The 56,172-nt window shown below is 55.1% G+C and carries 59 protein-coding genes (1 of these 59 only partly in view); 14 read left to right on the top strand and 45 right to left on the bottom strand.

The window, feature by feature from the left end; all coding sequences use genetic code 11:
* The 21 genes from lpdA to MUU53_RS13995 all read right to left on the bottom strand — a co-directional run.
* Positions 1-213 carry the start of a dihydrolipoyl dehydrogenase gene (gene lpdA, locus MUU53_RS14095; RefSeq protein WP_247261459.1) on the bottom strand. It extends 1,233 nt beyond the left edge of the window, so the window shows 213 of its 1,446 coding nt (coding positions 1-213); the start codon lies at positions 211-213; its stop codon lies off the left edge, out of view.
* 87 nt (positions 214-300) lie between these two features.
* On the bottom strand, positions 301-564 hold the full coding sequence (locus tag MUU53_RS14090; RefSeq protein ID WP_247261458.1) for an HP1242/YdcH family protein: 264 nt from the start codon (positions 562-564) through the stop codon (positions 301-303).
* An 85-nt stretch (positions 565-649) separates the two neighbouring features.
* Complete coding sequence (locus tag MUU53_RS14085; RefSeq protein WP_247261457.1) at positions 650-1,288, bottom strand: SGNH/GDSL hydrolase family protein; 639 nt, start codon at positions 1,286-1,288, stop codon at positions 650-652.
* Positions 1,289-1,306: 18 nt separating this feature from the next.
* Complete coding sequence (locus MUU53_RS14080; RefSeq protein ID WP_247261456.1) at positions 1,307-2,629, bottom strand: pyruvate dehydrogenase complex dihydrolipoamide acetyltransferase; 1,323 nt, start codon at positions 2,627-2,629, stop codon at positions 1,307-1,309.
* Between the two features lie 15 nt (positions 2,630-2,644).
* Positions 2,645-4,054, bottom strand: a complete 1,410-nt coding sequence (locus tag MUU53_RS14075) for a pyruvate dehydrogenase complex E1 component subunit beta (protein WP_247261455.1) — start codon at positions 4,052-4,054, stop codon at positions 2,645-2,647.
* 15 nt (positions 4,055-4,069) lie between these two features.
* On the bottom strand, positions 4,070-5,116 hold the full coding sequence (gene pdhA, locus MUU53_RS14070; protein WP_165135863.1) for a pyruvate dehydrogenase (acetyl-transferring) E1 component subunit alpha: 1,047 nt from the start codon (positions 5,114-5,116) through the stop codon (positions 4,070-4,072).
* 145 nt (positions 5,117-5,261) lie between these two features.
* A complete protein-coding gene (locus MUU53_RS14065; protein WP_062554391.1) occupies positions 5,262-5,579 on the bottom strand; it encodes an FtsB family cell division protein in 318 nt (105 codons plus the stop codon).
* A gap of 147 nt (positions 5,580-5,726) precedes the next feature.
* Positions 5,727-7,001, bottom strand: coding sequence for a phosphopyruvate hydratase (gene eno, locus MUU53_RS14060; RefSeq protein ID WP_247261454.1), 1,275 nt, complete (start codon positions 6,999-7,001; stop codon positions 5,727-5,729).
* Positions 7,002-7,112: 111 nt separating this feature from the next.
* Positions 7,113-7,964 (bottom strand): 3-deoxy-8-phosphooctulonate synthase, encoded by an 852-nt coding sequence (kdsA, locus tag MUU53_RS14055; RefSeq protein ID WP_247261453.1) that lies wholly within the window; start codon positions 7,962-7,964, stop codon positions 7,113-7,115.
* Between the two features lie 74 nt (positions 7,965-8,038).
* Entirely contained in the window at positions 8,039-8,704 is a 666-nt protein-coding gene (locus MUU53_RS14050) for a hypothetical protein (protein ID WP_247261452.1), read from the bottom strand.
* A 35-nt stretch (positions 8,705-8,739) separates the two neighbouring features.
* Complete coding sequence (locus MUU53_RS14045) at positions 8,740-9,579, bottom strand: VOC family protein (protein WP_247261451.1); 840 nt, start codon at positions 9,577-9,579, stop codon at positions 8,740-8,742.
* A 171-nt stretch (positions 9,580-9,750) separates the two neighbouring features.
* Positions 9,751-10,065 carry a hypothetical protein gene (locus tag MUU53_RS14040; RefSeq protein WP_247261450.1) on the bottom strand — a complete coding sequence of 105 codons (315 nt, stop codon included), beginning with the start codon at positions 10,063-10,065 and terminating at the stop codon, positions 9,751-9,753.
* Positions 10,066-10,255: 190 nt separating this feature from the next.
* Complete coding sequence (locus tag MUU53_RS14035) at positions 10,256-11,179, bottom strand: phage protease (RefSeq protein WP_247261449.1); 924 nt, start codon at positions 11,177-11,179, stop codon at positions 10,256-10,258.
* An 11-nt stretch (positions 11,180-11,190) separates the two neighbouring features.
* Positions 11,191-12,081, bottom strand: a complete 891-nt coding sequence (locus MUU53_RS14030; protein ID WP_247261448.1) for a Mu-like prophage major head subunit gpT family protein — start codon at positions 12,079-12,081, stop codon at positions 11,191-11,193.
* Entirely contained in the window at positions 12,081-12,692 is a 612-nt protein-coding gene (locus MUU53_RS14025; protein ID WP_247261447.1) for a helix-turn-helix domain-containing protein, read from the bottom strand. The genes MUU53_RS14030 and MUU53_RS14025 overlap by 1 nt, the downstream gene beginning before the upstream one ends.
* 358 nt (positions 12,693-13,050) lie before the next feature.
* The gene (locus tag MUU53_RS14020; protein WP_247261446.1) at positions 13,051-13,854 is read right to left on the bottom strand and encodes a hypothetical protein; all 804 of its coding nucleotides are present in this window, start codon (positions 13,852-13,854) and stop codon (positions 13,051-13,053) included.
* A 136-nt stretch (positions 13,855-13,990) separates the two neighbouring features.
* The gene (locus MUU53_RS14015) at positions 13,991-14,431 is read right to left on the bottom strand and encodes a regulatory protein GemA (protein ID WP_247261445.1); all 441 of its coding nucleotides are present in this window, start codon (positions 14,429-14,431) and stop codon (positions 13,991-13,993) included.
* Positions 14,424-14,795, bottom strand: coding sequence for a hypothetical protein (locus MUU53_RS14010; protein WP_247261444.1), 372 nt, complete (start codon positions 14,793-14,795; stop codon positions 14,424-14,426). The genes MUU53_RS14015 and MUU53_RS14010 overlap by 8 nt, the downstream gene beginning before the upstream one ends.
* A gap of 109 nt (positions 14,796-14,904) precedes the next feature.
* A complete protein-coding gene (locus tag MUU53_RS14005) occupies positions 14,905-15,669 on the bottom strand; it encodes an AAA family ATPase (RefSeq protein ID WP_247261443.1) in 765 nt (254 codons plus the stop codon).
* Entirely contained in the window at positions 15,669-17,414 is a 1,746-nt protein-coding gene (locus MUU53_RS14000) for a helix-turn-helix domain-containing protein (protein ID WP_247261442.1), read from the bottom strand. Before MUU53_RS14000 ends, MUU53_RS14005 begins: the two co-directional genes overlap by 1 nt.
* Positions 17,398-17,673: a hypothetical protein gene (locus tag MUU53_RS13995; protein WP_247261441.1), complete on the bottom strand. Its 276-nt coding sequence runs from the start codon at positions 17,671-17,673 to the stop codon at positions 17,398-17,400. Before MUU53_RS13995 ends, MUU53_RS14000 begins: the two co-directional genes overlap by 17 nt.
* Before the next feature lie 312 nt (positions 17,674-17,985).
* Here MUU53_RS13995 and MUU53_RS13990 point away from each other — a divergent pair, with 312 nt between their 5' ends.
* The gene (locus MUU53_RS13990; RefSeq protein WP_247261440.1) at positions 17,986-18,561 is read left to right on the top strand and encodes a helix-turn-helix domain-containing protein; all 576 of its coding nucleotides are present in this window, start codon (positions 17,986-17,988) and stop codon (positions 18,559-18,561) included.
* 319 nt (positions 18,562-18,880) lie between these two features.
* On the top strand, positions 18,881-19,606 hold the full coding sequence (lexA, locus tag MUU53_RS13985; RefSeq protein WP_247261439.1) for a transcriptional repressor LexA: 726 nt from the start codon (positions 18,881-18,883) through the stop codon (positions 19,604-19,606).
* On the opposite strand, the gene MUU53_RS13980 is transcribed toward lexA, so the two are convergent.
* Positions 19,600-21,891: a ComEC/Rec2 family competence protein gene (locus tag MUU53_RS13980; protein ID WP_247261438.1), complete on the bottom strand. Its 2,292-nt coding sequence runs from the start codon at positions 21,889-21,891 to the stop codon at positions 19,600-19,602. The two genes, lexA and MUU53_RS13980, sit on opposite strands and share 7 nt — an antisense overlap.
* Before the next feature lie 510 nt (positions 21,892-22,401).
* Between MUU53_RS13980 and gltA the strand changes: the two genes are divergently transcribed.
* The gene (gltA, locus tag MUU53_RS13975; RefSeq protein ID WP_062554384.1) at positions 22,402-23,691 is read left to right on the top strand and encodes a citrate synthase; all 1,290 of its coding nucleotides are present in this window, start codon (positions 22,402-22,404) and stop codon (positions 23,689-23,691) included.
* Positions 23,692-23,799: 108 nt separating this feature from the next.
* Here gltA and lpxB read toward each other — a convergent pair whose 3' ends face one another.
* The 13 genes from lpxB to rpsB all read right to left on the bottom strand — a co-directional run bounded on the left by lpxB (position 23,800) and on the right by rpsB (position 36,902).
* Complete coding sequence (gene lpxB / locus MUU53_RS13970; protein ID WP_247261437.1) at positions 23,800-24,990, bottom strand: lipid-A-disaccharide synthase; 1,191 nt, start codon at positions 24,988-24,990, stop codon at positions 23,800-23,802.
* Positions 24,987-25,868, bottom strand: a complete 882-nt coding sequence (locus MUU53_RS13965; RefSeq protein ID WP_281435138.1) for an LpxI family protein — start codon at positions 25,866-25,868, stop codon at positions 24,987-24,989. Before MUU53_RS13965 ends, lpxB begins: the two co-directional genes overlap by 4 nt.
* A gap of 10 nt (positions 25,869-25,878) precedes the next feature.
* The gene (gene lpxA, locus MUU53_RS13960; RefSeq protein ID WP_247261435.1) at positions 25,879-26,694 is read right to left on the bottom strand and encodes an acyl-ACP--UDP-N-acetylglucosamine O-acyltransferase; all 816 of its coding nucleotides are present in this window, start codon (positions 26,692-26,694) and stop codon (positions 25,879-25,881) included.
* On the bottom strand, positions 26,691-27,158 hold the full coding sequence (gene fabZ / locus MUU53_RS13955) for a 3-hydroxyacyl-ACP dehydratase FabZ (protein WP_247261434.1): 468 nt from the start codon (positions 27,156-27,158) through the stop codon (positions 26,691-26,693). Before fabZ ends, lpxA begins: the two co-directional genes overlap by 4 nt.
* Complete coding sequence (lpxD, locus tag MUU53_RS13950) at positions 27,151-28,209, bottom strand: UDP-3-O-(3-hydroxymyristoyl)glucosamine N-acyltransferase (RefSeq protein ID WP_247261433.1); 1,059 nt, start codon at positions 28,207-28,209, stop codon at positions 27,151-27,153. The genes fabZ and lpxD overlap by 8 nt, the downstream gene beginning before the upstream one ends.
* A 50-nt stretch (positions 28,210-28,259) precedes the next feature.
* On the bottom strand, positions 28,260-30,587 hold the full coding sequence (gene bamA / locus MUU53_RS13945; RefSeq protein WP_247261432.1) for an outer membrane protein assembly factor BamA: 2,328 nt from the start codon (positions 30,585-30,587) through the stop codon (positions 28,260-28,262).
* A 189-nt stretch (positions 30,588-30,776) separates the two neighbouring features.
* The gene (gene rseP, locus MUU53_RS13940; protein ID WP_247261431.1) at positions 30,777-31,898 is read right to left on the bottom strand and encodes an RIP metalloprotease RseP; all 1,122 of its coding nucleotides are present in this window, start codon (positions 31,896-31,898) and stop codon (positions 30,777-30,779) included.
* A 29-nt stretch (positions 31,899-31,927) separates the two neighbouring features.
* Positions 31,928-32,761, bottom strand: a complete 834-nt coding sequence (locus MUU53_RS13935; protein WP_247261430.1) for a phosphatidate cytidylyltransferase — start codon at positions 32,759-32,761, stop codon at positions 31,928-31,930.
* Positions 32,761-33,504 carry an isoprenyl transferase gene (locus MUU53_RS13930; RefSeq protein ID WP_247261429.1) on the bottom strand — a complete coding sequence of 248 codons (744 nt, stop codon included), beginning with the start codon at positions 33,502-33,504 and terminating at the stop codon, positions 32,761-32,763. The genes MUU53_RS13935 and MUU53_RS13930 overlap by 1 nt, the downstream gene beginning before the upstream one ends.
* Before the next feature lie 50 nt (positions 33,505-33,554).
* On the bottom strand, positions 33,555-34,112 hold the full coding sequence (gene frr / locus MUU53_RS13925; protein ID WP_170973316.1) for a ribosome recycling factor: 558 nt from the start codon (positions 34,110-34,112) through the stop codon (positions 33,555-33,557).
* A gap of 49 nt (positions 34,113-34,161) precedes the next feature.
* Positions 34,162-34,887 (bottom strand): UMP kinase, encoded by a 726-nt coding sequence (gene pyrH / locus MUU53_RS13920; protein WP_062554790.1) that lies wholly within the window; start codon positions 34,885-34,887, stop codon positions 34,162-34,164.
* A 97-nt stretch (positions 34,888-34,984) separates the two neighbouring features.
* Positions 34,985-35,911, bottom strand: coding sequence for a translation elongation factor Ts (gene tsf / locus MUU53_RS13915; RefSeq protein WP_247261428.1), 927 nt, complete (start codon positions 35,909-35,911; stop codon positions 34,985-34,987).
* A 223-nt stretch (positions 35,912-36,134) separates the two neighbouring features.
* Complete coding sequence (gene rpsB / locus MUU53_RS13910; protein WP_062554373.1) at positions 36,135-36,902, bottom strand: 30S ribosomal protein S2; 768 nt, start codon at positions 36,900-36,902, stop codon at positions 36,135-36,137.
* Positions 36,903-37,161: 259 nt separating this feature from the next.
* Here rpsB and MUU53_RS13905 point away from each other — a divergent pair, with 259 nt between their 5' ends.
* On the top strand, positions 37,162-37,515 hold the full coding sequence (locus MUU53_RS13905) for an STY0301 family protein (RefSeq protein ID WP_247261427.1): 354 nt from the start codon (positions 37,162-37,164) through the stop codon (positions 37,513-37,515).
* Positions 37,516-37,540: 25 nt separating this feature from the next.
* Here the strand turns inward: MUU53_RS13905 and MUU53_RS13900 are convergent, their stop codons facing one another.
* Complete coding sequence (locus MUU53_RS13900) at positions 37,541-38,377, bottom strand: cell envelope integrity EipB family protein (protein ID WP_247261426.1); 837 nt, start codon at positions 38,375-38,377, stop codon at positions 37,541-37,543.
* Positions 38,378-38,489: 112 nt separating this feature from the next.
* Between MUU53_RS13900 and MUU53_RS13895 the strand changes: the two genes are divergently transcribed.
* The 4 genes from MUU53_RS13895 to MUU53_RS13880 are packed head-to-tail and all read left to right on the top strand — an operon-like array spanning position 38,490 to position 41,327.
* Positions 38,490-38,960, top strand: a complete 471-nt coding sequence (locus MUU53_RS13895; protein ID WP_062554370.1) for a RidA family protein — start codon at positions 38,490-38,492, stop codon at positions 38,958-38,960.
* Positions 38,961-38,962: 2 nt separating this feature from the next.
* Entirely contained in the window at positions 38,963-39,679 is a 717-nt protein-coding gene (locus tag MUU53_RS13890; protein ID WP_247261476.1) for a glycerophosphodiester phosphodiesterase, read from the top strand.
* 12 nt (positions 39,680-39,691) lie between these two features.
* Positions 39,692-40,915 (top strand): GNAT family N-acetyltransferase, encoded by a 1,224-nt coding sequence (locus tag MUU53_RS13885; protein WP_247261425.1) that lies wholly within the window; start codon positions 39,692-39,694, stop codon positions 40,913-40,915.
* The gene (locus tag MUU53_RS13880) at positions 40,905-41,327 is read left to right on the top strand and encodes an HIT family protein (RefSeq protein WP_247261424.1); all 423 of its coding nucleotides are present in this window, start codon (positions 40,905-40,907) and stop codon (positions 41,325-41,327) included. Before MUU53_RS13885 ends, MUU53_RS13880 begins: the two co-directional genes overlap by 11 nt.
* Positions 41,328-41,435: 108 nt before the next feature.
* Here MUU53_RS13880 and MUU53_RS13875 read toward each other — a convergent pair whose 3' ends face one another.
* The 8 genes from MUU53_RS13875 to MUU53_RS13840 all read right to left on the bottom strand — a co-directional run bounded on the left by MUU53_RS13875 (position 41,436) and on the right by MUU53_RS13840 (position 48,352).
* Positions 41,436-41,771, bottom strand: coding sequence for an AzlD domain-containing protein (locus MUU53_RS13875; protein ID WP_062554366.1), 336 nt, complete (start codon positions 41,769-41,771; stop codon positions 41,436-41,438).
* Positions 41,768-42,538 carry an AzlC family ABC transporter permease gene (locus MUU53_RS13870; protein WP_247261423.1) on the bottom strand — a complete coding sequence of 257 codons (771 nt, stop codon included), beginning with the start codon at positions 42,536-42,538 and terminating at the stop codon, positions 41,768-41,770. Before MUU53_RS13870 ends, MUU53_RS13875 begins: the two co-directional genes overlap by 4 nt.
* A gap of 149 nt (positions 42,539-42,687) precedes the next feature.
* The gene (gene clpA / locus MUU53_RS13865) at positions 42,688-45,204 is read right to left on the bottom strand and encodes an ATP-dependent Clp protease ATP-binding subunit ClpA (RefSeq protein ID WP_247261422.1); all 2,517 of its coding nucleotides are present in this window, start codon (positions 45,202-45,204) and stop codon (positions 42,688-42,690) included.
* Between the two features lie 9 nt (positions 45,205-45,213).
* On the bottom strand, positions 45,214-45,567 hold the full coding sequence (gene clpS / locus MUU53_RS13860; RefSeq protein ID WP_137133908.1) for an ATP-dependent Clp protease adapter ClpS: 354 nt from the start codon (positions 45,565-45,567) through the stop codon (positions 45,214-45,216).
* A gap of 242 nt (positions 45,568-45,809) precedes the next feature.
* A complete protein-coding gene (locus MUU53_RS13855; protein ID WP_247261421.1) occupies positions 45,810-46,160 on the bottom strand; it encodes a phasin family protein in 351 nt (116 codons plus the stop codon).
* Positions 46,161-46,377: 217 nt separating this feature from the next.
* Positions 46,378-46,581, bottom strand: a complete 204-nt coding sequence (locus MUU53_RS13850; RefSeq protein ID WP_062554361.1) for a DUF3126 family protein — start codon at positions 46,579-46,581, stop codon at positions 46,378-46,380.
* Positions 46,582-46,672: 91 nt separating this feature from the next.
* On the bottom strand, positions 46,673-47,497 hold the full coding sequence (cysE, locus tag MUU53_RS13845) for a serine O-acetyltransferase (RefSeq protein ID WP_247261420.1): 825 nt from the start codon (positions 47,495-47,497) through the stop codon (positions 46,673-46,675).
* 75 nt (positions 47,498-47,572) lie between these two features.
* Positions 47,573-48,352, bottom strand: a complete 780-nt coding sequence (locus tag MUU53_RS13840) for an alpha/beta fold hydrolase (protein WP_247261419.1) — start codon at positions 48,350-48,352, stop codon at positions 47,573-47,575.
* Positions 48,353-48,505: 153 nt separating this feature from the next.
* On the opposite strand from MUU53_RS13840, the gene MUU53_RS13835 reads away from it, so the two are divergent.
* Complete coding sequence (locus tag MUU53_RS13835) at positions 48,506-48,751, top strand: zinc-finger domain-containing protein (protein ID WP_247261418.1); 246 nt, start codon at positions 48,506-48,508, stop codon at positions 48,749-48,751.
* Between the two features lie 14 nt (positions 48,752-48,765).
* Entirely contained in the window at positions 48,766-49,923 is a 1,158-nt protein-coding gene (locus tag MUU53_RS13830) for an FAD-dependent oxidoreductase (RefSeq protein WP_247261417.1), read from the top strand.
* On the opposite strand, the gene MUU53_RS13825 is transcribed toward MUU53_RS13830, so the two are convergent.
* Entirely contained in the window at positions 49,924-51,114 is a 1,191-nt protein-coding gene (locus MUU53_RS13825; protein ID WP_247261416.1) for a cystathionine beta-lyase, read from the bottom strand.
* Between the two features lie 338 nt (positions 51,115-51,452).
* Between MUU53_RS13825 and MUU53_RS13820 the strand changes: the two genes are divergently transcribed.
* From MUU53_RS13820 to MUU53_RS13805, 4 genes are all read left to right on the top strand, one after another.
* Entirely contained in the window at positions 51,453-52,475 is a 1,023-nt protein-coding gene (locus MUU53_RS13820) for an amino acid ABC transporter substrate-binding protein (RefSeq protein WP_247261415.1), read from the top strand.
* A gap of 111 nt (positions 52,476-52,586) precedes the next feature.
* On the top strand, positions 52,587-53,780 hold the full coding sequence (locus MUU53_RS13815) for an amino acid ABC transporter permease (protein ID WP_247261414.1): 1,194 nt from the start codon (positions 52,587-52,589) through the stop codon (positions 53,778-53,780).
* 1 nt (position 53,781) lies between these two features.
* Positions 53,782-54,936 carry an amino acid ABC transporter permease gene (locus MUU53_RS13810; protein WP_247261413.1) on the top strand — a complete coding sequence of 385 codons (1,155 nt, stop codon included), beginning with the start codon at positions 53,782-53,784 and terminating at the stop codon, positions 54,934-54,936.
* Positions 54,937-54,948: 12 nt separating this feature from the next.
* Positions 54,949-55,728, top strand: coding sequence for an amino acid ABC transporter ATP-binding protein (locus MUU53_RS13805; RefSeq protein WP_281405051.1), 780 nt, complete (start codon positions 54,949-54,951; stop codon positions 55,726-55,728).
* The last annotated feature ends 444 nt before the right edge of the window (positions 55,729-56,172 follow it).

Raw genomic sequence — 56,172 nt, 5'->3', positions numbered from 1 at the left:
CAAACCATAGGACTTTGCATGATTGGCGTGATCGAGGATTTCAGCAGATCTCAGCAACGCCTTCGTCGGAATGCAGCCCCAGTTCAGGCAGATACCACCCAGGTGTTCGCGCTCGACGATCGCCGTCTTCAAACCGAGTTGGGCAGATCGAATGGCCGTTACATAGCCGCCGGGGCCGGAGCCGATAATGATCACGTCATAGGATTGAGCCATGGGTGCTTCCACTCCTTCAGAACCTAATTCCTGCAAGCTTCTGGCTTGCCTTGTTGTTCTCTCGGGAGTGGAAGCGTTAGAGCCGGATCAGGCCTCTTCTGAGGCCAGCGGCTCCGCCCGCGTCAACATCCCGCTTATTTCATCCTTCAGGGTCATCCGGCGCTTCCGCAGATCCGCCATATGGAAATCATCGCAGGGTTCGATGTTTGTCTCGCCCAGATGAATTCGATGATTGACCTCTTCGTATTCCTTCGAAATCCGGTGAAAATGGCCGTCTGTCTCTCGCAGGTGGCGCATCTTGCCCAGATGCTCCGGAAATTCTTCTGCAAGCTGATGTGGCGTATGTGTCATGATTACCTCCGTCTTGTGACTTCGATACCCATGCTACCTTCTGCGGATTCCTACTCCTTGACCCTGATCAAACTTCTCAAGGACCTCACAGCCCAAGCATCACACGCACGACCGGCTCGATAGCCCGACCGATAGCACGCGTATTCTCGGCATCCAGATGGATACCATCCAGCGGTGTCGTCACAGCAACCGAACCTGCGTCAAAAAAACCGCAGCCCGTCTCATCCGCCAGGTCTCGATACAAAGTCGCCAGCATCGCCGACTCATCGAGTGAGCCACGAAACATGGCTGCAAAATGGGCATTCGCCGTCTCGCAGGTCTTCGGCGGCGAAACCAAGAGAATATCCGGGGCGTCATAATCGAAGCCCCAGACATGATGGCGAACAAGATCAACGAGACGCTTCATGCCGCTGGCTGCCAGATTGGCAGAGCCCGCAATGCCTCGCTTCATGTCGTTCGTGCCAAGCATGATCACCACGAGATCTACCGGCTTATGCGTTTCGAGAAGGCTCGGCAGCAGCTTCGCCCCGTTTCTCTCGCAGTCGGCCAGATGATCGTCATAGGCGGTGGTCCGGCCATTCAAGCCTTCAGCGATGACCCGGACACCATGTCCAAGCGATTTCTGCAATACGCTCGTCCAACGATCCTCATAGGCGTGACGACCCAGGTTCACCGGGTCGTACCCCCATGTCAGGCTATCGCCAAATGCGAGAACGGATTTCATACCGCCGCCTTTCTGGTCTTATACCAGCATGCCCATCGGGTTCTCGATGTAACGCTTGAACGCACCGAGTAACTCGGCACCCAGCGCTCCATCGACCGCACGGTGGTCGGTTGAAAGCGTCACGGTCATGACGTTTGCAACCTTCATCTCGCCCTTTTTAACGACGACACGCTCTTCACCGGCACCAACTGCCAGAATGGTCGCATGCGGTGGGTTGACGACGGCGGCGAAGTTCTTCACGCCCATCATGCCCATATTGGAAACCGCGGTCGTACCACCCTGATATTCCTCGGGCTTCAGCTTCCGCTCCTTGGCGCGCTTGCCATAGTCCTTCATCTCGTTCGAGATCGCTGACAGGCTTTTGGTTTCAGCCTTGCGAATGATCGGCGTGATCAAACCACCCGGAATGGAAACGGCAACGCCAACATCCGAGTGCTTGTGCTTGACCATGGCGCTATCCGTCCAGGAAACGTTTGCATCCGGCACATCACGCAGAGCCAGAGCAAGCGCCTTGATCACCATGTCGTTGACTGAGAGCTTGTAGACCGGCTTGCCATCCTTCTCAGGTGCGGCAGCATTGAGCTGTGCACGCAGAGCGAGGAGAGAATCGAGTTCGCAATCCACTGAGACGTAGAAATGCGGGATCGTCTGCTTCGACTCCTGAAGGCGCTTGGCAATCGTCTTGCGCATGCCGTCATGCGGCACGAGTTCGTAAGAGCCCTGTTCGAACAGCTTGAGCACGGCTTCGTCGGAAGCGCCCTTGGACGGCGCAGGCGCTGCGGCGGGTGCCGGAGCAGCAGCCGGCGCAGCCTTGGCAGAACCACCCGCGGCAGCCTTTTCGACATCCGACTTCACGACACGGCCCTTGGGACCCGATCCGGAAACCTTGGAAAGATCGAGACCAGCCTCTTTGGCCAGACGACGCGCTAGCGGGGAAGAGAATACGCGATCGCCGGAAGACGCAGGAGCTGATGCCGCCTCTGCCTTTGGCGCTGGAGCGGCAGCAGGTGCCGCCTCGGCCTTCGGAGCAGGTGCGGCTTCCGCCTTGGCAGCTGGAGCAGCAGAAGCGCTACCAGATGCAGCGGCGGAAACATCCTCGCCTTCCTCAGCAAGGATTGCGATCAGGGCATTGACCTTCACGCCTTCCGTGCCAGCAGGTACGACGATCTTGGCGACCACGCCCTCGTCGACGGCTTCCACTTCCATGGTTGCCTTATCGGTTTCGATCTCCGCGATGACATCGCCGGACTTGATCTTGTCGCCTTCCTTCACAAGCCACTTGGCGAGGTTGCCCTCTTCCATGGTGGGAGAGAGGGCAGGCATCGTGATATTGATCGGCATGAGCCTACCCTCCTCTTACTTGTAGCAAACAGCTTTGACGGCCTGAACCACTTCGCCGACGTTCGGCAGAGCGAGCTTTTCGAGGTTGGCCGCGTAAGGCATCGGCACGTCCTTGCCAGCAATCGTCAGGACCGGCGCATCGAGATAATCGAATGCTTCGCGCTGAACCGAGTTGGCAATGAAGTCACCGACAGACGACTGCGGGAAGCCTTCCTCGATCGTAACGAGACGACCGGTCTTCTTGACGGATTCGATGACGGTCGGCAGATCCATTGGACGAATGGTCCGCAGATCGATCAATTCGACATCGATACCGGCCTTCTCCAGTTCAGCAACAGCCTTGACCGCATAGGTCATACCGATGCCCCAGGAAACCAGCGTTACATCCTTGCCCTTGCGATGAATGCGCGCCTTGCCGATCGGCAGGACGAAATCATCGAGCTTCGGCACGTCGAACGACTGGCCGTACAGGATTTCGTTTTCCAGGAAGATCACTGGATTCGGGTCACGAATCGCGGCCTTCAAAAGACCCTTCGCATCTGCAGCCGTATAGGGAACGACGACCTTAAGGCCCGGAATGTGGCTATACCAAGCGGCATAATCCTGGCTGTGCTGGGCAGCGACGCGGGCAGCAGCACCGTTAGGGCCGCGGAACACCATCGGCGCACCCATCTGGCCACCGGACATATAGAGCGTCTTCGCAGCGGAGTTGATGATCTGGTCAATCGCCTGCATGGCGAAGTTGAATGTCATGAACTCAACGATCGGCTTCAGACCAGCCATTGCGGCGCCGACGCCGACGCCGGCAAAGCCATGCTCGGTGATCGGAGTATCGATGACGCGGTTTGCGCCGAACTCCTGAAGCAGGCCCTGGGTAACCTTATAGGCACCCTGATATTCGGCAACCTCTTCGCCCATGACGAATACGTCGGGATCCCGGCGCATTTCTTCTGCCATGGCATCGCGGAGAGCTTCGCGAACGGTGGTCGACACCATTTCGGTTCCAGCCGGGATATCCGGATCAGCCGCAACATCAACCTTCGGCTGGGCAGGAACCTTGCTGTCAGCAGCAGCGGTAGGCTCATCCGCACTTTCGCGCGCTTTGCCACCCGATGCATCAGAGGTTGCAGCAGGCGTGTCGGCATCAGCCTTCGGCGCAGCAGCCACGGCATCGGCACTTTCGCCGTCTTGCAGCAGAATCGCGATTGGCGTGTTGACTTTCACGTTCTCGGTACCGGCAGCAATCAGCAACTTGCCGATAACGCCCTCGTCCACGGCTTCCACTTCCATGGTCGCCTTGTCGGTCTCGATCTCGGCAATCACATCACCCGAGGTGACCTTGTCACCTTCGTTCTTGAGCCACTTCGACAGAGTGCCTTCTTCCATGGTCGGAGAGAGGGCGGGCATAAGGATATTGATAGGCATGGGTTCCCTCCCCGATTAGAGCAGAATGTCGGTGTAGAGCTCGGATACATCCGGCTCCGGATCGCTCTGTGCGAAATCGGCGCTGTCTGCGACGATATCACGGACGTCCTTGTCGATCGCTTTCAGCTCATCTTCGGTCGCCCAGCCCTTTTCGAGAAGGCGCGCACGAACCTGCTCGATCGGATCGTGCTCGGAGCGCATCTTCTGGACTTCGTCCTTCGAACGATACTTCGCCGGGTCCGACATCGAGTGGCCGCGGTAGCGGTATGTCAGCATTTCAAGGATGATTGGGCCCTTGCCAGAGCGGCAATGCTCCATCGCCTCGTCGGCCGCAGCCTTGACGGCGCGAACATCCATGCCATCGACCTGATAACCAGGAATACCGAAGGACGCTCCACGCTGGGAGAAGTCCGTCTGCGCGGAAGCGCGCGCGACCGAGGTGCCCATGGCGTAGCGGTTGTTCTCGATCACGTAGATGACCGGCAGCTTCCACAGGTTGGCCATGTTGAAGCTTTCATAGACCTGACCCTGGTTGGCAGCGCCATCACCGAAGTAGGCGATCGAAACGTTGTCATTGCCGCGATACTTGTTGGCAAAGCCAAGACCTGTACCGAGAGAGACCTGCGCACCGACGATGCCGTGGCCGCCATAGAAATGCTTTTCCTTGGAGAACATGTGCATGGAGCCGCCCTTCCCCTTGGAATAGCCGCCCCGACGCCCCGTCAACTCTGCCATGACACCGCGTGCCGTCATGCCGGTTGCCAGCATGTGACCATGGTCGCGGTAACCGGTGATGACCTGGTCCCCTTCCTTCATCGCCATCTGCATGCCGATGACGACTGCTTCCTGGCCAATATAGAGGTGACAGAACCCGCCGATGAAGCCCATGCCATAAAGCTGGCCGGCCTTTTCCTCAAAGCGGCGGATGAGCAGCATCTCGCGATAGGCGCTCAGCTCGTCGTTCTTGTTGAATTCGGCGATCGTGCCGCCGTTGAAGTCTTTCTTTGCAGGCTTCGCAGCCGCCTTACGGACGGGTGCGGACGCGGATTGCTTCGGCGCCATTCATAACCTCCCTGCGCGTTTGTTTGGTTGCGCGTACCATAGGGAAGAATTCACGCCTCAGCAATGCCATAAATGCATGGCTCACATGATAATCAACTATCTGAAATCACTAAGAAAAAGTTGATTTAACCAATTTTAGGTTAATTCAGAAATAGCTGCGAAAAACGGTGATCTCGTCTTTGCGAGAAACATTGAGCTGGTATCGCGCAATTTCGTCCAGCATGTCCTTTTCCAGCGAACCGTCGCTCAACAGGCGAACCTGCCGTTCCAAAGCCTCCCGCTTTGCTACCAGCTTTTCAAGCGCAACGGCTCTCTCCACCCGAGTGCGCTCGAATTTCTCCGTGGCGATCAGTCCGAGATCACCATGAATGGAATGATAACTGAAATAGGAGACGAAGGCGATGGTAATAGCGGGAAGGACCAAACGCCCCAGTTTTCGTTCTTTATGATGCTTGGTCCACATATCGATTTCCTGACACGCATTACGGTTTGCAGACTGCCAGAGTTTACTTAATCAATCGTTGACCATGAATGTCGGTTGGACGCGGACAACAAAAAAGGCGGCAACCGCAATGGGTTGCCGCCTCGAAATCGCGAGCGGAAGAAAGAATTATGCGCGCAGGATCGAACGACCTGCGTAGGCCGCCTGCGGACCCAGCATTTCTTCGATACGAATCAGCTGATTGTACTTGGCGAGCCGGTCCGAACGGGCCAGCGAACCGGTCTTGATCTGACCGCAGTTGAGCGCAACCGCCAGATCGGCAATCGTTGAGTCTTCCGTTTCACCGGAACGATGAGACATGACCGCCGTATAGCGCGCCTTGTGAGCCGTCTCGACAGCGTCCAGCGTTTCGGAGAGCGAACCGATCTGGTTGACCTTCACGAGGATGGAGTTGGCGACCCCCATCTTGATGCCATCACGCAGGCGAGCAGAGTTGGTCACGAAAAGATCGTCGCCGACGAGCTGGACCTTGGATCCAATCTTGTCGGTCAGAGACTTCCAGCCAGCCCAGTCGTCTTCGGCCATGCCGTCTTCGATGGAAATGATCGGATAATTGCCAGCGAGCTCTGCAAGATAATCTGCCATGGCTTCCGGCTCGAGCGTACGGCCCTCACCTTCCAAAACATACTTGCCATCCTTGAAGAATTCAGTCGATGCGCAATCCAACGCAAGGAACATGTCTTCGCCAGGCTTGTAGCCAGCTTTTTCGATCGACTTCATGATGAAATCGAGAGCCGCCGGTGCACTTTCGAGGCCGGGCGCGAAACCACCTTCATCGCCGACGTTGGTGTTATGGCCCTGTGCCGCAAGTTCCTTCTTGAGAACGTGGAAGACTTCCGAGCCCATGCGTACGGCGTCGCGGATGTTTTCCGCACCGACCGGCATGATCATGAATTCCTGGAAATCGATCGGGTTATCGGCATGCGCACCGCCGTTGATGATGTTCATCATCGGAACCGGCAGCAGGCGGGCGTTCGGACCACCGACATAACGGAAGAGCGGCAGGCCAGAGGCTTCTGCGGCGGCCTTGGCAACGGCAAGCGACACACCGAGGATAGCATTCGCACCGAGGCGAGACTTGTTCGGCGTGCCGTCGAGCTCGCGCATCAGGTTATCGATTAGAATCTGGTTTTCAGCGTCGTGACCGCCAACCGCATCGAAAATCTCGCCGTTGACGGCTTCGACAGCCTTTTCGACACCCTTGCCGAGATAACGCTTGCCACCGTCGCGAAGCTCGACCGCTTCATGCGCACCCGTGGATGCGCCGGAGGGAACAGCCGCACGGCCCATGCTGCCATCTTCGAGGTGGACATCAACTTCAACGGTCGGGTTGCCACGGCTGTCGAGAATTTCGCGCGCGATAATGTCCGTAATAGCTGTCATAAGCTCATCCTGTGCTGTGCGGTGAAAGTATGTGCCTGTCTTACCCAACAAGGCGGAAAATACAATGGCACGCGTATGACAGCTCGATCTTCAAGCTGCCATGGGGCGCCACTAGGCAGAACGCTTGGCTACGGCATCGAAGGCCATCAATGTCTCCAGCAAACGCGGAAGGTCCTGAAGCTTGACCATGTTCGGCCCGTCAGAAGGTGCATTGTCGGGATCCTGATGGCTTTCGATGAAAACGCCGGCAACACCGACGGCCACAGCGGCGCGCGCCAGTGTCTCGACGAATTCGCGCTGTCCGCCGCTAGAACCGCCCTGCCCGCCCGGCTGCTGGACGGAGTGGGTTGCATCGAAGATGACCGGCGAGCCCATGGCGGCCATGATGGGCAATGAACGCATGTCGGATACAAGCGTGTTATAGCCAAACGATGCGCCGCGTTCGCACAGCATGACGTTCGGATTACCGCTCTCCGTGAACTTGGCCTGCACGTTTTTCATGTCCCAAGGGGCCAGGAACTGCCCTTTCTTCACATTGATCGCCCGACCTGTCTTGGCTGCAGCAACGAGAAGATCAGTCTGCCTGCACAGAAAAGCAGGAATCTGCAGAACATCAACGACCGGCGCGACCTCTGCACACTGCTCTTCGGTATGGATATCGGTCAGGACCGGAAAACCGAATTCTTTCTTGAGGTCGCTGAAGACCTCCAACGCTTTCTCCAATCCGATACCTCGCTTGCCGGAAAGTGACGTACGATTAGCCTTGTCGAAGGAGCTCTTGTAGACGAGCCCGATACCCAGCTTGTCAGCGATCTCCTTGATCAAACCTGCCATCATGAAGGCGTGGTCGCGACTCTCCATCTGACACGGACCGCAGATCAAAGAAAGCTGGCCAGAATTTGAAAAACTGACAGCCGCTGCCCCCTCACCAACGGAAACAATGGAATTGGCAACCACGCTCATGTTTCTTCCTAACCTGTCAAATCAAGCCGCATGGGCAACTGCGGCGGCAATAGCAGCCGCCGCGTTGACTGTCATCACGGTGCAGGACTAAATGGCTGCGGTTTAAATGCAAGCACCTCGGCTGTGTAATTCTCTACGACTGTGCTGAACGGAATCCCGTCGGCAGTTGTCAGGAAGGCTTTGTGACGGAGAACGTGGGAAGGTATTTCAAGCGAGGCGCCCCCTGACGTTGGGATCGCAATGCCCATTTCCCACCTCTCAGGAAGCGGCTGCCAAAGAAGCTCGGCTGCAACTGTGTGCCGCTGAAATTTCAGCGGCTGTACAACCCGGCCAAAGGGCGCGTCGGAACCGTTCAGGGCTTTGTTCATATCTTCGGTAAGCCGTGATGGAACATACCAGTTATCTGCTTCCGAAAGGATGCGTTCGCCACAGACGAGACGAACGCGGCGATAGGCGACCGGCTCGCTCTTATTTACCTTAAGAATTGAGCGTATCTCCGCAGTAACAGGCTTTTCTGTCGATTTATCGCGTTCGGCACGCACCTTCTGCCCCTGCGCAAGCCCGTGTTTTTCGCACCAGCGGTCAAGGGTCAAGGTGGCGCTATCGTTACTGAGGAGTTCCGAGTTCAACGTTTGCAAGACGGCCAGCGCCTGAAGCCGCATTACAGGCGTGTCAGGCCATTTTGGGGTGGCATCGGCATGAGCCTGGCTGCCGAAGATGATACAAAACAAAACGGTCATTACTTCCAGTCGCGTCAAGCAGCCCCTCGAATTCATTATTTCTCCTTCTCTTCAAATACTAATGTGGCGCCCTGGCCGACGGCTGGCAACACAATCAGTCTCCGGCCATCACGCTGATAGGCTGCCGCAGCACGATCAAAAAGACTGGCAGTTAATTCAAGATCTGCAACATGGAATATGATTGCGTCTGCCGTGATGCCAGACTCCGGTTCGGCGGGCCGCAAGATTATGCTCGCGTTTTTCAACACAAATGAGAATACACTGCCGGTTGCAACGGGTTCTGTTCCGAAAAAACGACCAAGAACATACATTGATTGTTGATTGGTGCAGCCCGACGTCAGCAGACGCGACACCCCCTGAACCCCATTTGGATGCGCCGTCCCAAGTCCCGAAGGCAAGGCCGACGCGTTCAATCGTTCACAAACGAAACCGAAGAAATGCTCTGAACCCAAATCTGCAAATGCGAGACGAAAAGCCGCCGTCCTTACTAAACCATCTCCCCCAATAACTTCGCGTGAGAAATCAAGTCGTGGACCGCCGCCGATTCCATGTTCTAGAAAGTAAGCATGGTCACGTTCGGCATCCTTCGATTTGAGAACGATGGCAGAAAGTCCCTCGCCTCCGCTGCTAAGGCGAAAGCGCCGGTCCCTGGCGACAAACGTGTTTTGCGCAGCTATTGCTGCAGCAGCCTCCGCTTCATCCGAAACGGCAAGAGGCTCCAGATACGTTCCGTCAGAAAAGAAAACGCAGGCATTCGAGGTTCCAAAAGGATGTTTTGCTTCAGCCTCGACCTGGAATCCCAGTTGAAGCAGTCGCGCACGTGCCACTCGAAGCGATTCGACAGGCAAGACGAGATGATCGATTTCAGCAAACATTGATTTTCCTGGCTCAGAGACAGAATTTTCCGTCAAAGGAACATTATTTGTATGATGTGTATGTAACCACTAATCTGGAATTCCGGGCTTTCTGCTGGAATTAGACCGATATTTTGCAGGATTGTTCAAGCTTATCCGCTTCATTTCAATATCCCACGAAGGCAGCCGAAATCACGGATGTAACGGTCCTCTCATTTTTTGGACAAAACGGAAAATGGATGAAGCTGATGGCGCATCGGCACCGAAACGCTCCACGCACGCCTCATGCAGTTTCGCCATCGTCATCGTTTTCGCCCGCTCCAGAATGAACTCTGCCAATGGTGGATTAAGGCCGATTCCTGAGCGAGATACTGCACGATACGAACTAATGCGCTGCACCGCGGCGGCTCTTGTCAGGCGCTCGTACTCGCTAACAGAAATCGTGACTGTTTCACCAGATACAGCGAGTTTGCCACACTGTTCGCATTTTTCCAGATCGTGTGCCATACCAGTAATCCTTCCCTAAGTGATATATCCCCGACGAAGCAGCGGCGGCGAGCTTCGCCGGGAATATGTTGGCTCACGTTCAAGCCGGTTTCGAAGCCTCGTCAACGGGGATTTGCGAAGCTTCGAGAATCCTACCCCCAGTACATCCGTGGTGGGTAGAAAATGGGCGAGCATCCTTTGTGCTTGATAGCTAAAGCAGGGCTTTCGGATCGAGTCCAAGCTGTGCCGCTAGTCGATGCGCATCAGTGTTTAATGTTTCTGGCTTCGCAGCCGTGAAGCCTTTTGCAGCAGCTTCCATCTCGCGAGTGATTGCAGGCTGCGAAAGGTAGGCGAATGGCGTTCCCATCTTTGTGCAAAACTCGTCGAAGAGCGACGCGCTGGAATTTGCGATGGTGATACAAAAGTCTTTCAATGCTGGCGTTACCGTGCCGAGCTTGATCGCCTGTTCAACCTTGGCCTCTACGCGGCTGTTTCGCGCCGTTATAACCTCTGTTGAAAGGGTTTTCATGACGCCTTGAAGGCCGGTTATGATGGCCTCAGTGCCATCCGCTTTCGCGGTAAGCGTGGCGACCTTGGAAGCAATCTCCTCCGTAGTCGCGTCAAGGTTCAATCCCAGAGCGGCGGCTATCTTGCTCTCGAACACTGTGAGCGGCTCCTTATGGCTGGTATCAGCCGACGCCAATACGGCCATCGCGACGGCAGGTGCGGCCACCAAGGATGCAGAGTGTAGCCAGATGGCTTTGCCGGTGACCTTGTCCAGAGAAAGAGCGGGCGAGATGAAGCGGTGCGTCTTTTCCGCCAATATCCTTTCACCTTCAGGTAGCCAGCTAACACGCCCCCAAAGACCATCATCGCGAGCCTCAAGCTCTTCGATCCAGCCAACGGCAGGAGCCGGATCACCGACCGCCGCCTTCTTCACCGTGGCATGGTCCACGTCCACTGGAATAGGGATACCGTCAGACTTGAACCGCTCGACAAGAGTTTCGGGGGAGGCGTCAAATGCTCGACCGTCCCTGCCATCAAACTTGCCTCGTGGAACAAGCTTAATCCACAATGGCGCGGTGCCGCTGGTGGGTTGAATAGACAGGGTGGCAACTCCACTGAAAACCTGCATGGACGTGCTCCTTAACTCAGCCAGGGCGTAACGATCAGGTCAGCGGTTCCCTTCCAGATATTGGAAGAACCTTCGATCTGATCGGAAAGCAGCAGAGTTCGCGCCCTCGCTTCCAGCGTTGCAGGTACGACCAGGTGCGTAGGCGTGATCCCGAGCTTCTGGCCGCGATCCCCGGCAAATGCTGCCATTGCCTGACGTGCAACAGCATAGTTTGCCGCCGACAATTCGCCCTTTGAACCAAACGCGAGCTGCCACAGGCCAAAGCCACAGTTCACGCGGGCGCGGATGCCGTAGACGTAGTCATCGGTCATGAACACGCGAGAATCATGCGGGTCTGTGAGCGATTGGAACTCGTACTTTTCACGCTCTTGCCAGATCATCGGCTTCATTGCCTTGGACAGATCAAGCAGGAACCAAGCCGGTTCCGTCCCGGCCTGCATGTTGGAAACCGACTCGGTCACCATTTCGGTTCGGGCATAAGGATGGTCTGTGTCGAAGAAGTTCTGACCATCGAAACACAAAGTCGAGAAGCCGGAAGACAGAAGGGAGAATAGCTGCTTATCCGGGTGGATTTTCGTAACACGGCCCATCTCCTGCACCATCGGCTTATAAATGCCGACCTTGTCATCAGAGATATCGTCGCGCTTCACCTTCACGGTGCTTTCGAACTTCTTGTTCTTGATGCTGAAGCCGTGGGCTGCCAGTTCCTTGATTTGACGGTCGCCAACCCATTCGCGAAGGTCAGGGAACTGCCCGAGCCAGCCATATTGCTCTTCGCTGGTGTTGCTGTTTACCGTCATCGCCAGAGTGTCTTTGTAGCTCTGAGTGGCGTCAAAGCTCTCTGTATAGATCGTTTTGAAGCCTTTAAAGACGAGATCGAGATTTTCCTTGCTGATCAGCATCAGATTTTACCTTGTTTGAGGAGTTCCGCCCGGATTGTCAGCACGACCGTTCCGGGCACTTTGAGAATGTCGCGAATTTGCGAAGGACTATGACCTTGCAGGAGCAAGCGGCGAACTATCCTCTCGCCTTTGGTCCACTCTGGCAGTTGATCCAGTTTCCGTGGTTGTTTAGGGTGGCCTACCGCGAAGCCAGAATTGAGCATCCGAGCCTTTTCACGATGAACGGTACGCATACAGACACCAGTCCGTTGCGAAATTTCGCGTACAGAAACTCCGTCCTCTTCAAGAAGCCGCCGTATTCGTAAGCGGTCCAATCTGGGGACATAAAAGTATCCTGTGGTTCCCTTGAATGGTGCGACCGCCTCGCAAATTCTATGCGCAAGATCGAAACCGATCCTCACGGCCAAGGGGTGATGAGGTTTCAAGCTACTGAGGGATGGCAATCGCAGACGTTCGCCACCGCATATACTTGCCAACTCCAAGGCTTCATCGTCGCCAAGTGTCTCTCTGATTTGGTTGAAAACCGTGAACCGACGATCATCGTCTTTATCGCCAACAAACGATACAAGAGGTCGCTTCTTATCAGCGGTCTTCCGCGAAACGATCGACATCAAAAGCTACCGATCTTGCGAGCGGATGCTCGTGCGGTTGGTGGAATAACCAACAGCAAGGATAAGCAGACTTCGAAAAATTGATCTTTGACCATATGCTCACCACACTGCATTCAGGCAAGCAGTGCCGAGCACACCGTGTTTGCCGCAACAAAACGAATAGCAGTGGGCTGACAAATGGCAGTCCCTGACAGGTGTCAGCCTTGGCAAGTTTTGACAGTGAGCGCGTGGCAGGGCGGGACCGCATCCGGGCCTTTACCCGGCTCCCACCAATGGTCATCTAGGACAACGGACTTCGCTGCCACGCAACCCAAAGTAACGCGACTTTTAGGCCAGGTAAAGCAACCTTTACCCTACCCTATATCTTTGTGTGGCCCATGCTGGGATGGGCTATCGGCTCTTCATCGCTATGATAAAAATTGATTTCATCCCAATTCGCGGCAGCCGGGAGCGCGAATGTGAAATCTACAGGCGAACACCACTCTTCAGCGTCGACTAGTGCCTTGTCGTGAGCTGCTTTTGCCCCTTCCTTCTCAGAAGCGAGATGGAGCATCATCGCGTCTACCGCTCCGATTGCGAGCATGTGGTGAAAACCGAAGCGTTTGAGGAGGCGAGCCTCATTTTCGCGTTCGAGAGGGCTATTCGCCTTGCGCCAAGCATGAAGCGCTGAGAGAGCCTTCATGTTTTTCTCGAACGTAAACCAGTAACGTTTGAATTTGGTGTCTAAAAGGAATGGCTGTGCGAAGGGATAGAGGCTTTTTGCAGTCTGCTCGCCAATCTGCGCCGCATCATTGTATGCGCGCATATCGCCTTTTATGCGCATGAGTTGTCGAAGAAGCTGAAATTTCTCTGTCGCGAATTGCTCCATTAACGCCTTTCGCGCATGCCGTTGCGGAGATGCCAGTTCTTCGTTCAGGCGCAAAATCTCCGCTTGATCCGCCTTCCAGATAAAATAGGGCGCAGAAATAACTCGCAGGATCAAGGTCGCCACAACCATGGCCGCGACCACAAGCGAGATATAGACTGTCAAATCGGGAGGGATAGTAAGGCCAGCCGCGAAAAACAATGCAGGCCCAATAGCCGTTAAAACGGCGGCATAAATGTCGATGCGCATCAGCGAGCGCCGAAAAGCGAATTCAAGGATGAGTTTCAGATAGCGCATCCTAGCAAGTTCGCAGAAGTGAAAATCTTTGTGGAGTCGAAACATCCACCTGAAGGCCGTGGAACGCGACGAATACACAGGATGTTACTGTGTGCGGAAATCCCGCCATCCGCCTTCCACGGCCTTCAAAACGCCTTCAAATTCGATCCTGCTGGCGAGCGAGCATCGCCTTGAGTGCCGAAATCACTTTCGCCGCCTTTTTGTTGTCAACGAACCGCAATGCCCCGACCTTGTGGAAGCGCCCAAGCCACTTGTTAAGTTCTGCATCATCGGGGTCATCGGCGCCGCGCCATTTAACCCAGAGTGAGCGAATGAGATCAATCTGAGGCGGCGTTGCCATAGTGGGCCGATAGCCATAGGTTCGCTTCGTCCAGGTTGAACGGAAGCCACATGCCGTCATGTACCGCATGACATGGTTGAAGCCGACCAAGTCTAGTTCGGCGGCTGTTTCCACCTTTCCGTACCGGGCAAGAATCGCCCGGTACGTATCGTCATCAAGATTGAGATCGCGCTTGGCAACGTGAAGAAGTGCGATCTGCTTTTTGGTGATGGTGGCAGACAAGGCGATATCAGGCATCTTGCTTTCTCCACTCCGGTGCGCAGGAACCCAACAACACGCCGGTTGCCGCGTGGACAACCGAACATACGATATGAGTTGGCAGCGCCGTCATAGCTGCGATCTCCTTTGGATCACGGATTGAAAGCTTACTCCGCTCGATATTCCTCATCTCATCTGTGAGCGCGCTGGTGAAGAATTCGGCATCATCGCACTGGGATTTAATCAAGCACCAGACGCCATGCGCCTCCTGCTTCAGCGATTCTTCTCGCCGGAGCGCAATTTCAATCAACGCTGCTGCTGCTTTGATCGCGCTAATCGAGTTCTCCAGACCGTCAAAAAGATCACCTTTTCCATTGTAAGTTTGAGTGCGGGTTATCGTCATTTCAGTCTTCTCCGTTTTGGCAAAGCTTCGCCTACGCCGCACAAAGGTGCGAAGCTTCAGGTTTCAGATGATGTGAACTTTTAGAAAGCGGTGATCAGGCCGCTTCGGGCTAAAGCAATTTTAGGATTTCGGATTTGGGTTTGAAAAACTTCAAACCTTTCTCCAAATGCTCACGCCGGATGCCTACTGCTCCAGCAGTAAGACGTTGTGCAAATTCGAGAAGATGAACGAGTGCGCGAAAATTGGTCGCCGTTCCGTAGGCGGTAAGAACAGAGTAAGCATCCGTTCCCTCGACATTGAAAGTTGAGCCGATCAGTTCACAATCACGCTTGGTCGGCCCGGGCAAATGCCAAGGCGGCAATATTCGGCTATTGATCTGCTCAAGCGTATCCGCATCGTTCTTGCCGCCAGCGAGCCGTTCTTTGTTACCAGCCAAAACCAGTCCAATTGAACACCGCTCCTGAACCCGAAGCAGTTCTCGGAACGCGGTCACCTCCAGAGTTTGCACCTCATCGACCACAAGTAGACGCGGGAGAGTTCGCCATTCTCCGTCAATAAACTCATCATTTCCTCGAAAATGATAATAGACAAGTTCTTCAATATCGCTGGCGTAATTCTTTCCGCTCTTTACACCGATGCTGAATAGGAGCAATTCAAGCATCGATTTTGTCTTTTTAGTTCCGGCGGTGATTTCGCAATAGCTACCTCCCATTTCGTTAGCTACCTGCCACAGAGCACAGCTTTTACCCGTACCTGGCGGACCGATTAGGCGAACGGGCCGATGCAACTCAAGACTTAACAGGGCGGCTTCGCGGACCATGCGTATGGTTTCCGTCTCTACGATGGACTTTGGAAAGTGGTCAGGGCGGATCATTATATGCCTCTTCCAGTTAGACGCATTTGTGCGAGAATTGCGGACATTTCGCTGTTCTGTTGCCGAAGCTCTTCATCCCGCTTCTGGCGAGCATTAATCTCAACGGCGACGGGCGGAATTGCCCGCCGCTGAGATCCGGGTCGGGTGACAGAAATTGTCCCATCCGGCTCATTCGGAATGACAGGCAAGTGCTTTTGGCCGAAGGCGATCAGTTCCGCGCCTACATCAATGTCCGGAACCGACTTGCCGAGCTTGGCAATAGCCTTGTTGCGAACCACGTTCCTGCGAGCGCTCTCCTTCGCGCCACGTTCATCCAGTACGTCGAAGACCTGATCAGCGACGGCGATACCTATTTCGTTGCCGTGCTCATCTGTGATGAGCAGTTCGGCAAAGCCGTGATATTTCGGTACGTGAGCGATCACCTTGCGCCCGAAGAATTCAAGCAAACCATCGCATGTCCAAGGAACATTGCGAATGCTGATGCCATGTTTCTCGACAAGGCGTGGTTCCGGCTTCGTGAATACTGTCAGAAGCTGATCGGAGTTCAAAACTGTCGCCTTCCAACCATTGTTTACATGCGCCATGAATGCGAGCGCAGGTGAGGTTTTTAGCTGCCCTTTTTGCGGCATGTGCTCATATGCCGTCAGATGACTGAAAAATTCTGCGCAAAACGCATCGAAGCCATGCGGATATGGATCGTGGAGCCTGCCAAGCTGAGGGCGTTTCGGGTTCATTGGATCGTCATCACGCCAGCCCTTGATATGCCGTGCATGCTGCTGGTTGAACTGGCGAAACCAGCCTTCGACATGTTTCGCCGCCGCATTGTAGGCCTTCGCACGGATGATGCGATTACGCTCTTCCCTGCCATCAAACGTTCCAATAGTTGCCCCAAGGCGCAAGGCGTCTTCGAGATCGTCAGCGAAGCGGTATTCCGAACCGTTGTCGACATAGAGGAACTGCGGGACGCCAAAGGCCGGATGCTGGCACATATTGACGAAGGCAGTGATGATATCTGCATTGCGGACGCCGCCTCGGTTGTCGAACTGGATCAGCTCGCAGAATACCCGGTTCGTCGCTATGTCATGGAAAGCGATCAGTTTTGGTGTGGAATAGGTCCCGTCATCGCGGCGGACATGAATGTTCAGATGGTGAACGTCCATGACGACAATCTCCATGGGCATGCGGTCGGCGGAGGTTCGCCGGATGCGCGGCTTGTTGTCTTCGCTGGCCTTCCGATCTGCCTTATGGCGATACACCGCCTTAAAATGGTGCTCTTCCTGGACGAATGCCTGCGGGATCGCGAACACGCGCTCGTCTTGGCAGGTGAAGCCGTAGGCGGCGCTGATTTCTTTGAGCTTCTCCGCTGTCAGAACGCGGGTCTGCTTGAATTGACCGCCACCCTTGATCAGACCCCGAACATGCTGCTTGATATCTCGGTGGATCGTCGCCATCGTCGCATCATCGAACGGAACCGCACTCATCCACGCAAGGCTGATGTAAACTCTGCGGTTTCCCTTGTCCCGGCGCACCTTCTGCGCAAGGCCGTGGATGCCCTCCAGTTCGTATGTCTCGATCCAGCTATAAAGGGTGGAGCGGGTCAACGTCCGGTAATGTCCGGTCCAGTCGAGACGCTGCGTACCGTGAAGCCTGTCGATTTCAGCCTTGCGTTCACCGCTGCCCTTCGGATGGTCCAGAGCGACTTTGATAATGTCGTACTTCCATGCCCTTTCAAACCGAGCCGTCATCGCCAAGACGAAGCCTTGAAACGGCTTCATCGGTCATTTGAAGGGCCTTCAAACGCTCTTGAAGGTGCGGCGGAAGGCTGGAAACCTTGACCTGATACTGAATACCAGACCGACCGCCGCGACCGTGGAAGGTACGGACTTCAAGAGCGTGGCCTCTCCACACTTGTCCAGAGTAGGACAACGAAAGAGCGCGACGAGCCTTGCGAGACGATATCCCCACCACATCAGCAAACACATCCGCCGTCAGCCACTCAGCCATTTAAGCCGCCTGTCGCTCGACTGCGTTCAATATCATCTGGACGAGCCGCTTGGCATTGTCGCTTTGAATTTCCCCGCTAAGCGACTGTTCGGCAGTGCGACGAACTATTCCGTTCGCTCTGCACCAAGCATTAAAAGACGAGCTCTGAAGAACAAATTCTGCCCTTACACGTACGAGTAGCTCTTTAGATGGCGACTTGGATTCGGCTTTCATTTCGAAGTCCACCCTGATAAAACTGCATTATGCAGACCGTATGTCCGCATAATGCAGATGTCAAGCGGCTATGTCCGCATTTCGTAGATGGATATGTTCATGAGTGAGCCAGCGTCCCTGAAAGTGCCTGAAATTCTGGAGAGGATGAAATCAGCATCCGGTATTGGCACCGACGCGCACTTAGCTACGCATCTTGGAGTATCCAATAAAACGGTTTCGTCTTGGCGTTCGCGGAACTCAATCCCGATAGAAGCAATTCTTCAAATATCTGAAGAAACGAATCGTCGAATTGACTATTTTCTGTTTGGCGAAGATCGTCCTTCGTTGAGTGGGGATGAGTTTGTTGAGATGTTTCAGTTCGATGATCTTCGCATTAAAGACTTTGAGATTGCGGGCGAGAGTATAATCGTTTCCGTTTTAGGGCAGTTTGCGGACCAAGAACTTGCCTTTATGGATGAAAAGGAACTTTCCGAGCACGGGAAGAGCTTAGGCGCGTCAATCTTGCGCACGCTGGCCCTAATAAGGCACGAAAGACGCGCCCTACTGGATAGCGGAAAGATGGACGAAGCGTCCTTCAATGACTACGCGCGCAAGGCCTTCCGCACTGATCTGCCCCACTTTGTCAACGCAATAGAGAACCGCGCCGAGCGACGTAAGAAGGAAGGTCCGCAATAGGGTCCTCAATCTCTCACAGTATCTCACTGACAACGACTTGATGTCCTCAATAAATCCATAGAAATCAGTTATTTAATGTTTCCGCTGGAATATCGTAAAACGAGTTGGCCAATTGGCGCATTGGGAACCCCGTTTTCCTCCTAAAAAACGCTGAAAAATCAACGAAACAGAGCAGTTTTCATTCCAGAATAAAGACCGGCGCTATTCCAGATTATTTCTCGCGCCTCCATATCCAAGACCGAAGCCCGATGCTACTTGCGGAACACATATGGAACAGATAGTGTCTGTTCTGGATTTGTTTCCAAAAGGATGACGATGTATGTTAACACGCAAACAGCACGAATTGCTTCTTTTCATTCATGCACGGATGAAGGAGGCGGGCGTGCCTCCGTCGTTTGACGAGATGAAGGATGCGCTGGATCTGGCATCCAAGTCTGGGATTCACCGCTTGATTACTGCACTTGAAGAGAGAGGCTTCATCCGTCGGCTACCAAATCGTGCGCGGGCGCTAGAGGTTATCAAGTTGCCGGAGCCCTTCGGTGTGACACCTGCAATACCGAAACGTGGCTTTTCGCCAAGTGTCATCGAAGGATCGCTCGGCAAAGTTCAGCCGCCTCCGCCTGCTCCAGTGCAGTCGAAGGCCTCGGACGAAGATAGCCAGTCCGCATCGGTTCCTGTTATGGGGCGTATTGCAGCCGGTGTCCCTATTTCTGCTATTCAGAACAATACCCATTCCATCAGCGTTCCTTTGGAAATGCTTGGGCCCGGAGAACACTACGCGCTTGAGGTCAAAGGTGATTCGATGATCGAGGCCGGTATTCTGGATGGGGACACGGTGATCATTCGGAACGGCAATACAGCCAGCCCCGGCGATATTGTCGTAGCACTTGTGGACGACGAGGAGGCGACGTTGAAACGTTTCCGCCGCAAAGGCGCATCGATTGCGCTCGAAGCTGCGAACCCCGCTTACGAAACGCGCATCTTCCCGCCAGACCGCGTCAAGGTACAGGGCAAGCTGGTAGGCCTCATTCGGCGCTATCACTGAACCCGAAGTCGACGGATAGTCTCGTCGTCTAACGGCTGGAATGTGTTGGTTCGCCAGTCGTAAAGACGGTGCAACTGCCAAGGTCTTTCGTTGCTCTGAAGTGCGGACTTCAGTGTCCAGGAAGAAGGATGAGGCTGACCGTTAAACCATACTTCGATCGAGCCTGTCTGCTTCAGCTTTGCCACCGTCAGGAAAAGCGCACCGGAGCGACATAGAGTAAACGGCGAGCCGGATACGATGACGAGGTCTGACCTGTCGCACGCGTATCCTGTAAGCCGTGTATCACCCACGATCGCGATTCTGGCACCTGATGGGCTACGCCCCATGCAAATCAGATTTTTGACGCAAGAGAAACGCGGCCTTTGAAGCGGCGGTAACTGGTCTATTGCCAATGCTTGGTCGATGAGCGCGATCTCTTTGCTCGTTAATGCATGACGCGGCGTCTTGCCTAAAACCGTTCCTGATACTGTCCGATTTGACTCTGGTGCCGCCTCGCGCTTCCCCATATCTACCCTCGTCACGATCGGCATCACGACCTCCTCAAGGCCTAGCGCGTTCTTCCATTGTTTGAATACGAACTCGGATGGTCTTTCCGTCGTGACGGATGCCGACGTCCCACTCAAGAGCGCCGCCATTCTTCCATCCTCTGCAACTATGAGATCGGGTCTGGACGGATCCATTAGTCCGTTGACACAAACTGAAGCCACAAGAATGAGGAGACCCAACCATCGCAGTCGTGTCCGCAAGAGCGAGAAGAGGACGAGACCGGCGGTGGCAACAGGCAATAGCCAGCTTGCGGCACGCCCCGTTTCTATATTTCCACCCCAAGAGGCCACCTCCAGCGCGACCGCGATTACCAGCTTCAAGCCAAGAGACATGATCATGAAGAACGGTTGATCGAGCCCGAAGGGCATCAGAAGCATGCCAATGAGTCCCGAAGGCATGACAATGAGGGAGATGATGGGCATGGTCGCAAGATTGGCAGCGAGGCCATAGGCAGTCAGCTGATTGAAATGCGCAATGGAAAAGGCCGCAGTTGCCAATCCTCCGATCAGGGATGTCATCAAAGTCCCAGCCAGAACCCGAGAGACGCCGGACATAAGGCTACGAACGGAAAAGCCGGAAACGAGCGCCTGATCAGACTCATGCGCGCGATCAGCCCAGATGCGATAGCAGGCAAGCAGAGCAGCAGTCGCAGCAAACGACATCTGGAAGCTGGCGCCCATGACGCTGGATGGGTGAAGAACAATGATCACCAACGCCGCCAGGGCGATGTTGTGCATACTCAACGAAGGGCGGTTGAAGAGAATGGCCAACAGCAAAATCGCCATCATGATGTATGCCCGCTCAGCTGATACGCCGAAGCCGGATATACAATAATAGGCCGTCACCATCAGAAGCGCACCGAATGCGCTGACCTTCTTGACAGGTACGCGCGCTGAAACGCCGGTTAGCATAACGAGCACAGTTCGTAGGCCGACAAAAAAGATTCCAGCAGCAAGCGCCATGTTCAGGCCGGATATGGCAACGATGTGGGCTAGGCCAGATGACCTCAGAGCCTCCACGACCTGTGGCGAAATCGCCCGTCGTTCATCCGTTACGATGGCAGCCGCAAATGCGCCCTCATCGCCGGGATTGAGTTGCCGAATACGATCACCGACATAGCTGCGCAATGCGAAGGCAAACTGCACGGCCTGTTGCCAAATCCCTTTTGCTTCCTGAGCACCCAGTATCTCGGGGCTGCCGTAGAAAAAGCCCGTTGCACCAATGCCGTCGAAATAGGCCGGAAAGCTGAAATCGCTCAAACCGGGAAGCGCCGGCCCTGACGGCGGCGTCAATCGCGCGCGTCCACGCACGACAGAGCCCGTCTGCAAAGGGTCTGTCTTGCCGCGCACGATGAGCGTCACACGTTCAGGCGCGCGCTTCAGTTTCGGTCCAGAGGTCTCAAGGATGTTAAGGACGTAACGCCAACGCTGGTCGCCGACAGCTTCGCGACGCTCGACGACTCCGGTCACAGTCGTCGTGACTGGGCTATCGAGAATGATTGTCGCAAGCCTGTCGGATTCAAATCTGGCAAGCAGCATCCCCCCTGCCAGGAGACCGGGAATGGCAGCAGCAAGTGACAGCTTTTGATAGCCCGCTCGCCCCAACAGACATGCCGCAGCAAGAAAAAGGCTGGCTAACCAGAGATGGGCCAGGGGAGGTGCAAACGGAAGTGCAAACCAGATTGCCGCACCGGTGCCCAGAGCGACGGGCAGAAACAGGAAAGCATGTCCAAAAGACACCTCTTCGGCCCATATGCGCTGGTACCACAGTTCCTTGCTTTCAACAGCAGCCAGCGGCTCGGAGTGGTCATTCGATGGCGGACGCGTTGGGGGTTGTAACGAGGAGCTATTCCCCCGAGATGCATCGGCCAAGTGCACCCAGATTTGAGTCGCGTCTTTAGGGCGGAGAAAACGCAAGAATGCACGCCCAACGAGTGCCCGATCCACTATATGCTGCCTTGAAAATCGCTTGCTAAGTTAAATATGAAGGGCAGACTGCATGTGGTGAACGAGCGCGTCAATCGGCGTCAAACCAAACTTGTTGGCTAAATCTGTATTGGATCGATTTAATTCAACATATTCGCGGGACACCCTCTTTACTGTCTCGACATGAGGTCGTTAAGCCCTACTTTCGCGGTGCACAAAACATCATGTCGAGCGCTTGGCAGGGGCTGCGAGATCATATAGCTAATTGCACAGCTTCAGTTTTCCTGGCGCGTCCTGCGCCGTTCCGCCCATCGGAGGATCAGTATGACGGACACAAATGCACATCTTGGACTAGGCGATAAGAAGGTTGACCTTCCGGTGCGCAAGGGCACGATCGGGCCGGACGTTCTGGACATTGGCGCGCTCTACAAGAACACCGGCACCTTCACCTACGATCCCGGCTTTACGTCGACTGCATCCTGCGAATCCAAGATCACCTTCATCGATGGCGATGAAGGCGTACTTCTGCATCGTGGCTACCCGATCGAACAGCTCGCAGAGCATGGCGACTTCCTGGAAACCTGCTACCTGCTGCTCTACGGCGAACTGCCGACAGCTGCTCAGAAGAAGGATTTCGACCATCGTGTAACCCATCACACGATGGTGCATGAGCAGATGAGCCGTTTCTTCACCGGCTTCCGCCGTGACGCTCACCCAATGGCCGTCATGGTCGGCACTGTTGGCGCCCTTTCCGCCTTCTATCACGACTCGACGGATATCACGGACCCGCATCAGCGCATGGTTGCATCACTTCGCATGATTGCGAAGATGCCGACGATCGCTGCAATGGCCTACAAGTACCACATCGGCCAGCCCTTCGTATATCCGCAGAACAATCTCGATTACGCCTCGAACTTCCTGCGGATGTGCTTTGCCGTACCGTGCGAAGAATACAAGGTTAACCCTGTTCTCGCCCGCGCCATGGACCGGATTTTCATCCTTCATGCCGATCACGAGCAGAACGCTTCGACCTCTACGGTTCGCCTCGCAGGTTCGTCTGGCGCCAATCCGTTCGCCTGTATCGCAGCTGGCATTGCCTGCCTCTGGGGTCCTGCGCACGGTGGCGCAAACGAGGCAGCGCTCAACATGCTGCAGGAAATCGGCACTCCGGACCGTATTCCCGAATTCATCGCTCGCGCGAAGGACAAGAACGATCCGTTCCGCCTGATGGGCTTTGGCCACCGCGTCTACAAGAATTACGATCCGCGCGCCAAGATCATGCAGAAGACCACGCATGAAGTGCTGGCAGAACTTGGCCATTCGGACGATCCGCTGCTGCAGGTCGCAATGGAACTGGAAAAGATCGCACTGACGGACGAGTACTTCATCGAGAAGAAGCTCTACCCGAACATCGACTTCTATTCCGGCATCACGCTGAAGGCCATGGGCTTCCCCACCACCATGTTTACGGTACTCTTCGCACTGGCCCGTACCGTCGGTTGGATCGCACAGTGGGCGGAAATGATCGAAGATCCGCAGCAGCGTATTGGTCGTCCGCGCCAGCTCTACACCGGCGCGCCGAAGCGCGATTACCTGCCGCTGTCCAAGCGCTGAACCTCGTATCTGCCATGAGAAAAAGCCCGACATTCTATCGGATGGCGGGCTTTTGTATGGATAGAGCTAAAGATCTGGAATTCGCACCGGACTTAGGCTCGGCGCAGCTCAACGAGGAAGTTTGCTCCGCTCCGCGAGCAGGTTGAGTACAACCCTGGCCCCAGCGAGACCTGGAGGAGTGTCGGTCGCAAGCTTTGCCCGGACTTCGTCGAACCCGCTCTGCATTACACGCAATTGAGGCGTATCGCGCGACAGCACCTCCGCCCAGCGCGCAAAATAGCCAGGGCGCAAAAGATCGTTCAGGTGTTCCGGAATGACAGGTTTGTCCGCGATGAGATTGGGCAAGGCCGCTGACCACACCTTGATCCGTGACAGAAACAGCTGCATCAACAGATCGGTCTTGTACATGGAAACGGTTGGGACACCGCACAGTGCAAGCTCCAGCGTCACTGTCCCAGAAGCGGCAAGCGCCATATCCGCCTTGGCAAAAGCATCCCATTTCTCCTGCGGCGTCCTCGTGACCATTGGCTTTACGCTCCAGTCCGCAAGCAGCGATTCAACGAGAGCATGTTGACGCGAAACCGTTGGAAGGAGAAAGGTTGCCGACGGATTTCGACTGCGAATGAGGTCCGCAGTGTCCTTGAGAATTGGCATCAAGCCCTTGATCTCGGTTGACCGCGATCCCGGCAAAAGCAGAACACAGGGACCGGAGCCACGACCAGTGACTTGGCTTTCTGCCAAAATCTGGCGCTGCTCACGCACGCGCTTCACGTTCGGATCCGCCGTTAATCGATGGCCGATAAACGTTGTTTTCGGTCCACCCAGCCGAACCATCTCTTGTGGTTCAAAGGGCAGGACAGCCAGCACATGATCGACATATCCCAACATCGCCTGAGCGCGGTACTCTTTCCAGGCCCACACGCTCGGACAGACATAATTCACGATGGGCAAGCCGGGGAGTTTCGCGCGGACATGTTTCGCGACACGATGGGTGAAGTCTGGACTGTCGACAATGACAAGCAAGTCAGGCCTGGCTTCAACAATTCTGTCGGCAGTCTGGCGTATGCGGCGCATAAGCTGCGGCAACCGCTTCAGAACCTGCGTTATTCCCATGATGGAAAGTTCGGAATAGTCAAAGAAGGACCTGAGTCCTTGTGCCTCCAGCGCATCCCCACCAACCCCGACGAGTTTGATCGTGCCGCCGAATTCAGCTCGCAGATAATGCACGAGATTGGCAGCGAGGAGATCCCCGGACACTTCTCCCACAACCACCGCGACCTTGAGTTCTCTTCCGTTCACGGCAGCCCCAACCCATCCAGTCCCAGATCTAAGCCAGCGATGAAAAGACCATGTTGGTCAGCAAGTTCCCCAGCCGCATCCCGTTCCACAATCAGTGAGCGGCCTGCCTCAACAGCCACACCTGACAGACCCGCGGCCGAGAGTGCTGCAATTGTCGACGGACCGATCGTTGGCAGATCTGCACGCAGATCCTGCTGAGGCTTACACAGTTTGACAAGCACACCCTTTTTCCGTTGGGATATCCGTCCTGATCGACGCAGGTCAGCGACACGGGAAAGCATGGAATCTGTGCCCTCGGCACCCTCCAGGGCGATGATACGGCCACCGACGCAAACGGCGCCCTGCCCGATATCCAGGCGACCGAGAACGGTTGCCGCCTCAACTCCGGCCTTGATGTCTATCCGATCCTGATCCGTCAAAGCTGGGCCGTATAGCAATCCGGTTTGCGCGACAAGGTCAGGAGCAATTTCATGGACCCCGCAAACACGGCAACCCATACCCTCAAAAATGCCGATGACCATTCGCAGGACAGCGTCATCTCCACCGTTGATCAGCGTCCGCACGATCGAAGGCAAGCGAAACACCACCCGCAACGTCGGGTGAATACTACCCCAATCCGGCCTCTTGTGAACACCGCCAGACATGACAACGCGGCCGATCCCTTCCCGCCGGACGATCTGCTCAATCAAGCGCGCATCGCCTATGTCCGCAACCTGAGTGGAGAAGCCCGAAAAGTCAGCATCCGCTTCGTTTCTGAGCGCGATGATATAGGGATCATCCTGCGCTCGCCGCGCTGCCTGGGCCACATACAGAGGGAGGAAACCACGCCCTGCAATGATGGCGAGCCTACCAGTAGTGTGGCCTCCACCACCGACCAGAGACACCGGCTTAAGCCTTCCCGCGATACGGAGACGATATGGCTCGATCACTCTCGGCACAAATGAAGTCAATCACCTCGAGCGCCTCAGGGCAGTCCAGGTAGTCGTTCCGCAATGTGGCGGCATTGCTGCGAACGGAGCCCTCAGCCTCGAAAATATCCTTGTAGGCTCGCCGAACCTTGTGGATGACAGCCCGCTCTATGCCTGCACGCGTCATCCCCACAACGTTGAGACCACCCAGAATACCGGGATTACCGTTCAACATTCCATAGGGAATGACGTCGTAGTTGACAGCAGAGAGCCCACCAATAAAGGCCTGCCTGCCAATTCTCGTGAATTGGTGCACAGCACATCCACCGCTCAGGATAGCGCGATCTCCCACAATGACATGCCCTGCAAGCATGACATTGTTGGACAGGATAATATTGTTGCCGAGACGGCAATCGTGGGCAACATGCGAATTGGCGAGAAACAGGCAGTCATCTCCGACGCTCGTTATGCCACCACCGCCTACGGTTCCAGAATTCATCGTCACACCTTCACGTATTGTGCAACGCGCTCCGATGATAAGCTTCGAGTCGTCACCGGCTTCATGCAGGCTCTGTGAAACACCCCCGATGACGGCCATCGGATGAATCTGGCACTGGGCGCCGACTTCCGTAAATCCGTCGACCACAGCATTCGAAATAATGTGAACGCCATCTTTCAGGACAACGCGGGAGCCCACTCTTGAAAAGGGGCCGATAACAACGTTTTCACCGATGACTGCGCCATCTTCGACAACAGCGAGCGGGTGAATACGTGCACTTGCAGCTATCGAACTCATTCAGCTTCCTTCGGGCGCATCATGGCGCCGATATCTGCTTCTGCGACCAGTACATCGTCAACCAGAGCATCGCAGTGGAACTTCCAGATGTTACCACGCTGTTTCTGCTTCTGAACCCGAATTTCAACTCGGTCGCCAGGAACAACCGGCTTGCGGAAGCGAGCATTGTCAATTGTCATGAAGTAGACGAGGTTGCCGCCAGCACCCTGCTTCCGCGCACAGATGGCGCCAGCCGTTTGCGCCATAGCTTCCACAATCAAGACGCCGGGCATGATGGGTCGAGTCGGAAAGTGCCCCTGAAAATGTGGCTCGTTGACCGTAACATTCTTAATGCCAACCGCGCTCTCGTCCCCATTGATATCAACGATCTTGTCAACAAGGAGAAACGGATAGCGATGAGGCAAGAGCTCCATCAGCTCCATGATATCGACTGAATCCAGCACGTGCTGCGACTCATCAGCCATTATTTTCACCCTTCTTCTTCAAGCGACCTTCGGCACGCACCATGATTTCGGCCGATTCTCGCAAAAAATCGCCCAAGGGACGCGCAGGCATGCCACCATATTTTGCGCCAGCAGGAACGGGTGTAATCACGCCGCTCATTCCCGCGATCTGAGCGCCATCACCAATGGAAATATGTCCGTTGACCCCGGCAGCGCCGCCAATTTGGACTCCACTGCCAATCACCGTCGATCCTGCGACACCCACACCACTTGCCATGGCGGTATGCCGGCCGACCCGCACGTTATGGCCGATTTGAACGAGATTATCGATCTTGGTGCCCTCGCCAATGACTGTATCATCCATGGCACCACGATCAATCGTTGTGTTGGCGCCAATTTCGACATTGTCCTGAATGATCACGCGCCCGATCTGGACGATTTTCACCATACCGGTAGCACTGGGCGCAAAGCCGAATCCATCCTGTCCGATGCGAGCGCCGGAGTGAATGATCACGTTGTTGCCGATAAAGGTGCAGGCAAGCGTAACATTGGACGCAATAGAACAGCCCCGACCAATCTTGACGCCGGGTCCGATGGTGACGCTAGAACCAATGTGAGTGCCAGCTCCAATCTCGACGCCGGCGCCAATGACGGCGAATGGCTCAATAGTAACATCCGCCTCAAGACGCGCGGTCGGATCGACATGGGCAGATGGCGAAATGCCGGATGTTTGAACCTGCGTCGGCCGCAATGCCGCTGGATACAAAAGCGAGGCCATCAATGCAAATGAGGTTTGGGGCGATTTGGCACGCAGAACGGAAATTCCGGCCGGCACATAACCCTCAAGTCCTGAGCCGCAGATGATGGCGGTGGCAGCACAGGTTTCCAGTTCGGCCCGGTACTTCCTGGATGCAATGAAGCAAACATCGCCTTCCTTGGCACGATAAACAGGCGAGACTCCCCTGATCATCGAGCTACCAGCACCTTCATCCACGAGTTCAGCCTGACACCGGTCTGCGAGTTCACGCAAACTGAACGCCTGAGAAGGCGGAAAGAAAGAATGTCTATCCATGAAGTCAAGCTCCCGAAGAGCAATCGGCCCTCTTTCGAGGGCCGAGAAGATCAGAACTGGTTCGCCATGCTGAAGCGGAAGCGCTGTTCCTGATCGTAGTCTTCCTTCATGACCGGAACCGCATAGTCGAAGCGCAGAGCTCCGAACGGAGAGGCCCAGGTGATGCCTGCGCCCACAGATGCGCGCCATGCCGAGCTCGTACCCTGGATACCGGCTGTATTGGCAACTTCGTTGCCGTAAAGCGTACCCGCATCTGCGAAAAATGCTGCGCGCAGACCAAAGTCTTCCGGAACAACCGGCAGCGGAGCCGTCACTTCCGCAGACGCAGTGAAGTACGTCGTACCACCGATCGTGTCACCATTACGCATACGAGGACCGATACCATCGTTCTCGAAACCGCGAACCTGACGGCCGCCCAGCGTAAACTGGTCAAACACATTCAGCTTGTCGCCTGTTGCAACAACATGGCCCGCACCAACAGACAACTGACCAATGAGGTCCATTTCATCCGAAAGCGTGTGGAAGTAACGAGCGCGACCATAGATCTTGTAGAACTCGGAATCGCCACCGAGACCAGCATATTCATGCGTGACCGTTGCATAGATGCCCTGACGCGGGAGCGTCATGCTGTCGAGCGTGTTGTAGGTCAGCGTCTGGGAAACAGACGACTGGACATAGGTACCGCCATTCACGAGATCCAGATACGGACGCGACAGGCTGGTCTTCCAGTCGCCATCACCGCTATACTGGATTTCCTTGTAGTTATACCGGAATGTCGTTGCCAGTTCTTCCGTGATCGGAGCCGTCACACGCAGCGTAAAGCCCTGCTCTTCGTAGGTGTAATAGTCGTTTGAAGAGGTCTGGCTCTTGAAAACGTCAAAGCCAGCAGCAAGGCGATAGCCAAGGAAGTAAGGTTCAGTGAAGTTCAAGGAGTAGGTGCGCGAGCTATCCTGACCACCACCGGCGGCGATACGGATGTACTGACCGCGACCCAGGAAGTTCTTTTCCTCGACTGAGGCCTCCAGAACGACACCGTCGTTGGCCGCATAACCTGCACCAATACCAAATGAACCCGTTGCCTGATCCTCAACATCTACAACGATCACGACGCGGTCAGGGGACGAGCCCTGCTGCGTGGAAATATTGACCTTGCCAAAGTAACCCAGAGCTTCCAGGCGGCGCTTGGCACGCGTGATCATCGTCTGGTTGAAGGCATCGCCTTCACTCAGGTCGAATTCGCGACGAATGACATAGTCACGTGTACGCGTGTTGCCGCGAATATCGATACGCTCCACGTAAGCGCGCTCGCCCTGATCAACCAGATAGGTGACGCCAACAGTGTTCGTCTGGAAGTTACGATCGCCGCGCGGCGTAACACGCGCGAACGGATAACCGGCACTAGCGACCTTTTTGGAGATCGACTCCATCGTCTTCTGGATTTCCTTGGCGTTGTATGTGTTGCCGCTCTTGGTCTGCACCAGACCCTGCAACTCTTCGCCACTAATACCGCTGACAGTTGATTCGACCGCTATATTGCCAAAATTGTAGCGCGCGCCTTCTTCAACCGTGAACGTAATTGTATACTCGTTCTTCGATTCATCCAGAACTGCGCTTGAAGAGACGACGCGAAAATCCGGATAACCGTGATTGTAATAGAACTGGCGCAGCGCCTCTTCGTCAGCGCGCAGCTTATCATCGGAATAGACGTCCTTACGCGTGATGAACGAAAGCGGGCCACTTTCCTTCGTGACCAGCACGTCATGCAGACGACGGTCACCATAAGCCTGATTGCCGACGAAATTGATGGAGGAGATCTTTGTGCGCTCACCCTCGTTGATCACGAAAGCCAGGTTCACTCGACCCTGTCCGACTGGAGCGGTCTGGGTCGTGATCTGGACATCGCTACGACCAATCGACGTATAGGCTTCCTTGAGGCGCTGAATATCCGCCTGAATGATTGCATCAGAGTATGGTCCGAGCGGCTGTGTCTGCACAACGGACTGGAGCTTGTCATCCTTGATCTTCCGGTTGCCGTTGAAAACAACCTGATTGACCAGGCGGCTCTCATTGACCGAAACCACCAGCGTCCCACCCGAAACGGAAATCTTCACGTCTGAAAAATAGCCCGTCGCGTAAAGACGCTTAACCGACTCATCAACGTCCGAATTGGAGAACGCGACACCCGGGCGAATGGTAAGATTTGAACGCACAGCCTCCTGGCCAGTCCGCTGGGCGCCACGCACATCAATTCGCTGAATTACAGCGGCTTCAGCCGCAAGAGGAGATGCAAGCACCACGACGCTTGCGCCCGACACGACAACACCAGCAGACAGCGCAAACGCCGACACTGCGTTCAAAAACTTTGAACCAGCTTTCATTTCAATTCTTACCTTTTCCCGTTGTCCCTCGGCGGGCGGTAACCCGACTCCGGCCACGTGTGTCGTTTTACCTGCTTTTACCCTACAAGCAAGGTTTCCCGTTAATTTCTATTTACTTCCTTGCGAGCCGTGTCGCAATCGACACGGCCACCTGCAAATAAGGTAAACAGATTCCTTCCCAGAACGCCTTCAGCCTATGAGATTGCTGATGTCGTTCCACGTTGCAAATACCATAAGGCTAAGAACCATAGCCAGTCCAATACGAAACGCAATCTCTTGTGCGCCCGCCCCAAGTGGTTTTCCACGAATGGCCTCAATGGCATAGAACACAAGATGGCCACCATCAAGTACTGGAACCGGCATCAGATTGAGCAACCCTATCGAAACGGACAGGATGGCGGCGAGCTGCATCACGGCGGCGAGTCCAAGTGTCGCCATCTGCCCGGATGCCTGCGCCACCCGAACTGGACCTCCCAGCTGATCTGCCTTCATTCGACCGGTAATGAGGTTTCCAATATAGCGAAACGTACCAGATATGATCTGTCCAGTTTCGATCACGCCTTCTCTAACCGCCGCCAGCGGCGTATACTGAATGCGGCGGAAATTACCGCTTTGCTCGTTCGTAACGACGCCAATCAAACCCATTTCCACTTTGTTGCCAAACTGGTCGGTCAGTTCCGTCCGCTTGGGAACCAGTGGAAGGTCTTGGCGCTGGCCATTCCGCTCAATGGTGACAGTAACGAGTGTTTCCGGACGAATGCTGACATAGCGGCGAACATCATCGAATGTCTCGATTGCAGATCCATCCAGTGCGACGAGACGATCCCCGGCCATTATGCCAGCGGCGGCGGCGGCACTGTCTGCGCGCACTTCTGAAACAACCGGATCGGAAACGGATCGTCCATACACTCCGAAAAGGATTGCAAAAATGACGATTGCTAGGAGAAAATTCGCAATCGGACCGGCAGCAACTGTTGCAGCACGCTTCCAGAGCTTGGCGCCCCCAAGAGTTTGTGAACGCTCTGCCTCAGTCAGGCGTCCAAGCCCTTCGAAATCAGGTCTGCTCGAAGCAACCTCATCGCCCCAGAACTTGACATAACCGCCAAGTGGAATCGCGGAGATCTTCCAGCGAGTGCCGTGCTTGTCGTTGAAGCCAACGAGTTCTGGCCCGAATCCAATGGAAAATGCGGTAACTCGAATTCCGCTCCAGCGACCGACAAGATAGTGCCCCATCTCATGAACGAAGACGAGCAATGAGAGGACAAGAATAAACGGAATCAAATAGCCAGTGATGAAGCCGAAAACGGCCATTTCTTCCTCCGCGCAAAATCCGGCTCAATTTACAAGCCAAATACGAATGCTGCAACTGATGTACCACCTGCTTCAGACCACGCGGCAGATATCACCGCAAGAAGAAAAGCCGTGAAACTGGCAAAAACGAGGCCGTCTACCCGGTCCATCACTCCCCCGTGACCAGGAATAAGATGACTGGAATCCTTCACGCCGAACCGGCGCTTGATAAACGATTCGAACAGATCGCCGATTTGACTTGCAATGGAGAGCAGAAACGCGAGACCAAGCGTCCGAAATGTCAACTGCGGAAAGAAGGATAATGACACAGCACCTCCGGCAATCACCCCGGATACGGTACCCCCAATAGCTCCCGACCAGGTTTTCCCCGGCGATATGCGTGGTGCCAATTTCCTCCCGCCAACGGCGCGCCCCACAAAAAACGCAAAAATATCGGTCGCCCACACGATCGAGAAGACGTAGATCATGGCAATAAAGCCTGTTGCATCATTTCCCCTTATTGCCGCTAGGGAAACGCCACTAAGGCCCGCGTAGAAGATACCGCCCGGAAACCAACCACTACAATCTCTCACATATAGCAATATCAATCCGGTGACGGTTAGACCAGCAAGCAGAGGAATGCCAAGAGCGGGATCGCCCGCGATCAAATTCAGCGACAGGAGTGCAATCGCCAGCCAACCGAAGGCGTAGGAGGGATAGTGCCGTGCCGACAGGCCGGTCATCATTGACCATTCGTAATAGATCGAGATCATGATCAAGGCCGACAGGATGTCGAAGGCCAAGCCACCCATCCATGTCGCCCACAGCGAACCGACTGCCAAAACGATTGCCGAAACAATTCGCTTTTTCAACTCAGCCGACATCAACCTACCACCGCCGCTGTGCTTTCAGAAAGACCACCAAAGCGACGATTCCGCCCAGCAAAAATGCGAAGAGCCTCATCAAACATCTCTCGACCGAAGTCAGGCCAGTAGCCTGAGAGAAAGACGAATTCGGCATAGGCAGCCTGCCAGAGCAAGAAATTCGAGAGGCGCTCCTCGCCGCTGGTTCGAATGATCAAGTCGGGATCAGGAATCCCAAATGTGTCCAACTGTGATGCCAGCTGATGCTCCGTGATATCCCGCGACGCCAGTTCTCCCGCCTCAATCATGGCCGCCAGGCGGCGCGTCGCACGCGTGAGTTCATCGCGCGCGCCATAATTAAAGGCAATGATCAACGTGAGGCCTGAATTGCGTCGGGTGGTATCCTCAGCCTCAAGCAGAAGCGGTAGGATGTCTCCCTTCAAGTTCTCGCGATCCCCTATGACCTTGATGCGAACATTTGCCTTATGCAGCTCAGCGAGATCGCGTCGGATGAAGCGTCTCAGAAGCCCAAGAAGGTCAGCAACCTCGGCTTCCGGACGACTCCAGTTTTCTGAGGAGAATGCGAACAAGGTCAGATAACGTATGCCGTAATCACCGGCCAATTCAACCGCACGACGAACGGCCTCCACGCCTTTGGTATGTCCAACAGTCCGTGGCAGGCCCCTTTCCTTGGCCCAGCGCCCATTGCCATCCATTATGATAGCAACGTGCTTCGGCACATTCGGCGTTGAACCACTAATCATGGAATATCCGTTCATCTCATACCGATTCAACCGGGGAGCGCACACGCCGTTTAAACCTGCATGATTTCCTTTTCCTTGTCAGCAAGCAAGCGATCAACCTCGGAAATCGTATCATCCGTCATCTTCTGCACTTTTTCAGACTGTGCGCGGCTATCATCCTGACCAATGACGCCATCCTTTTCAGCCTTCTTCAGGGCTTCCATCCCGTCGCGGCGGACGTGGCGTGCGGCAACCTTTGCCTTTTCGGCATAATCATGAGCCACCTTGACGAGTGATTTACGCCGCTCTTCATTGAGTTCCGGCAGCGGAATGCGCAGTGTCTGGCCGTCGACGATCGGGTTCAGACCGAGATGTGATTCACGGATCGCACGGTCGACAGCCCCGACCATCGTCTTGTCCCAGATGGAAACCGAAAGCATACGCGGCTCTGGAACGCTGATGTTGGCGACCTGATTCAGCGGAACACGCGAGCCATAGGCCTCCACGGTGACCGGATCCAGAATGTTTGCCGAAGCACGGCCTGTTCTCAAGGAAGCAATATCGCTCTTGAATGCTGCAATGGCGCCGTCCATACGACGCTTGAGATCGTTGAGATCCGTTCCGCTCATCATACACTCCATTCTTCTTGCTGTCGAGGCATCCTGACCGCGCCTGATGTCAGTTATCGGTTACGATGGTCTTCAGGCCACCACCCGTCAAGATTTGGCCGAAACCGCCCTTCTCGTGGATCGAGAACACGATGATTGGAATACTGTTCTCACGCGCCAGAGCCACGGCAGCAACGTCCATGACGGCCAGCCCCTTCTCCAGTACTTCGCTATGCGTAAGCCTATCGAAACGAGAAGCGTTCGGGTCCTTTTTCGGATCGGCAGAATAGATACCATCTACCTGCGTTCCCTTGAAAATAGCCTGGGCACCGATTTCGGCGGCCCTGAGCGCGCCAGCCGAATCGGTCGTAAAAAAGGGGTTGCCTGTTCCACCGGCAAAGATCACCACGCGGCCCTGCTCCAGATGATGAAGCGTACGCCGCTGGGAGAAACTTTCACAGATTTCCGGCATCGCGATCGCCGAGAGAACCACCGTTTCTATATTGAGCTTGCGCAGGGAAGTCGCCAGCGCCAGCGCATTGATCACCGTTGCCAACATGCCCATGTGATCGCCAGTGACGCGATCTCCGCCCTTGGATGCAACAGCCACACCGCGGAAAATGTTGCCTCCGCCGACGACCACGCCGACTTCCACTCCCATGGAGACGGCCTCGGCAATGTCGGCGGCAATACGATCGGCGACAGTCACGTCGATACCAAAGCCCTGACTGCCCATCAGCGCCTCACCAGAGACCTTCAGCAGTACACGTTTATAGACGGGTTGGGTGGAAGACATGGAAACTCCTTCGAGGATCGCACCGAATGCCGGATACACGAAGGGCATCGCATTGTCACGCGATGCCCCAGGCTTTTACAGGTTTTAGGAAGAAAGCTTAGTGCTTAACGGCCGCAGCAACTTCTGCAGCGAAATCCGTCTCTTCCTTTTCGACGCCTTCGCCGAGCAGGAGACGAACGATGCCCGTGACTTCGATCGGCGCACCGGCATCCTTTTCCGCTTCCTTGAGAGCAGCGGCAACCGTCAGATCGGGATTGATGACAAATGCCTGCGAGAGAAGCGCGACTTCTTCAAAGAACTTGCGCATGCGGCCTTCAACCATCTTCTCGATGATCGCGTCCGGCTTGCCGGAGGCGCGGGACTGCTCGATGAAGACGTTACGCTCACGCTCGGCAACAGCAGCGTCGACTTCCTCGGCGCGAACCGCCAGCGGGTTGGTGGCAGCAACGTGCATGGCAACCTGGCGGCCGATAGCAGTCAGAACATCCTTGTTACCGGTCGACTTGAGAGCAACCAGAACGCCCAGCTTGCCAAGCGAATCAGCAGCAGCGTTGTGGATGTAGGTCGCAACCACACCGTCTTCGACCGAAAGCTTTGCAGAACGGCGAAGCGTCATGTTCTCGCCGATGGTGGCGATTGCATCCTTGATCGTATCGGTGACGGACTTGCCGGTCGCCGGGTAGGTTGCAGCCGAAACAGCCTCAACAGAACCATCAGTCGTCAGTGCAACAGATGCAACGCCACGGACGAGATCCTGGAACGCATCGTTACGGGCAACGAAGTCGGTTTCGGAGTTGACTTCGACAACCACGGCGCTGGTGCCAGCGCTGGCAATACCGATGAGACCTTCTGCAGCAGTACGGCCAGACTTCTTGTCAGCCTTGGCGATACCCTTGGCGCGCAGCCAGTCGATCGCGGCTTCCATATCGCCATTGGTTTCGGCGAGCGCCTTCTTGCAGTCCATCATGCCTGCGCCGCTCTTCTCGCGCAGTTCCTTGACCATTGCGGCTGTGATTTCGCTCATTTTCGCCTCTTATCGATTTGTCGGATGCGCCTGCTGGAATCAGGAACCGGCGCCAATTTGGAGCACGAATGTACTCGGGACTATAACAGCGTTATGAATGGCACTCCGGCGCATCAAGCTATCAACAGCGTGCATTCGGCCACGGAGCGTCTACATTCGAATGAAGGCCGCCACGAGGGCGACCTTCAAATCATGAACCGAAGAGCCGAAGCTCCCCAGCAAATTACGCCTGAGCGTCTTCAGCCAGAGCCGGCTCGATCGGAGCATCGGCAGAAGCGCCGATATCGCGACCGGAAGCGCCCTGCTGGCGAGCCAGACCGTCGATTGCAGCGCGGGCAACGAGGTCGCAGTAAAGCGAAATCGCACGCGAAGCGTCGTCGTTACCCGGGATCGGGTAGTCGATGAGGTCTGGATCGCAGTTCGAGTCGATGATGGCCACGACCGGGATACCCAGGCGCTTGGCTTCGTCGATAGCGATCTTTTCCTTGTTGGTGTCGATGATGAACATCAGGTCCGGCGTGCCGCCCATGTCGCGGATACCGCCGAGAGCCTTTTCCAGCTTCTCGCGCTCGCGCTCAAGGTTCAGACGCTCCTTCTTCGTGAAGCCCTGGGCTTCGGAGTTCAGGATTTCGTCGAGCTTGCGCAGGCGCTGGATCGAGTTGGAAATGGTCTTCCAGTTCGTCATCATGCCGCCGAGCCAACGGGAGTTGACGTAGTACTGGGCAGAACGCTTGGCGGAATCAGCGATCAGTTCAGACGCCTGACGCTTGGTGCCAACAAAAAGAACGCGGCCGCCACGAGCAACCGTGTCGGAAATAACCTGCAGAGCGCGCGACAGCATGGGAACAGTCTGCGCCAGGTCGATGATGTGGATGTTGTTACGATCGCCGAAAATGTACGGCTTCATCTTCGGGTTCCAGCGATGTGTCTGGTGACCGAAGTGAACGCCAGCTTCCAAAAGCTGACGCATGCTGAAATCAGGCAATGCCATGCCTTTTACTCCTAGTTTCCGGTTTAACCCCCGCGAAACGAACAGCTGCATAAACAGCCACCGGCGGAACAGACCGGATTTCTCCCGGCCAATCCCAAGCTTCGCGTGTGGAATGAAGGTGCGCATAACCGCCTTGTCATCCAATTGCAAGACCCGCACCGATTTTTTAACTACCCTGCTCCGGAGATTGCTTCGCCTCCATAGACATCAAGTCTGGAATTTTGCAGTCTGCTTAAGAAACTTGCTGGGGACTATTGGAATGAACAAACCTGCAATTTTTCTGAGTTGCCTATGTGTGTTTGCAGCCTCGCTTGCCCATGCGTCGGATGCAGCCTGTCCTGCTCGTGCATCGGACCCACTGCTTTCCATAGAACTGTTCGATGGTCCGGTGGCAGATAACGTTGTGCTCGCGCCAGACCAGTCATCAGGAAATGCGACCAAGGGGAAGGCGGTCTGGCAAGTGAGTTCCGTCTATAAGGAAGGGCGAACGCTCAACTTAGCGTGCCGATATCGATCATCAGAAAAACCTCTGATGATCGAAATCAAGCAGAAGGTATCGACCTGCACCCAACAGCTCGACACGAAGATGGGCGGCACCTTCACCTGCAAGTAAGAAATGGCAGCGCGCTTACTTAAGATTAGTTACATTTTTCCTGCGCCGGCTTCCCCAGAACCTCAAGTTTTGACAGCGTCCCGGACAGGACGAAGTCGCCATAGTCCATGGTCAGGTCGCGCGTTATGCCGTTGTCGTAAAGCTTGAACGACATGCGGTAGACGGGCGTCGAATCGGATTGGGCGTCCTCGTTGTAATAGGCAATCGTGACTGGCCAGTACGGTGTTTTGGCGAATTCACCAGCAAGCTGCGCCTCCTCATCATCGGCCTTCGGCTGCTGCTGCGCGCCGACAACCGTGGACGTCAGCAGAGTCTTGTCTCCGTCTTCTGAGCCGTCAAACACACGCGCCTCGAAGAAGCGCTTGCCCTGCTTGGCGTGATCAATGACCTCCAGCATATGCTCTGTCGGAAACTGCGAAGGCGTCAGCGTCACATCCCGCTTGTCCGGCTTGGCAAGTGAGATCGCAAGATTGGTTTTTGCGTCCGTCGCCTCCCCGGTCACCTGCTTGTCGAGCTTTTCATCCGTGAAGGACTTGGTGTCGAAGCGGAATTGACGTGCCTTGATATTCTCGAAGGTTGTCGTCTGCTGGTCGGTGACGCGCTGTTCCTCGCCCGTATCGATCTTGGTGACGAAGCGGAAATTGGTCGTGAACCCGCTGCAGGCAGACCCCGTGAACTCGTAGACCATACGCCCGAACATGCCTTCGATGCCAGATCGATCGGACAGATCCTTCAGCTTCAAATCATAAACTGCACGATGGGGGACGAGTGAAAGTGCGGTTTCGACGCCAGCGTGAGCTGCCCCGGAAGCAAAGAGCAGGGTCGAGGCGTAAAAAACACCAGCGAGGCCGTAACGGTTCATCCACAATCTCCTATGGGACTCAGCCCACGATGTTATATGTACGCCACAATAGCAGTGCGTCTTCCATGTGTGACGGAATCGCGTCAATTTTACAATCAAACAGGAGAATGAAATGTCCGCAGCCATCGAAACACGGCTCAAGGATTTGGGGTTCGAATTACCCGTAGCAGCCGCGCCAGCTGCGAACTACGTGCCCTTCACGATCAGCGGCAACACTCTCTACATCTCGGGTCAATTGCCCATGGAGGGCGGAAAAATTGCGATAACCGGGCTTGTTGGCGCTGAAGTCGACGTGCCGACAGCCCAGCGCGCGGCTGAACTCTGCGCCATCAACATTCTCGCTCAAGCCAAGGCCGCATTGGGTGGAGATTTGAGCCGTATCCGGCAAGTGCTCAAGCTGAACGGCTTCATCGCCTCCGCGCCTGGCTTCGCTGAACAACATATCGTGATGAACGGAGCCTCGAATCTCATCGCAAACGTGCTCGGTGCTCCGGGCAAACATGCTCGGGCCGCAGTGGGTATGGCCGCCCTGCCCTTCAACGCCGCTGTAGAAATCGACGCCATCCTGGAAATTGAAGCATGAGCATGAACGCTGATTGGATCAAGGACGTCCCGGTCGCCCATCGCGGCTATCACGATCAAAACAAGAAGGTCTGGGAAAACACGCTGTCCGCGTTCTCACGGGCGGTAGAAGCCGGTTTCGCCATTGAGTGCGATATCCAGCTGTCTTCTGACAGCGTGCCTATGGTCTTTCATGACCACACGCTGGAACGCCTCTGTGGTATTGCCGGAGACGTGCGCGAAAAATCCGCGGCTGAACTCGGCCTGTTGTCCGTCGGCGGAACCGGCGACAAGGTGCCCAGACTGCGCCAGATGCTGGATCTCGTGAAGGGCAAGGTCCCCCTGGTTATCGAGCTGAAGGGTCGCACGGAAGAAGATGACGATGGATTTGCGGAAGCCGTTCTGGAGGTTCTGGAAGGCTATCAGGGCAAAGTGGCTTTGATGAGCTTCGATCATCATCTGCTTTTCGCACTGAAAAAGGCAGGCTCACCCTTCCCCGTCGGCCTGACCGCGGAAGGGAATGATCCGGACAAGTTCTTCGAGCACGATGAAGCCATGCAGGCTGGTCTGGACTTTATTTCCTATCGCTGGGCGCACCTGCCGAACGGCTTCGTTGAGGCTCAACGAAGCCGTGGAATTCCCGTTATCACCTGGACTGTCAGGGATGAAAATGCGCGGACTCATACCTATACTCATGCAGACCAGATGACATTCGAGGGTTTCGACCCACGAGAAAGCTGAAACGCTGCGTAAATGACTGACGAAATCACCATCCGCGTCGAACGATCTTTCAAGAACATCGCGAGTGAGCAGTGGTCGCATTTGACGGGCGCTCGACGCGGAGGTGGTTCACCTTACAATCCGTTCCTGTCTCACGCTTATCTCTCTTCTCTCGAAGAGTCTGGTTCGGCCACCGCAAAGACTGGCTGGCAGGGCCACCATCTTCTTCTTGAAGACGAGGCGGGAATGCTGATAGGCGCCGTTCCGGCCTATCTGAAAAGCCACAGTCAGGGCGAATATGTGTTCGACCATAGTTGGGCAGACGTGTTCGAGCGCGCCGGTGGTCGCTACTATCCCAAGCTCCAGTGTTCCATACCCTTCACCCCGGCCACCGGACCTCGCCTGTTGGCTCGCGACGGATCGTCAGCAGATGATGTGCGATCCGCACTGGCTCAGGGTGTCGCCGCGGCCGCCCTGCAAACGGGGCTTTCCTCCGCCCATGTCACGTTTCTCAGTGAGCGAGAGTTGCCGTTCCTGGAGCAGGCTCGTTTTCTGCACCGGACCGATCAACAGTTCCACTTCATCAACCGGGGCTATTCAAATCACGATGAATTCCTGAATGAGCTCTCGTCATCGAAGCGGAAGAACCTGCGCAAGGAACGCCGCGCTGCCGTGGAAAATGGCATCACCATCGAATGGTTGACGGGCACGGATCTGACCGAAGATATCTGGGATCAGTTCTTCGCCTTTTATATGGATACCGGCAGCCGAAAATGGGGTCGGCCTTACCTCACGCGGCAGTTCTATTCGCTGATCGGCGAGCGGATGCCGGACGACATCCTGCTCGTCATGGCAAAACGAAATGGCCGCTATATCGCAGGTGCCATCAACTTTATTGGCGAAGACGCGCTGTACGGTCGTCACTGGGGCTGCATCGAGGATCAACCGTTTCTGCATTTCGAAGTCTGCTATCACCAAGCAATCGATTTCGCCCTTGCCAAGGGTTTGCAGCGAGTCGAGGCCGGTGCACAAGGAGAACACAAGCTCGCCCGCGGTTACCTGCCGGTGACCACACATTCCTGCCACTTCATCGCCCATGCGGGTCTTAGACGCGCAATCGACGATTATCTTGAAAGGGAGCGGCGCGAAGTACAGTACGCTGGCGAATATCTCAGTGAACACAGCCCGTTCCGAAAGGGCGATCTATCTGAAACCAACCGCATAAACATCGGGAAGACAGACATAGATGACGTATGATCCAGACAACATATTCAGCAAGATCATTGCCGGAACGATCCCCTCTCACAAGGTTTATGAGGACGAGGACACGCTGGCTTTCATGGACGTCATGCCGCAGGCTCCCGGACATCTGTTAGTGATACCCAAATCGGGGTCCCGCAACCTGCTGGACGCAGACCCGACAACGCTTTCCAAACTGATGCCGGTTGTTCAGAAGCTTGCCGTTGCTGCGAAAGACGCGTTTGATGCGGACGGTGTGTTTATCGCGCAATTCAATGAGCCAGCCGCAGGACAAACGGTCTTCCACCTGCACTTTCACGTTATTCCCCGGCATGAAGGTCAACCTTTGAAGCCACATTCGGGCAAGATGGAAGACCAGGCAATTCTGGCAGACCACGCTGCCCGGATCCGCGCTGAACTGACCAACTGATAGCTCATGCTCGGGTCGTGCAAGGCATTGCCCGAGCATACCGCATCACAATCGACGGACTCTAAAGTTTCGTCGAAGCTGATCTTATCGGCCGAACTGCCCGCCCAGTCAGACGATCAACAATCCACTGACAAGGCACACCAGCGATACGACCACACAGACGATAACCCGCTGGCCTGCTATCAAAAAGGCAACAAAGCCAATTCCCACCGCCCCTGCCCGGAGCCAAAGCGGGGCATCGGCAATTGTGCCGGTGGGGAAGACAACCAGTTTTGCGGTCACCGCCATCACCAGCGCGGTTGCGACTGCGCGTACCCATTGCAGGCCCTCAGAATCCTCATCGAGCCGGTTTCCGACGATAACGCCGAGCCAGCGCCAAATGTCCGTGGCCAGCCATCCAGCAACGGCAATGACGAGAAACACCCACCACCAACTCTCAGTCATGGCAGCTCCTCCCGCGGTTCAGCCCGCGGAGATTTGGACGTTCGATTGCGGATAAGATATCGATCGATCAGGTAAGCTGCCGTTCCTCCGCCAATACCCACGTACAAGATATCAAAGCGAGGCTCGATAGTCGCCATCAGCGGTCCACCAATGACGCCGACAATAAAGGCGAGCTTCACGACAGAATGACGAGCGCTCGCCCAGATCGACGCGAAGAAATAGATCGGCGTCAGCATGAACAACGCGCCGGCCACAATGGGAGGGAATTGCGCAACAATTCCATAGCAGACACCGACGATAACGCCGTTCAGCAGCGTCAGCGTTATCGCGAAACCTCCAAAATAAGCGAGCCTGCGGTCTCGCGGAACAGCTTGCATGTGCTGCATGGCAAAGACCCACGAGGTTATCGCAACAAAATGCGACAGAAACAGCAATAGCCAGGTTGGACTTCGCTCATTGCGCATTTCCGGCATGATGGAGGCAACCATGGGCATCATACGGATGGAAGAGAGCGTCACAGCCAGAAAGCTCGCGGCAACGGGTGCACCGCTTGCCATAGTCCCGATCAGGATCATCTTGGCCGGCAACGCCCAGACAGAGAGTGTCATGAAGACAGCCTCGGCTCGCGTAATCCCCGATTCAAGGGCGAAGGCACTGAATCCGACGAAAGACGTCATCAGAATTATGGCTGGTATGGAAATTATTCCGCGCATGCCAGTCACAAACCAGGCGGTATTGGAGCGGTACTCAGTCGGGGAAGCTTGCATCGATCGTTTCCAGCGCTACCCCAGCAAAACCACAGAGTGCTGGCGTAGAAATTGTGTCGGCGCGGTGGGTCTAGCACAGCCCGTACGATTAGGTGATGCTGAAATTGAAAATGCCGGGGAAAATCCCCGGCATCGGTAACCCTGTCGAGTTACTTCTTTTTCGGAACCCGTGGCACCGTACTTCCCTTGCGCGGCTTGGCCGGTTCGTCAGTGATGACGTCACCATCCTGAAGCTTCGGCTTCAGCGTCTTTTCCTTGGAGTCGGCCTTCGTGGATGCCTTGGCTTTTAAAGCCTTCTGCTTCGAAGCGCCGCTGTCTTCGGCAGCCTCCTCGACCTCGGCTTCAGGCTTAGGCTTCACCGGAACGGCTTCGGGAATGGACTTGAGAACCAGACCATCCTTGCCGTCTTCCTTCTTGCCGACAGTGACCTCAACGACACCACCCTTGCGCAGTGCACCGAACAGGATCTCATTCGCAAGCGGCTTCTTGATATGCTCTTGAATGACACGAGAGAGTGGCCGTGCACCCATGCGCTCGTCGTAGCCCTTTTCCGCCAGCCAAGCGATGGCATCCTGATACAGATCGAAGGTGACATTGCGCTCGGAAAGCTGGCTTTCCAATTGCATGACGAACTTCTGGACGACCTGATGGATGACTTCCGTCGGCAGCGGCGCAAACGGTATGGTCGCATCGAGACGGTTGCGGAATTCCGGCGTGAACAGTCGGTTGAGAGCCTCCTCGTCTTCACCGGTCCGCTTCGAAGAACCGAAGCCGATCGCCGCTTTCGCCATCTCCGACGCGCCAGCATTCGTCGTCATGATGAGGATCACATTGCGGAAGTCGATCTTCTTGCCGTTGTGATCCGTCAGCGAGCCGTGATCCATCACCTGCAACAGGATGTTGTAGATGTCCGGATGTGCTTTTTCGATCTCATCCAGCAGCACGACCGAATGCGGATGCTGATCGACCTGGTCCGTTAACAGACCACCCTGATCGAATCCGACATAGCCGGGAGGCGCTCCGAGCAAGCGCGACACCGTGTGGCGCTCCATATATTCCGACATGTCGAAACGGAGCAGTTCCACGCCCAGAGACGCCGCCAGTTGCTTGGCTACCTCCGTCTTGCCGACGCCTGTCGGACCGGAAAAGACATAGGAGCCAATCGGCTTGTTCGGCTCGCGCAAGCCCGCCCGCGCAAGTTTGATTGCGGTTGCAAGCGCCTCGATCGCATTGTCCTGACCATAGACGACCGACCGCAATTCCTTCTCAAGGTTGGCAAGAACCGCCTCGTCATCCTTGGATACGGTCTTGGGCGGAATACGAGCCATTGTAGCAACGGTGGCCTCGATCTCCTTTTCCGTAATCAGCTTGCGGCGCTTCGATGCCGGAAGCAGCATTTGAGCTGCCCCGGTTTCATCAATCACGTCAATCGCCTTGTCCGGAAGCTTCCGGTCCGAGATGTAGCGAGCCGAAAGCTCAACTGCGGATTTGATCGCATCGTTGGAATAGCGGAGCTTGTGATACTCCTCGAAATAGGGCTTCAAACCCTTCATGATCTCGATCGCATCCTCGATCGAAGGCTCATTTACGTCGATCTTCTGGAAGCGGCGTACAAGCGCGCGATCCTTTTCGAAGAACTGCCGATATTCCTTGTAGGTTGTCGAGCCGATGCAGCGGATCGCACCCGAAGACAGGGCTGGCTTCAGGAGGTTGGAAGCATCCATCGCCCCGCCGGAGGTCGCACCGGCTCCGATCACCGTGTGGATTTCGTCGATGAAGAGCACGGCGCCCGGATACTCTTCCAGCTCCTTGACGACCTGCTTCAATCTTTCTTCAAAATCACCACGATAACGCGTACCGGCTAAAAGGGTGCCCATGTCAAGCGAGAAGATTGTGGCATCCGCAAGCGCTTCAGGCACCTTGCCTTCAACGATGCGCTTCGCCAGACCTTCGGCAATGGCGGTCTTTCCCACACCTGGATCACCCACATAAAGCGGGTTATTCTTGGAGCGGCGGCAAAGAACCTGGATCGTACGGTTCACCTCCGAATGACGCCCGATCAACGGATCGATCCGGCCATTCTTGGCCTTTTCGTTCAAGTTGACGCAGTAGGCGGTCAGAGCATCCTGAGCCTTCTTCGCACTTCCCTCGTCCTGTTCACGACCGGGCTTAGCTTCCGCTTCCCCCTCTTCGGCGCCGCGAGGCGTGCGAACTTGGGATGATCCCGGACGCTTTCCAATCCCGTGAGAAATGTAGTTGACAGCATCATAGCGCGTCATTTCCTGCTCCTGCAGGAAGTATGCGGCATGGCTTTCCCGTTCAGCAAAAATCGCGACCAGCACATTGGCGCCTGTTACTTCTTCACGGCCGGAAGATTGCACGTGAATGACCGCACGCTGAATGACCCGCTGGAAGCCGGAGGTCGGCTTGGAGTCCTCATCATAGCCCGTTACAAGGTTTGCGAGATCGTTATCGATGTAATCGGAGACGGTTTTGCGCAGAACGTCGAGGTTGACGTTGCAAGCACCCATAACGGCCGCCGCATCGGCATCATCGATCAACGCCAGCAGCAGATGCTCCAGCGTTGCATATTCGTGGTGCCGCTCATTGGCGAAAGTCAGTGCCTGATGCAGCGCCTTTTCAAGACTAGGCGAAAAAGTTGGCACGTGGGTTCCTCATTTCTTTTCCATGACACATTGCAGCGGGTGCTGGTGCTGGCGGGCAAAATCCATGACTTGGCTTACCTTCGTCTCAGCAACCTCATATGTAAAGACACCACATTCGCCCACACCGTGATTGTGAACGTGCAGCATGATGCGAGTGGCCGCTTCACGGTCCTTCTGGAAAAATCGCTCCAGAATGTGGATGACGAAATCCATTGGCGTGTAATCGTCATTCAGCAATAGAACGCGGTACAGATTGGGACGCTTCGTTTTGGGTTGGGTACGCGTGATAACAGACGTGCCGCGATTGGCCCGATTACCGTCTTCGTTTCCATCGTCCTGCATCAAGATCGGCTTTGCGATCATCTTTCATTCTTCCCCATTGTCTGGCCAATTCAGGTGTGTCGTTCATCGCAACCAGACATCAGTCATCCATATTTAGTTCACCGTATCGGGATTTTAAGCCCCCTGAAATCCCACGCAATCACTATTCCTCGACCCTATCTGTCCACTCTACCAAAACTGGCTTGCCCAGACCTGAGCGCAAACGAAAAAAGCCGCCGCGACGTGTCGCGACGGCCATGATACGTAAGATTCACTCGATTCGATTACAGGGTCGTCTTCGTGAAGACGGATGTTGACTGGCTTGCCGCCGCTTCCAATGGCTTGACGAGAGTCTTGCCCAGTTCGGAATAGAGCTCTGTCAACTTGCCGGTCTGCGCCACAGCAGTCTCAAAGGAAGACTTCGCGAAGTTGGTCTGCAACTCTAGAGCTGCCTCGATGGTGCGAACACCCATCAACTGCTCGAAATAGGATGTCGCGTCCTGCAGGTATTTGCGCGAAAACTCGCCCGTTTCCGTCGCAATAGCCTGCCAGCTCTTCGCAACTTCGGAATAGCTCTTCAGAACGCCATCGACAGCTTCCTTGCTCTTGCGGTTGGCATCTTCGATATTCAACATTTCCCACCTCCTGGACAAATTGAGATAGAAATCAATGATTCTGCACTGCGAAAGTCAAGTGAAATTCTTTCGCACCTGCGAAATGCGAGGAGATCAAACAAAAAAAGCGGGCAAAACTGCCCGCCCACAACTCCACCAGAGATAAGTATTACGAGAAACATCACTCAACCGAAGGGAACGATGCCATCCAATCGTCACGGATCCGAATCGGACCGGATCACAAATCCACGTCGAGGATTGCCATCGAGAAGTTATACGAACGATCGTCATCCTCGTCATCCACGTAAACCACGCCGAGGAACTCGTCGCCAGCGTAAACTTCTGCGGAGTCATCCTTGCGCGGACGAGCCTTGACCGACATCGAGGGATTGAAGACGCGCTTGAAGTAGGCGTCGAGTTTCTTGATTTCGTCAGCTTTCACCGGTCATTCTCCGTCGTGTTCATTAAGGCTGCGGGCTTTTGGCACGGGAAACAGACGAAAGTAAAGACAGTTCCGTCCACCAGCGGGGGTCTTAATCCTCGGCAGCAAGCATCTGGTTCATGACCCGGGATGGCTCAGAGCAGCCCGCCTCCCCCACCACCTTGGCGGGCACGCCAGCGACGGTAGAATTGGCCGGAACCGATTTCAGAACAACTGATCCCGCAGCAACTCGAGAGCAATTCCCGACCTCGATATTGCCTAGGATTTTTGCGCCCGCGCCAATCAGAACGCCGTGCCGGATCTTCGGGTGGCGGTCTGCACCTTCCTTGCCCGTTCCACCCAGCGTCACCCCGTGAAGGATCGAGACATTGTCTCCTATGACAGCCGTCTCGCCGACCACAAGCCCCGTGGCATGATCAAGGAAAATACCCTTGCCGATGCGCGCAGCCGGGTTGATGTCGGTCTGGAAGATACTGGAAGCACGGCTCTGCAGATAAAGTGCGACGTCGCGACGATCTCGCTTCAGCAACCAGTGGGCCAATCTGTGGGTCTGGATCGCATGAAAGCCCTTGAAATAGAGAACCGGCTCTAGAAACCGCGTGCATGCAGGATCTCGATCATAATAGGCCTGAATATCGACGCGCACGATGGAGCCCCATTCTGGCCAGTCAAACATCATTTCTTCAAAGGTCTGGCGCAGAAGAACGGCCTTGACGTCGGCATGATCCAGCCGCTCGCAGATGCGGTGGATGACACAATCCTCCAGCGTCCGGTGGTTTAGCACGGTCGAATAAATAAAGGCCGCCAGGAGAGGGTCACGCTCCGCCGCGATGGCTGCTTCAGACTTCAGGGTATCCCAGATGGGATCTACCGAGGCGACCTGGTCGTTTGAGCGAATTTCAGTGCGAGCAACCATGTGAGCCAACCCCTATCGATGGATCTACTATATAGAACGTCGGGTAAAAAAACCACCCGAGGCCCTGATCGACCTTCACCCGATCTCTTTATAGAAATCGAGCACCGCAGCTTTGAAAATGCGGTCCCCGACGGCAAGCATGTGATCGCGGTTGGGAATATCCAATGCCCGCGCATTCGGCATCAGATCGGCTAACTCGTGCGGCGAACCGGCGATATCATCCTTGGTCCCCACCCCGATCAGCGTTGGCACCTTGATGGACGCCACAGCGGCCCGATCGACCAGATCCCGCGATCCTCTGATACAGGAAGCAAGCGCTGTTCGGTCACTCTTTGTCTGATCGGCAAAGGCACGAAACATCTTGCCACGCTCATGCGTGATCGCGTCCGGTTCGGGCGCCAGCAAGGCATCGGCAATAGGGTCCCAATCTCCGACGCCATCCGTCAATCCGATCCCGAGGCCGCCCAGCACCAGGGATTTCAGTCTCTGCTGATGATTGAGCGCGGCGAAGGTCGAGATCCTCGCACCCATCGAATAGCCCATGAAATGAGCCGCTTCGATGTCGAGGTGATCCAGAAGAGCAACCGCATCATCCGCCATGATCCAGGGGCGATAGGCCTCCGGATCGAGCGGCTTGTCGCTGGCGCCATGGCCGCGATTATCCAGCGCGATCACTCGGTAGCCCGCCTCCCCGAGCGTCTTCAACCATCCAGGATAGACCCAGTTCACATTCGCACTCGAAGCAAAGCCATGAATGAGAATCACGGCCTCGGCATCATGCGGCCCCTCATCGAAATAGGCTATCGAAAGGCAGTCATGTGAAAAGCGGGTAAAGCTGGGCGTATTGAGGTTCATCAAGAAATTTCCTATTGCGGCCGGGACATAGGTGCAAATACCTGTCAATTCCAAGAGAGAACACAGGAATTTAAGCTCAGTAGGGCTTTCCCTCTACACAATCTGCTGCGGCATGGATAATGTCCCGGCAACAGAAAGACGTTGGAGACTATCATGGCCGGTCACGGTATCCCTCATTTCCAGAACGACGGCGGACATCGGATCATTGAAGTGGGCGTGAAGGAATTCATGTGCACGGGCGCTAATGTGCCGTTCGATCATCCGCATATCTACATCGACATGGGCGATGAGAACGAAAAGGTATGTTCCTATTGTTCGACGCTTTATCGCTATAATGCATCCCTGAAATCCGGCGAAACGATCCCCGCTGGCTGCGTATTCCACGTCAAGGCAGCCTGACGTTAGCAGAACCGATGACAATAAAGACCGCCGCAATCATTGGTGCCGGTATGGCTGGCTTGACTGCGGCGCTCGCGCTTGCTCGGCGCGGCGTTCAGGTGCATGTTCTTGAACAGGCACCCTATCTGGCAGAAGTTGGAGCCGGGCTTCAGATATCGCCGAACGCATCGCGCATACTGGATCGGCTGGGTGTCCTGTCAGCACTTGAAAAAGTTTGGACTGAGCCGGAACGCGTGTCGCTGAACTCCGGAACAACACTGAAATTGCTGGGTCAGGTCCCCGTCGGCCAATCCGCTCGTCAGAGATGGAAGGCGCCTTATGGCGTGCTGCATCGATCCACCTTGCAGAATGCTCTTCGCGATGCTTGCAATGCCCAGGAGAACTGCACGATCTACCTCGGCAAACGCATTGATGGTGCCACTGCCAAACAGATAAGTGATGTGATTGGAGTGAATGCCGATCTCATCATCGGCGCTGATGGCGTATGGTCTGCTGTACGCGAAACGATTGACAAGTCGCCGGAGCCAGACTTTTCCGGCAATATAGCGTGGCGTTTCACTATTCCCTTCTCTGAGGCACCAGATTTTCTCGACAAGAGAAGCGTGCAGGCTTTCCTTGGACGTTCGGCTCATGCCGTGTGCTATCCGCTTCAGGAGGTTCGACAGTTCAACATTGTTGCCATTGCCGCTGGCGTTTCACCCGGTCACACCTGGAACGCTCACTCGACGCCGGATCAGAAGAAGCTTCTTTTGGCAGAATTCAAGGGGTGGCATCCGGCTTTCCGACAGCTTTTGACAACGGCAGAAGATCCTCGATTCTGGCCCCTCTACCAACTGGGCGACGGCGCTTGGACCGATCACGTCTCGAAAGTTCTGATTGGTGATGCGGCTCACGCAATGATGCCATTTGCAGCACAAGGCGCTGCCATGGCCATCGAAGATGCCTGGGAACTGGCGCAGGCGGTCACCACGCTGCCGCTTGCATCGGCCCTGGGCCAATTCGAGACCTCCCGCCAGCGACGCGCTGCGAAAGTTAAGGCACGGGGTAACTTCAACCGTTTCGTCTACCATGCCGGCGGGCCGATCCGGCTTGGACGGGACCTGGTCTTGTCGTTGCGTCCGCCGCAATCACTCGCGGCAGACCTTGATTGGCTTTACGGCTACGGCGCCTGATCAAACCGCCGCAGCGGCTCTGAACCCCACTTCCAAGTCCCTCTTCAGATCTTCGATGTTTTCGAGGCCTATCTGAAGACGAATCACCGGTCCGGCCGAAGGCGCTTTTCGAATTGTGCGGTCATTGAGATTTACATGCAGCGCCAGGCTCTCGTAGCCTCCCCAGGAATAGCCAAGACCGAAAAGGGACAAAGCATTGAGGAAAGCGTGGGCTTTTGGCTTGAACTGATCGGGCGTGGCCGCCTTCAGCACAAAGGAAAAGACACCGGTAGACCCCTTGAAGTCACGCTTCCAGATCTCATGGCCCGGAAAACTCTCGAGTCCAGGATGCAGAACGCATTCGACTGCATCAATGCCTTCCAGCCAACGGGCAACCGCAAGCGCGCTGTTTTGATGGTGGTCGAGCCTCACCGCCATGGAACGCAAGCCCCGTAGAATCAGATAGGAATCTTCAGGCGCACCGCAGATGCCGAGTGTGGTCTGTGCCTCCAGCAGTTGAGGCCAGGCAGCAGCGTTGGCAGATACAGAACCCATGACGATATCGGAATGACCAGACGGATATTTGGTCGTCGCATGAATTGAGACATCGACCCCGAAATCCAGCGGGCGGAAATAGAGCGGCGTTGCCCAGGTATTATCCATCGTCACGATACATTCATGTCGATGAGCAGCATCCGAAATCGCTCGAATATCTTGCATCTCGAATGTGTTCGAGGCTGGAGCCTCCGTGTGCACCAGGCGCGTGTTGGGCCGAATAAGCGCTTCGATGCCGGCGCCGATTTCAGGATCGTAATATTCCACTTCGATACCCAGACGCTTCAGCATCGTGTCGCAGAAGTAACGGCACGGTCCATAGACGGAATCGACAATGAGCGCATGATCTCCCGAAGAAAGAAATGCAAGAAACGGAACGGTGATCGCAGCGAGGCCAGAGGGAACGAGAACAGTGCCGACAGCCCCTTCCAACGCGTTCAAAGCCTCACACAGAGCGTCTGTCGTCGGCGTCCCGCGGGTTCCGTATGTGTACTTCTGGTTGCGGCTCTCCATTGTGGAGCAGTCTGGAAACAGGACTGTCGATCCGCGAAAAATCGGCGGGTTGACGAAGCCGTGAAAACTGTGTGGGTCATTTCCGAGATGAACAAGCCGGGTGCTCGCGCCCAGTGTGTCAGTTTCTACTTTATTTCTACTCATGAAACCTGAAGCTTTCTAATATGATAGCCTAGTCATTGTGGCTATCCACAGGTACCTCGTCAACATGAGAATACGCTCACCGAAGTCATGCAAAATTGCGATAGATACTGGCAGAATAAGAGGCATCGTCTGTGCAAAAACGCACAACCAGCCTAATATATCAGCAGCTCAGCGAAATTTGTCGAATTTTAGGCGCTAATATAAAGTGTGAGACTTGACCCTTGCGAAGATTTCCGACTGTGATAGGCGCGGCTCGCTTCGGGAGGCCTTACGAGCCGATCCTGTGCCATAGTGCGGGATAAAATATGCTAAAAAACAAACAGACAAAGGTTGGGAAAATGAAAAAGACAATCCTGTCAGCCGCGATTGGCGCGGCAGTCCTGGGCTTAGCCTCGGCTGCATCCGCTGCCACGCTTGCCGATGTGAAGGCTAAGGGCTTCGTTACTTGCGGTGGTAGCAACGGTATTCCGGGCTTCTCTAACCCGAACGATAAGGGCGAGTGGTCTGGTATCGACATCGACTACTGCCGGGGCATCGCTGCAGCTGTTTTCGGTGATGCATCGAAGTTCAAGATCGTCGCACTTTCAAGCAAGGACCGTTTCCCTGCACTGCAGTCCGGCGAAGTTGATGTCTTGACGCGCAACACGACTTGGACGATCAGCCGCGACTCGTCGCTTGGGTTCAACTTCCGCACGGTCAACTATTACGATGGCCAGGGCTTCCTCGTTAAAAAGAGCCTTAACGTGAAGTCGGCACTCGAACTATCCGGCGCTGCTGTTTGCGTGCAGCAGGGCACCACGACCGAACTCAACCTAGCCGACTACTTCAAGGCAAACAACCTGAAGTACAACCCGGTTGTTTTCGAAAAGGAAGCTGACGCGACAAGCGCCTATGACTCCGGTCGTTGCGACGTCTATACAACTGACCAGTCCGGCCTCTATGCAATCCGCTTGAAGCTGAAGAACCCGGATGAAAACGAGGTTCTGCCGGAAGTCATTTCAAAGGAGCCACTTGGACCGGCTGTTCGCCAGGGCGATGACCAGTGGTTCGACATTGTTTCCTGGGTTCACTACGCGATGGTCAATGCTGAAGAGTTCGGCATCACCTCCAAGAATGTTGACGAGATGAAGAAGTCCGGCGGCCCGGATATCAAGCGTATGCTCGGCGCAGAGGAAGGCACGAAGATCGGTACCGATCTTGGTCTTACCAACGATTGGGCATATAACATCATCAAGCAGGTCGGAAATTACGGCGAAGTGTTCGAGCGTAATGTCGGCCCAAGCAGCCCGCTGAAGATCAAGCGTGGCATCAACGCGCTGTGGACGAAGGGTGGCCTGCAGTACGGCCCGCCGATCCGCTGATCGGGCGACAGATTTGATTAATACCGAAGGCGGAGCAATCTCCGCCTTCGGCTTAAACAATTCCCGTAAAGGGCAAAAAGCTCAAAAGAGCATGTAAGAGGGAAAATACCCATGGCAGGCGACGCGCTCAGCTCAGGGAAACCTCGAAAGAGTTTTTCTTCGCTGATTTATGACCCGCAAGCGCGCGGAATATTTTATCAGGTCGTAACAGTGGCATCTGTTGCCCTGTTCGTTTGGATTATAACCCAGAACACAATCCACAATCTCGAAAAGGCCAACATCGCATCCGGTTTCGGCTTTCTGCAAGGGCGCGCAGGGTTCGACATCGGACAACAGGCTATTGAATACACCAGCGACTCTACGTATGGTCGTGCTCTTCTGGTCGGTTTGCTGAATACGCTGCAGGTGGCGTTCTTCGGTATTATCACGGCGACCATTCTCGGCTTCCTGGTTGGTATCGCACGTTTGTCCCACAACTGGCTTTTGGCGAAGCTGGCGCAGGCCTACGTAGAGATCTTCCGCAATATTCCGCCCCTTCTGGTCATCTTCTTCTGGTACAAGGGGGTCATCGCGATCCTGCCGCAGGCGCGTGATTCTGTTGTATTGCCCCTTGGCGGCTTCCTCAATAATCGTGGCCTATTCTTCCCGAAAGCCATCTGGGGTGAAGGCTCATGGATGATCGTTGCGGCCCTCGGCGTCGCTATTGCCGCTTCGATTGTCATTTTCAAATGGGCACGTGCGCGACAGGCAAGAACCGGCCAGCAGTTCAAATCAGGATGGACATCTCTTGGCCTAATCATCCTGCTCCCGGCCGCTACATTCCTTGCCCTTGGAGCGCCTTTGACTTTCGACTACCCCGTTGCTGGCCGCTTCAATTTGTCCGGTGGCACTAGTATCGGACCTGAATTCATCTCGCTCTATCTGGCTTTGTCTTTCTACACAGCCTCGTTCATCGCAGAAATCGTTCGCGGCGGCATAAAGGCGGTACCGAAGGGTCAGACAGAAGCTGCCAACGCGCTTGGTCTGCGTGCCAACATCATCACCCGCCTTGTCGTGGTTCCGCAGGCAATGCGGATCATCATTCCGCCGCTGACAAGCCAATTCCTGAACCTCACCAAAAACTCGTCGCTGGCTGTTGCAGTTGGTTTCGCTGACATCGTTGCAGTTGGTGGGACCATGTTGAACCAGACAGGTCAGGCGGTCGAAATCGTTGCGATCTGGCTGGTTATCTATCTGTCACTCTCGCTGACGACAGCGCTGTTCATGAATTGGTTCAACGCCAAGATGGCATTGGTGGAGAGATAACATGGCGAATGTCGATTTTACCTACGTTCGTAAGGAGATGGTCGCCGCGCGCGAAGCGCCATCGAATGCAAAGGGCATTGGCCATTGGCTAAAGGTCAATCTGTTCGCGACCCCCCGCGATATCATCTTCTCCATTCTTGCAATTGCGTTCCTTGCCTACATTCTTCCTTCCATTTTCCGCTTCGTCTTCATTGATGCGGTATGGACCGGCGAAAACCGTACTGCCTGCACGACAGTATCGCAGGGCGGTGCCTTGCCAGATGGTCAATATGGTGCCTGCTGGGCTTTCGTAACGGCGAAGTTCGAGCAATTTATCTTTGGTCGCTATCCACTTGCGGAACGCTGGCGTCCAATGACTGTCATGATTGCCTTCACGCTTCTCCTTATCCCCATGCTTATCCCGAAAGCACCTTTCAAGGGTTGGAATGCGTTGGCGCTATTTATCCTTCTGCCAACGGTATCGTTCTTCCTTTTGACTGGCGGATTTGGTCTGCCCTATGTGGAAACGCAGTTGTGGGGCGGCCTCATGGTCACCTTGGTTCTGTCGTTCTTCGGCATCACGGTATCCCTGCCCTTCGGCATTCTTCTGGCTCTGGGAAGACGGTCAAACCTCCCGGCCATCAAAATGCTTTGCATTCTGTTCATTGAGGTCGTTCGCGGTATACCGTTGATTACGGTTCTCTTCTTTGCCAGCGTTATGCTGCCATTGTTCCTGCCGGATGGTTGGACATTCGACAAACTGCTACGCGCATTGATCGGTGTTTCAATCTTCGCCTCGGCTTACATGGCTGAAGTGATACGCGGTGGTCTTCAGGCTATGCCACGAGGACAATACGAGGGTGCTGACTCGCTCGGGTTGAGTTACTGGCAGAAGACACGTCTTGTAATTCTGCCGCAGGCCCTAAAGCTTGTCATTCCAGGTATCGTCAACACCTTTATCGGTCTTTTCAAGGATACCTCCCTCGTATCGATCATTGGTATGTTTGATTTGCTCGGTATTGTGACCCTCAACCAGTCTGATGCAAACTGGGCTACGCCCGTAACCCCGGTCACCGGCTATCTGTTCGCTGGCTTCGTGTTCTGGATTTTCTGCTTCGGGATGTCACGCTACTCGCTCTTCATGGAGCGTCATCTCGATACCGGTCACAAGCACTAATAGGAGAATTTCATGTCCGCACAAAACACAAAGAACGCGACCATGGCGGTCTCCGATACCGACGTCGCAATCCAGATCAGCAACATGAACAAATGGTACGGGGATTTCCATGTCCTGCGTGATGTGAACCTGAAGGTTATGCGTGGCGAACGTATCGTCATCGCTGGCCCGTCCGGTTCTGGTAAGTCCACAATGATCCGATGCATCAATCGTCTGGAAGAGCATCAATCCGGTCAAATCGTCGTTGACGGCATCGAGTTAACGAATGATCTCAAGAAGATCGATGAAGTTCGTCGCGAAGTTGGAATGGTCTTCCAGCACTTCAATCTCTTTCCGCATCTGACAATCCTCGAGAATTGCACGCTTGCTCCAATTTGGGTTCGCAAGATGCCCAAGAAGGAAGCGGAAGAAATTGCGATGCACTACCTCAAGCGAGTCAAGATTCCGGAACAGGCTCACAAATATCCAGGACAGCTTTCCGGCGGCCAGCAACAGCGTGTCGCTATTGCTCGTTCGCTCTGCATGAAGCCAAAGATCATGCTGTTCGACGAGCCGACATCGGCACTCGACCCGGAAATGGTCAAGGAAGTCCTGGATACCATGGTCAGCCTCGCTGAAGAGGGTATGACCATGCTCTGCGTCACTCACGAGATGGGCTTCGCCCGTCAGGTGGCAAACCGGGTTATCTTCATGGACCAGGGCCAGATTGTCGAGCAGAACTCCCCAGCCGAGTTCTTCGATAATCCGCAACACGAGCGTACCAAGCTCTTCCTGAGCCAGATCCTTCACTAGTGCATTACAGCAGAACCGCGTGAGTAGTTTTGCATCGAGTGACGTGAACCGATAGCATTTCGGGTGATCCAGATCTCATTCGAAATGTCCCCAAGGGGACGGAGGCATCGAAGATACCTCTTTATCAAGTGAAAAGACGTAAGGCCGCGCACGTGACCCAGGGCGCGGCCATTTGAGTTCTGGAAAGCTACACCGAGTGAGGCGCTGGAGCGCTTGTGGCCTGCTTCGGGCCGAGCGCGGATAAAGCGTTCATAGCGGCAGCCAATATACGCAATCAGGAAGGGTGATGCATCCAATCCTGGAGGTATCCTACCAGCGGATCGAATAGCGTCCCCGTACCGCAATGCTCGGCTGTGTATTCGTCATACTAGAGTCTGTCAGTTTTAAATTGAACCATAACCTGCATGTCTGAAGTAGTTGGAGCACTCCTGGGGGCTGAACGCC

This window comes from Affinirhizobium lemnae (assembly GCF_022968395.1).
Taxonomy (GTDB): Bacteria; Pseudomonadota; Alphaproteobacteria; order Rhizobiales; family Rhizobiaceae; genus Neorhizobium; species Neorhizobium lemnae.
Note: the sequence above shows the minus strand (reverse complement) of the source record. Positions and strands in the feature narration are given on the sequence as shown.

What these genes read in the sequence shown, in the direction of transcription:
- MUU53_RS13820 (WP_247261415.1), top strand. Translation starts at nt 51,453, where the DNA reads ATGAAAAAGACAATCCTGTCAGCCGCGATTGGCGCGGCAGTCCTGGGC.
- MUU53_RS13870 (WP_247261423.1), bottom strand. Translation starts at nt 42,538, where the DNA reads ATGCAAGCTTCCCCGACTGAGTACCGCTCCAATACCGCCTGGTTTGTG.
- pyrH (WP_062554790.1), bottom strand. Translation starts at nt 34,887, where the DNA reads ATGTCTTCCACCCAACCCGTCTATAAACGTGTACTGCTGAAGGTCTCT.
- MUU53_RS14075 (WP_247261455.1), bottom strand. Translation starts at nt 4,054, where the DNA reads ATGCCTATCAATATCCTTATGCCCGCCCTCTCTCCGACCATGGAAGAA.
- MUU53_RS14085 (WP_247261457.1), bottom strand. Translation starts at nt 1,288, where the DNA reads ATGAAATCCGTTCTCGCATTTGGCGATAGCCTGACATGGGGGTACGAC.
- MUU53_RS13855 (WP_247261421.1), bottom strand. Translation starts at nt 46,160, where the DNA reads ATGTTGAATATCGAAGATGCCAACCGCAAGAGCAAGGAAGCTGTCGAT.
- lpxD (WP_247261433.1), bottom strand. Translation starts at nt 28,209, where the DNA reads ATGGATAGACATTCTTTCTTTCCGCCTTCTCAGGCGTTCAGTTTGCGT.
- MUU53_RS14065 (WP_062554391.1), bottom strand. Translation starts at nt 5,579, where the DNA reads ATGTGGACCAAGCATCATAAAGAACGAAAACTGGGGCGTTTGGTCCTT.
- MUU53_RS13885 (WP_247261425.1), top strand. Translation starts at nt 39,692, where the DNA reads ATGACTGACGAAATCACCATCCGCGTCGAACGATCTTTCAAGAACATC.
- pdhA (WP_165135863.1), bottom strand. Translation starts at nt 5,116, where the DNA reads ATGGCGCCGAAGCAATCCGCGTCCGCACCCGTCCGTAAGGCGGCTGCG.
- MUU53_RS13905 (WP_247261427.1), top strand. Translation starts at nt 37,162, where the DNA reads ATGAACAAACCTGCAATTTTTCTGAGTTGCCTATGTGTGTTTGCAGCC.
- MUU53_RS13895 (WP_062554370.1), top strand. Translation starts at nt 38,490, where the DNA reads ATGTCCGCAGCCATCGAAACACGGCTCAAGGATTTGGGGTTCGAATTA.
- MUU53_RS13890 (WP_247261476.1), top strand. Translation starts at nt 38,963, where the DNA reads ATGAACGCTGATTGGATCAAGGACGTCCCGGTCGCCCATCGCGGCTAT.
- MUU53_RS14000 (WP_247261442.1), bottom strand. Translation starts at nt 17,414, where the DNA reads ATGACGGCTCGGTTTGAAAGGGCATGGAAGTACGACATTATCAAAGTC.
- MUU53_RS14040 (WP_247261450.1), bottom strand. Translation starts at nt 10,065, where the DNA reads ATGGCACACGATCTGGAAAAATGCGAACAGTGTGGCAAACTCGCTGTA.
- MUU53_RS13835 (WP_247261418.1), top strand. Translation starts at nt 48,506, where the DNA reads ATGGCCGGTCACGGTATCCCTCATTTCCAGAACGACGGCGGACATCGG.
- MUU53_RS13840 (WP_247261419.1), bottom strand. Translation starts at nt 48,352, where the DNA reads ATGAACCTCAATACGCCCAGCTTTACCCGCTTTTCACATGACTGCCTT.
- MUU53_RS13930 (WP_247261429.1), bottom strand. Translation starts at nt 33,504, where the DNA reads ATGATTAGTGGTTCAACGCCGAATGTGCCGAAGCACGTTGCTATCATA.
- MUU53_RS13805 (WP_281405051.1), top strand. Translation starts at nt 54,949, where the DNA reads ATGTCCGCACAAAACACAAAGAACGCGACCATGGCGGTCTCCGATACC.
- MUU53_RS13810 (WP_247261413.1), top strand. Translation starts at nt 53,782, where the DNA reads ATGGCGAATGTCGATTTTACCTACGTTCGTAAGGAGATGGTCGCCGCG.
- frr (WP_170973316.1), bottom strand. Translation starts at nt 34,112, where the DNA reads ATGAGCGGAACGGATCTCAACGATCTCAAGCGTCGTATGGACGGCGCC.
- gltA (WP_062554384.1), top strand. Translation starts at nt 22,402, where the DNA reads ATGACGGACACAAATGCACATCTTGGACTAGGCGATAAGAAGGTTGAC.
- MUU53_RS14005 (WP_247261443.1), bottom strand. Translation starts at nt 15,669, where the DNA reads ATGATCCGCCCTGACCACTTTCCAAAGTCCATCGTAGAGACGGAAACC.
- MUU53_RS13875 (WP_062554366.1), bottom strand. Translation starts at nt 41,771, where the DNA reads ATGACTGAGAGTTGGTGGTGGGTGTTTCTCGTCATTGCCGTTGCTGGA.
- rseP (WP_247261431.1), bottom strand. Translation starts at nt 31,898, where the DNA reads ATGGCCGTTTTCGGCTTCATCACTGGCTATTTGATTCCGTTTATTCTT.
- MUU53_RS14025 (WP_247261447.1), bottom strand. Translation starts at nt 12,692, where the DNA reads ATGTCGATCGTTTCGCGGAAGACCGCTGATAAGAAGCGACCTCTTGTA.
- clpS (WP_137133908.1), bottom strand. Translation starts at nt 45,567, where the DNA reads ATGATCGCAAAGCCGATCTTGATGCAGGACGATGGAAACGAAGACGGT.
- MUU53_RS14090 (WP_247261458.1), bottom strand. Translation starts at nt 564, where the DNA reads ATGACACATACGCCACATCAGCTTGCAGAAGAATTTCCGGAGCATCTG.
- MUU53_RS14030 (WP_247261448.1), bottom strand. Translation starts at nt 12,081, where the DNA reads ATGCTGATCAGCAAGGAAAATCTCGATCTCGTCTTTAAAGGCTTCAAA.
- MUU53_RS14050 (WP_247261452.1), bottom strand. Translation starts at nt 8,704, where the DNA reads ATGACCGTTTTGTTTTGTATCATCTTCGGCAGCCAGGCTCATGCCGAT.
- MUU53_RS13880 (WP_247261424.1), top strand. Translation starts at nt 40,905, where the DNA reads ATGACGTATGATCCAGACAACATATTCAGCAAGATCATTGCCGGAACG.
- fabZ (WP_247261434.1), bottom strand. Translation starts at nt 27,158, where the DNA reads ATGGCTGATGAGTCGCAGCACGTGCTGGATTCAGTCGATATCATGGAG.
- MUU53_RS13815 (WP_247261414.1), top strand. Translation starts at nt 52,587, where the DNA reads ATGGCAGGCGACGCGCTCAGCTCAGGGAAACCTCGAAAGAGTTTTTCT.
- tsf (WP_247261428.1), bottom strand. Translation starts at nt 35,911, where the DNA reads ATGAGCGAAATCACAGCCGCAATGGTCAAGGAACTGCGCGAGAAGAGC.
- eno (WP_247261454.1), bottom strand. Translation starts at nt 7,001, where the DNA reads ATGACAGCTATTACGGACATTATCGCGCGCGAAATTCTCGACAGCCGT.
- bamA (WP_247261432.1), bottom strand. Translation starts at nt 30,587, where the DNA reads ATGAAAGCTGGTTCAAAGTTTTTGAACGCAGTGTCGGCGTTTGCGCTG.
- lpxA (WP_247261435.1), bottom strand. Translation starts at nt 26,694, where the DNA reads ATGAGTTCGATAGCTGCAAGTGCACGTATTCACCCGCTCGCTGTTGTC.
- MUU53_RS14015 (WP_247261445.1), bottom strand. Translation starts at nt 14,431, where the DNA reads ATGCCTGATATCGCCTTGTCTGCCACCATCACCAAAAAGCAGATCGCA.
- MUU53_RS13830 (WP_247261417.1), top strand. Translation starts at nt 48,766, where the DNA reads ATGACAATAAAGACCGCCGCAATCATTGGTGCCGGTATGGCTGGCTTG.
- MUU53_RS13900 (WP_247261426.1), bottom strand. Translation starts at nt 38,377, where the DNA reads ATGAACCGTTACGGCCTCGCTGGTGTTTTTTACGCCTCGACCCTGCTC.
- MUU53_RS13935 (WP_247261430.1), bottom strand. Translation starts at nt 32,761, where the DNA reads ATGTCGGCTGAGTTGAAAAAGCGAATTGTTTCGGCAATCGTTTTGGCA.
- MUU53_RS13825 (WP_247261416.1), bottom strand. Translation starts at nt 51,114, where the DNA reads ATGAGTAGAAATAAAGTAGAAACTGACACACTGGGCGCGAGCACCCGG.
- MUU53_RS13990 (WP_247261440.1), top strand. Translation starts at nt 17,986, where the DNA reads ATGAGTGAGCCAGCGTCCCTGAAAGTGCCTGAAATTCTGGAGAGGATG.
- MUU53_RS14010 (WP_247261444.1), bottom strand. Translation starts at nt 14,795, where the DNA reads ATGACGATAACCCGCACTCAAACTTACAATGGAAAAGGTGATCTTTTT.
- lexA (WP_247261439.1), top strand. Translation starts at nt 18,881, where the DNA reads ATGTTAACACGCAAACAGCACGAATTGCTTCTTTTCATTCATGCACGG.
- rpsB (WP_062554373.1), bottom strand. Translation starts at nt 36,902, where the DNA reads ATGGCATTGCCTGATTTCAGCATGCGTCAGCTTTTGGAAGCTGGCGTT.
- MUU53_RS13995 (WP_247261441.1), bottom strand. Translation starts at nt 17,673, where the DNA reads ATGGCTGAGTGGCTGACGGCGGATGTGTTTGCTGATGTGGTGGGGATA.
- MUU53_RS14035 (WP_247261449.1), bottom strand. Translation starts at nt 11,179, where the DNA reads ATGCAGGTTTTCAGTGGAGTTGCCACCCTGTCTATTCAACCCACCAGC.
- kdsA (WP_247261453.1), bottom strand. Translation starts at nt 7,964, where the DNA reads ATGAGCGTGGTTGCCAATTCCATTGTTTCCGTTGGTGAGGGGGCAGCG.
- MUU53_RS14045 (WP_247261451.1), bottom strand. Translation starts at nt 9,579, where the DNA reads ATGTTTGCTGAAATCGATCATCTCGTCTTGCCTGTCGAATCGCTTCGA.
- cysE (WP_247261420.1), bottom strand. Translation starts at nt 47,497, where the DNA reads ATGGTTGCTCGCACTGAAATTCGCTCAAACGACCAGGTCGCCTCGGTA.
- MUU53_RS14020 (WP_247261446.1), bottom strand. Translation starts at nt 13,854, where the DNA reads ATGCGCTATCTGAAACTCATCCTTGAATTCGCTTTTCGGCGCTCGCTG.
- MUU53_RS14080 (WP_247261456.1), bottom strand. Translation starts at nt 2,629, where the DNA reads ATGCCGATCAATATCACGATGCCTGCCCTCTCTCCCACCATGGAAGAG.